At 62.0% G+C, this 50,234-nt stretch carries 40 protein-coding genes and 2 pseudogenes; 20 read left to right on the forward strand and 22 right to left on the reverse strand.

The window, feature by feature from the left end:
- On the forward strand, positions 1 to 2,268 hold a 2,268-nt coding region (locus KGB29_RS20100; RefSeq protein ID WP_223508053.1), incomplete at its 5' end, for a DUF3772 domain-containing protein.
- A gap of 106 nt (positions 2,269 to 2,374) precedes the next feature.
- On the opposite strand, the gene KGB29_RS20105 is transcribed toward KGB29_RS20100, so the two are convergent.
- Both KGB29_RS20105 and KGB29_RS20110 read right to left on the reverse strand, forming a co-directional pair.
- Positions 2,375 to 3,865 carry an aldehyde dehydrogenase family protein gene (locus KGB29_RS20105; protein WP_057715395.1) on the reverse strand — a complete coding sequence of 497 codons (1,491 nt, stop codon included), beginning with the start codon at positions 3,863 to 3,865 and terminating at the stop codon, positions 2,375 to 2,377.
- Positions 3,866 to 3,913: 48 nt separating this feature from the next.
- The gene (locus KGB29_RS20110; protein ID WP_090454817.1) at positions 3,914 to 4,303 is read right to left on the reverse strand and encodes a c-type cytochrome; all 390 of its coding nucleotides are present in this window, start codon (positions 4,301 to 4,303) and stop codon (positions 3,914 to 3,916) included.
- Positions 4,304 to 4,585: 282 nt separating this feature from the next.
- Here KGB29_RS20110 and KGB29_RS20115 point away from each other — a divergent pair, with 282 nt between their 5' ends.
- From KGB29_RS20115 to KGB29_RS20135, 6 genes and pseudogenes are all read left to right on the forward strand, one after another.
- Positions 4,586 to 5,908 carry a hypothetical protein gene (locus tag KGB29_RS20115; RefSeq protein WP_150815069.1) on the forward strand — a complete coding sequence of 441 codons (1,323 nt, stop codon included), beginning with the start codon at positions 4,586 to 4,588 and terminating at the stop codon, positions 5,906 to 5,908.
- Positions 5,909 to 6,181: 273 nt separating this feature from the next.
- Positions 6,182 to 6,688: pseudogene (locus tag KGB29_RS28975) on the forward strand (cache domain-containing protein); the annotation flags it as partial.
- A 369-nt stretch (positions 6,689 to 7,057) separates the two neighbouring features.
- Positions 7,058 to 8,089: pseudogene (locus KGB29_RS28980) on the forward strand (methyl-accepting chemotaxis protein); the annotation flags it as partial.
- 653 nt (positions 8,090 to 8,742) lie between these two features.
- Positions 8,743 to 10,056 (forward strand): amino acid permease, encoded by a 1,314-nt coding sequence (locus KGB29_RS20125; RefSeq protein WP_150815066.1) that lies wholly within the window; start codon positions 8,743 to 8,745, stop codon positions 10,054 to 10,056.
- Positions 10,049 to 11,329 (forward strand): aspartate aminotransferase family protein, encoded by a 1,281-nt coding sequence (locus KGB29_RS20130; RefSeq protein WP_150815065.1) that lies wholly within the window; start codon positions 10,049 to 10,051, stop codon positions 11,327 to 11,329. Before KGB29_RS20125 ends, KGB29_RS20130 begins: the two co-directional genes overlap by 8 nt.
- A 10-nt stretch (positions 11,330 to 11,339) precedes the next feature.
- Positions 11,340 to 12,371: a phosphotransferase enzyme family protein gene (locus tag KGB29_RS20135; protein ID WP_150815064.1), complete on the forward strand. Its 1,032-nt coding sequence runs from the start codon at positions 11,340 to 11,342 to the stop codon at positions 12,369 to 12,371.
- 168 nt (positions 12,372 to 12,539) lie between these two features.
- On the opposite strand, the gene KGB29_RS20140 is transcribed toward KGB29_RS20135, so the two are convergent.
- Positions 12,540 to 12,833, reverse strand: a complete 294-nt coding sequence (locus KGB29_RS20140) for a DUF6124 family protein (protein WP_150815062.1) — start codon at positions 12,831 to 12,833, stop codon at positions 12,540 to 12,542.
- A gap of 475 nt (positions 12,834 to 13,308) precedes the next feature.
- Positions 13,309 to 13,818: a 4-hydroxyphenylacetate 3-monooxygenase, reductase component gene (hpaC, locus tag KGB29_RS20145; RefSeq protein WP_057715405.1), complete on the reverse strand. Its 510-nt coding sequence runs from the start codon at positions 13,816 to 13,818 to the stop codon at positions 13,309 to 13,311.
- A 258-nt stretch (positions 13,819 to 14,076) separates the two neighbouring features.
- Here hpaC and KGB29_RS20150 point away from each other — a divergent pair, with 258 nt between their 5' ends.
- Positions 14,077 to 14,706 carry a response regulator transcription factor gene (locus KGB29_RS20150; RefSeq protein ID WP_090454806.1) on the forward strand — a complete coding sequence of 210 codons (630 nt, stop codon included), beginning with the start codon at positions 14,077 to 14,079 and terminating at the stop codon, positions 14,704 to 14,706.
- Positions 14,707 to 14,944: 238 nt separating this feature from the next.
- Here the strand turns inward: KGB29_RS20150 and feaR are convergent, their stop codons facing one another.
- The 9 genes from feaR to KGB29_RS20195 all read right to left on the reverse strand — a co-directional run bounded on the left by feaR (position 14,945) and on the right by KGB29_RS20195 (position 22,844).
- Positions 14,945 to 15,865, reverse strand: a complete 921-nt coding sequence (gene feaR, locus KGB29_RS20155; protein ID WP_150815061.1) for a transcriptional regulator FeaR — start codon at positions 15,863 to 15,865, stop codon at positions 14,945 to 14,947.
- Between the two features lie 152 nt (positions 15,866 to 16,017).
- On the reverse strand, positions 16,018 to 16,968 hold the full coding sequence (locus KGB29_RS20160; RefSeq protein WP_057715407.1) for a PDR/VanB family oxidoreductase: 951 nt from the start codon (positions 16,966 to 16,968) through the stop codon (positions 16,018 to 16,020).
- A 159-nt stretch (positions 16,969 to 17,127) separates the two neighbouring features.
- Positions 17,128 to 17,868, reverse strand: coding sequence for an SDR family NAD(P)-dependent oxidoreductase (locus tag KGB29_RS20165; protein WP_057715408.1), 741 nt, complete (start codon positions 17,866 to 17,868; stop codon positions 17,128 to 17,130).
- 10 nt (positions 17,869 to 17,878) lie between these two features.
- A complete protein-coding gene (locus KGB29_RS20170) occupies positions 17,879 to 18,379 on the reverse strand; it encodes an aromatic-ring-hydroxylating dioxygenase subunit beta (protein WP_150815060.1) in 501 nt (166 codons plus the stop codon).
- Positions 18,376 to 19,659, reverse strand: coding sequence for an aromatic ring-hydroxylating oxygenase subunit alpha (locus tag KGB29_RS20175; protein WP_150815059.1), 1,284 nt, complete (start codon positions 19,657 to 19,659; stop codon positions 18,376 to 18,378). Before KGB29_RS20175 ends, KGB29_RS20170 begins: the two co-directional genes overlap by 4 nt.
- A gap of 23 nt (positions 19,660 to 19,682) precedes the next feature.
- The gene (locus tag KGB29_RS20180; RefSeq protein WP_150815058.1) at positions 19,683 to 20,807 is read right to left on the reverse strand and encodes an amidase; all 1,125 of its coding nucleotides are present in this window, start codon (positions 20,805 to 20,807) and stop codon (positions 19,683 to 19,685) included.
- A complete protein-coding gene (locus KGB29_RS20185) occupies positions 20,804 to 21,274 on the reverse strand; it encodes a nuclear transport factor 2 family protein (RefSeq protein ID WP_150815057.1) in 471 nt (156 codons plus the stop codon). Before KGB29_RS20185 ends, KGB29_RS20180 begins: the two co-directional genes overlap by 4 nt.
- Positions 21,275 to 21,277: 3 nt before the next feature.
- On the reverse strand, positions 21,278 to 21,649 hold the full coding sequence (locus KGB29_RS20190; RefSeq protein WP_150815056.1) for a hypothetical protein: 372 nt from the start codon (positions 21,647 to 21,649) through the stop codon (positions 21,278 to 21,280).
- Positions 21,650 to 21,680: 31 nt separating this feature from the next.
- Positions 21,681 to 22,844, reverse strand: a complete 1,164-nt coding sequence (locus tag KGB29_RS20195; RefSeq protein WP_102672312.1) for an acyl-CoA dehydrogenase family protein — start codon at positions 22,842 to 22,844, stop codon at positions 21,681 to 21,683.
- Positions 22,845 to 23,183: 339 nt separating this feature from the next.
- Here KGB29_RS20195 and KGB29_RS20205 point away from each other — a divergent pair, with 339 nt between their 5' ends.
- The 8 genes from KGB29_RS20205 to KGB29_RS20240 all read left to right on the forward strand — a co-directional run bounded on the left by KGB29_RS20205 (position 23,184) and on the right by KGB29_RS20240 (position 29,768).
- The gene (locus tag KGB29_RS20205) at positions 23,184 to 24,665 is read left to right on the forward strand and encodes a sensor histidine kinase (RefSeq protein ID WP_218544065.1); all 1,482 of its coding nucleotides are present in this window, start codon (positions 23,184 to 23,186) and stop codon (positions 24,663 to 24,665) included.
- A gap of 363 nt (positions 24,666 to 25,028) precedes the next feature.
- A complete protein-coding gene (locus tag KGB29_RS20210) occupies positions 25,029 to 26,177 on the forward strand; it encodes an amine dehydrogenase large subunit (protein WP_057715416.1) in 1,149 nt (382 codons plus the stop codon).
- An 11-nt stretch (positions 26,178 to 26,188) separates the two neighbouring features.
- Positions 26,189 to 26,728 (forward strand): MauE/DoxX family redox-associated membrane protein, encoded by a 540-nt coding sequence (locus tag KGB29_RS20215; RefSeq protein WP_150815353.1) that lies wholly within the window; start codon positions 26,189 to 26,191, stop codon positions 26,726 to 26,728.
- A gap of 5 nt (positions 26,729 to 26,733) precedes the next feature.
- Positions 26,734 to 27,360, forward strand: coding sequence for a methylamine dehydrogenase accessory protein MauD (mauD, locus tag KGB29_RS20220; protein WP_150815354.1), 627 nt, complete (start codon positions 26,734 to 26,736; stop codon positions 27,358 to 27,360).
- An 18-nt stretch (positions 27,361 to 27,378) separates the two neighbouring features.
- Positions 27,379 to 27,900 (forward strand): methylamine dehydrogenase light chain, encoded by a 522-nt coding sequence (locus KGB29_RS20225; protein WP_150815355.1) that lies wholly within the window; start codon positions 27,379 to 27,381, stop codon positions 27,898 to 27,900.
- A gap of 224 nt (positions 27,901 to 28,124) precedes the next feature.
- Positions 28,125 to 28,646, forward strand: a complete 522-nt coding sequence (locus KGB29_RS20230; RefSeq protein WP_150815140.1) for a cytochrome C — start codon at positions 28,125 to 28,127, stop codon at positions 28,644 to 28,646.
- A gap of 120 nt (positions 28,647 to 28,766) precedes the next feature.
- A complete protein-coding gene (locus KGB29_RS20235; protein WP_057715420.1) occupies positions 28,767 to 28,985 on the forward strand; it encodes a DUF4287 domain-containing protein in 219 nt (72 codons plus the stop codon).
- 111 nt (positions 28,986 to 29,096) lie between these two features.
- Positions 29,097 to 29,768 (forward strand): class I SAM-dependent methyltransferase, encoded by a 672-nt coding sequence (locus KGB29_RS20240; RefSeq protein ID WP_150815139.1) that lies wholly within the window; start codon positions 29,097 to 29,099, stop codon positions 29,766 to 29,768.
- Between the two features lie 551 nt (positions 29,769 to 30,319).
- Here the strand turns inward: KGB29_RS20240 and KGB29_RS20245 are convergent.
- A complete protein-coding gene (locus KGB29_RS20245; RefSeq protein ID WP_150815138.1) occupies positions 30,320 to 31,393 on the reverse strand; it encodes a diguanylate cyclase in 1,074 nt (357 codons plus the stop codon).
- 198 nt (positions 31,394 to 31,591) lie between these two features.
- Here KGB29_RS20245 and KGB29_RS20250 point away from each other — a divergent pair, with 198 nt between their 5' ends.
- The 3 genes from KGB29_RS20250 (at position 31,592) to KGB29_RS20260 (ending at position 35,794) form a co-directional block, all read left to right on the forward strand.
- Positions 31,592 to 33,046: a flavin-containing monooxygenase gene (locus KGB29_RS20250; protein WP_150815137.1), complete on the forward strand. Its 1,455-nt coding sequence runs from the start codon at positions 31,592 to 31,594 to the stop codon at positions 33,044 to 33,046.
- A gap of 22 nt (positions 33,047 to 33,068) precedes the next feature.
- Positions 33,069 to 34,025, forward strand: a complete 957-nt coding sequence (locus KGB29_RS20255; RefSeq protein ID WP_090456361.1) for an alpha/beta fold hydrolase — start codon at positions 33,069 to 33,071, stop codon at positions 34,023 to 34,025.
- Positions 34,026 to 34,399: 374 nt separating this feature from the next.
- Positions 34,400 to 35,794, forward strand: a complete 1,395-nt coding sequence (locus KGB29_RS20260; protein ID WP_150815136.1) for a VOC family protein — start codon at positions 34,400 to 34,402, stop codon at positions 35,792 to 35,794.
- Between the two features lie 361 nt (positions 35,795 to 36,155).
- Here the strand turns inward: KGB29_RS20260 and KGB29_RS20265 are convergent, their stop codons facing one another.
- The 4 genes from KGB29_RS20265 to KGB29_RS20280 all read right to left on the reverse strand — a co-directional run bounded on the left by KGB29_RS20265 (position 36,156) and on the right by KGB29_RS20280 (position 41,071).
- Positions 36,156 to 36,734 (reverse strand): hypothetical protein, encoded by a 579-nt coding sequence (locus tag KGB29_RS20265; RefSeq protein WP_218544064.1) that lies wholly within the window; start codon positions 36,732 to 36,734, stop codon positions 36,156 to 36,158.
- Between the two features lie 132 nt (positions 36,735 to 36,866).
- A complete protein-coding gene (locus tag KGB29_RS20270) occupies positions 36,867 to 37,940 on the reverse strand; it encodes a lipocalin-like domain-containing protein (RefSeq protein WP_150815134.1) in 1,074 nt (357 codons plus the stop codon).
- Complete coding sequence (locus KGB29_RS20275) at positions 37,930 to 40,401, reverse strand: ABC transporter permease (RefSeq protein WP_223616478.1); 2,472 nt, start codon at positions 40,399 to 40,401, stop codon at positions 37,930 to 37,932. The genes KGB29_RS20270 and KGB29_RS20275 overlap by 11 nt, the downstream gene beginning before the upstream one ends.
- Position 40,402: 1 nt before the next feature.
- Positions 40,403 to 41,071 carry an ABC transporter ATP-binding protein gene (locus KGB29_RS20280; RefSeq protein WP_090456368.1) on the reverse strand — a complete coding sequence of 223 codons (669 nt, stop codon included), beginning with the start codon at positions 41,069 to 41,071 and terminating at the stop codon, positions 40,403 to 40,405.
- A 137-nt stretch (positions 41,072 to 41,208) separates the two neighbouring features.
- Between KGB29_RS20280 and KGB29_RS20285 the strand changes: the two genes are divergently transcribed.
- Complete coding sequence (locus KGB29_RS20285; protein ID WP_150815132.1) at positions 41,209 to 43,182, forward strand: alkyl/aryl-sulfatase; 1,974 nt, start codon at positions 41,209 to 41,211, stop codon at positions 43,180 to 43,182.
- 679 nt (positions 43,183 to 43,861) lie between these two features.
- On the opposite strand, the gene KGB29_RS20290 is transcribed toward KGB29_RS20285, so the two are convergent.
- From KGB29_RS20290 to KGB29_RS20305, 4 genes are all read right to left on the reverse strand, one after another.
- Positions 43,862 to 45,247, reverse strand: coding sequence for a DUF1254 domain-containing protein (locus KGB29_RS20290; protein ID WP_150815131.1), 1,386 nt, complete (start codon positions 45,245 to 45,247; stop codon positions 43,862 to 43,864).
- Positions 45,244 to 46,593 carry a DUF1254 domain-containing protein gene (locus KGB29_RS20295; protein ID WP_150815130.1) on the reverse strand — a complete coding sequence of 450 codons (1,350 nt, stop codon included), beginning with the start codon at positions 46,591 to 46,593 and terminating at the stop codon, positions 45,244 to 45,246. The genes KGB29_RS20290 and KGB29_RS20295 overlap by 4 nt, the downstream gene beginning before the upstream one ends.
- 163 nt (positions 46,594 to 46,756) lie before the next feature.
- Complete coding sequence (locus tag KGB29_RS20300) at positions 46,757 to 48,094, reverse strand: DUF1329 domain-containing protein (RefSeq protein WP_150815128.1); 1,338 nt, start codon at positions 48,092 to 48,094, stop codon at positions 46,757 to 46,759.
- A gap of 11 nt (positions 48,095 to 48,105) precedes the next feature.
- Complete coding sequence (locus KGB29_RS20305; RefSeq protein ID WP_150815127.1) at positions 48,106 to 49,932, reverse strand: DUF1302 domain-containing protein; 1,827 nt, start codon at positions 49,930 to 49,932, stop codon at positions 48,106 to 48,108.
- Positions 49,933 to 50,234 lie beyond the last annotated feature (302 nt).

Below are 50,234 nucleotides of genomic sequence, written 5' to 3' on the forward strand. Positions count from 1 at the left end.
ATCATCAGCATCTCCGACAGCGAATTGCTGGGGGTGCAAAACCAGCTCAACAGCCTCAAGCAGCAGGTTTCCCAGGCCAGCAATTACACCCAGCTGGAAAGCTCACAGGACCAGGTGCAAGTACTGATTCAGGAGATTGAACGCCTGTCCACATCGCTGCTGCCTGGCCAGGCGCAATTGCAGGCGCAACTGAACGTGCTGGGCCCCGTGCCGCTTGACGAGAACGCACAGGTGACAACTGCAATTACCACCCAACGAGACGCCCTCGGCGAGCAAAAAAACAAGATCGACAGCCAACTCAAAACCCTGGCCGCGCTTAAAATAAGTGCCGCCGAGCTGATCACCCAGATTGCCAGCATTCGGCGCAGCTTGCTGGAAGCGGAAGTGACCCAGCAGACCAGCAGTATCCTGAGCCCGAGATTCTGGTCGCCATTGTTCGCTCTTCCAATCGAGGACCGTCAACGTTTCAGCGCCCTCATCGAGCAACTCGAGGCCACGCACCGGGCCGCCTGGCAACCCGGACAACGCGGGATCACGGCCACCCTGCTGATCCTGGCCCTGCTCATATGGACCGTGGGTCGAGACCTCGCCGGCCGGGTTCTGGCGTGGCTGTGCTTTCATCGAATGCCTGCAGGCCGGCTGCGGCGCAGCTCCCTTGCGCTGGCGTCGGTGATGGCGACGGTGCTGACCGCTGGCATCGCCCTGCAACTGCTGCATTTTGCCGGGACCCGGCAACTGCCCTACCCCCCCCTGCTGGCCGACCTGGCGCAATATCTGGAAAAGCTGGCCTATACCTGCGTACTGATCACCGGATTGAGCCGCGCACTGTTGTCCACCAAACATCCTTCCTGGCGCCTGCCCGATATTGCCGATCCGGTGGCGCTGGCGATGGAGCCCTATCCGAGGTTGCTGGCCAGCCTGCTGCTGGTGCTGGTAACCCTGGTGCAGATGAGCAATGTCACCGGCATGAGCGCCGAAGTGGTGTTGTTCGGTCGGGGCATCGTGGCATTGGTCGCGGCACTGGTGATCGGTGCGCTGCTGTTGCGCGTCAGCAAGACGCGCAGAGACCTGATCGTTGCCGGAGAAGCCCCCGAAGGCGTCACCACCTTCGCCGGCCTGATTTACACGTTCACGGGCGCTGCCGTGGTGGTGTCCCTGTTCGCCCTGTTGATCGGCTACGTGACGATGGCCCGGTTCATCACCTATGAAATGGTCTGGATATTCATCATCTGCGCCGGTTTCTACCTGCTCACACAGGTCTATCAGGACACCTGCGACTACGTTTTCTCGCCCCGGCAACCCACCGGCAAGACCATCAAACAGCTGCTGGGCATCGGCAATCCGCGCCTGGAACAGATCTGCACCGTGTTATCCGGAGCCGGCCGCGCCATCCTGATACTGATTGGCCTCATTGCGCTGTTTGTCGGCGGGATCGGTACGACACTCGGGCAACTGTTCACCGGCACTGTGGCCGTACTCGGCGGTGAAGGGCTGCGCAAGCTGAACATCGTCCCGGACAATTTGATGCATGCCCTCCTGACACTGATGATCGGTGTCTACCTGATTCGCACCCTGCGCCGCTGGCTGGATCGCGAATTCCTGCCGAAAACCGAGATGGACCCGGGCATGTGCGCCTCGCTCAGCACCCTGTTCGCCAACATCGGCTACGTGTCCGTCGTCCTGCTCACGCTGGCATCGCTGGGGATCAAGTGGACCAACCTGGCCTGGATCGTCAGTGCCCTGTCGGTGGGCATCGGCTTTGGCCTTCAGGAGATCGTGAAGAACTTCATCTCCGGCCTGATCCTGCTGACCGAGCGCCCGGTGAAAGTCGGCGACCTGATCAGCATCAGCGGCGTCGAAGGCGACATCCGCCGGATCAACGTACGGGCCACGGAAATACAACTGGCCGACCGCTCGATCATGATCGTGCCCAACTCCCACCTGATTTCGCAGAACCTGCGCAACGTCACCCTCGGCGGCAGCGCCCAGGGCGTGGTGATACTCGAGCTGATGTTCCCGTTGGATATCGATCCGGAGCTGGTGCAAAACCTGCTGATGGACACCTACACCGAGCATGAATCCATTCTGGATAAACCAGCGCCGTTTTTGCGCTTCAGTCAGCTGAAACCCGAAGGCATCACTTTGACCATCACCGGCTATGTTGGTAGCCCACGCACGGTCGGCGCGATCAAGAGCCAGCTGCTGTTTGAAATTCTCAAGCGGTTGGGGGCCGCCGGGATTGAACTGGCGAAACCGCCTGCAGCGTGATGTGGGAGCGAGCCTGCTCGCGATGGTCGCCAACGATAATGCGAACTAACTGACAGACCGCATTATCTTGGCGTTTTTCGCGAGCAGGCTCGCTCCTACAGGTTGATCAATGTGCGATACACACCGACTTGAGCTCGGTGTAAGCCTCGATCACCGCGCGGCCGAACTCGCGGCCCATGCCCGATTGTTTGACGCCACCGAACGGCATCGCCGGGTCGAGCAGTACGTGGGCATTGACCCACACGGTGCCGGCCTCGATGCGGGGCACCAGGTTCATGGCCTTGCCCAGGTCGTTGGTCCACAGGCTGGCCGCCAGGCCGTAACGGTTGTCGTTGGCCAGTTCGATCACGGCGTCTTCGTCGTCGAACGGCATCACGCCCAGCACCGGGCCGAATACTTCTTCGCGGGCCACGGCCATGCTGTGGTCGATGTCCGCCAGAATGGTTGGCTGCACGAAGAAACCATCACCCTCCAGCAACTCGCCGCCAGTCACCACCCGCGCACCTTGCTGGCGGGCCAGTTCGATGTGCTTGAGCACGCTTTGTTGTTGCTTGCGCGATACCAGCGGGTTGATTGCCGCGTCGCAATTCATGCCAGCGCCAATCGGCATCGAAGAAACGGCGGCGGCCAGGGCTTCGACGAATTGGTCGTGGATCGAACGGTGCACGTAGAAGCGCGAGGCCGCGGCGCAGACCTGGCCGTTGTTCAGCAAGCCGCCGAGGATCGCGCCTTGCACGGCTTTTTCGATGTCGGCATCGGCGAGCACGATCATCGGGTTCTTGCCGCCCAGTTCCAGGGAGAAGCGCGTCATGTTTTCCATGCACGCCACGCCGACACTCTTGCCCACGGCGGTGGAACCGGTGAACGATACTTTGCTCACCAAAGGATGCTGGGTCAGCACGCCGCCAACGGAGGCGCCGCCACCGGTAACCACGTTGAATACGCCAGCCGGGATGCCGGCTTCCAGCGCCAGTTCAGCCAGGCGCATGGCGGTCAGCGGGGTTTCCATCGCCGGCTTGATGATCACCGTACAACCGGTGGCCAGGGCTGGCATCAGCTTCCAGGCGGCGATCAGCAGCGGGAAGTTCCACGGCACGATGCCGACCACCACGCCCACCGGCTCACGTTTGGTGAACGCGGTGAACTTGGCACCCGGTGGCAACGGGATCGACACGTCGAAGGTCTGGCCTTCGATCTTGGTCGCCCAACCGGACATGTAGCGCATGAACTCCACCGTGGCGTTGAGGTCCAGGGCGCGGGCCATGTTGATCGACTTGCCCTGGCTCAGGGTTTCCAACTGAGCCAGTTCTTCGGCGTGCTCTTCGACCAGGCGGGTGAAGTTCAGCAGGATGCGTTCACGGTCCGCCGGGCGCAGGCTCGACCACACGCCAGATTTGAAAGCCTTGTGGGACGACTGCACCGCACGCTCGACGAGTTCCAGCGGCGCATCCAGGGTTTCGCACAGGGTTTGCCCGGTGGCCGGGTTGACCACGGCGATGCTGTCGCCCTCGGCAAGCACCCACTGGCCGTCAATGAAGCAGCCGTGACGACGTTCGAGGAATGCAGCAACCTGGGGCAGGATTTCAACGTTGCTCATAAATCACCTTTCATTCAGACGATGTGTTCAGGCGCAAATCCGGCCTGATCAGTGTTGTTCTTTGAGGAAGCACGCGACCGCCTGGCGGTCGTCGGCGGAAGCCAGGCCCATGTAGGGCATGTAGGTGCCCGGCACGAAAGCCTGGGGCTGGGTGATCAATTGCGTGATGTTCTCGGCCTGCCAGTCGACGTCTTTGTCGCGCATGGCCTGGGAGTAGCTGAAACCCGCCAGCGAGCCGGACTTGCGCCCATACACACCGAACAGGTTCGGTCCCATCATGCCGGTCGTGCCCTTGGTCACCGCGTGGCAGACGCTGCACTCAGTGGCAAACACTTCGGCACCACGGCGCGTGTCCGGGGCGCACTCGGCGGCGGACACCGCCTGAACCAGGGTAAAGGACAGCAAACCGATCACGGGCAAACGCAGCGAAGTGAACATAGGAAAACGACCTTGAAAATCCATGCGCCCGCCAGCAGGCGAGCACCAACACTAAAAATGCCGAGGCAACGGTGCTTCGGCAGGTTGGTAGGGATTGTCGGTGGTCGCCGGTACGCAGGTTTTGCCCTGCGTGCCAGTTGTATTGGCCGGGCTGCCAAACCGGACAATCTGGCATGCACAACCAACTAATTGGCAAACAGGGAAAAGGGCAAACAATAGCCGCGCCTTAGTATCCGGACAGACCGCAAACCTGCGCTCAAGAACAAGAACGGATGCCACACCATGCTCAAGTCCCCCTTGCTTCGTCTCTCGACGCTCGCGCTGATGATCAGTGCCGGCAATGCCGGTGCCTATGAACTCTACGCCGATGACGACAGCCATCTGAACGCTACCCTCGAAGCCGTGTTCGGCATTTTCCACAGCCAGGAAAACTACGCCCTGTCCGGTCGCCTGAATGAAGGCAGCTCGTCGTGGCGCGAGGGCTACATCAAATACGGCTTGAGCTTCGATCAAGGCCTGGGCGGTGTGGGCACCGCGTACGGCGCGGCGAACATGCTCAGCTCTGGCACCTGGGGCGATGGCGATGCGGCCGGCTTCTCCGATGGTTCGGAACGCACCACCAAGTTCGAAGACGCCTACCTCGGCTGGCGCTCGGCCGATCTGTTCGGCGCGCTGGGCAGTGACGGCGTCGACCTGTCCTTCGGTCGCCAGAACATTGTGGTCGGTGACGGTTTCCTGATCGACGGCGACGCGCTGAACATGGGCAAAGGCCTGGCCGACGGCGAATTCAACCGGGGCGGCGCCTACTACCTGGCGGCACGCAAGGCCTTCGACGAAACCGCCGTATTGCGTCTGGGTGGCAAGGAAGGCTGGCGTAGCGACCTGATGTGGCTCAAATCCGACAACCGCGCCCAGGCCAAGACCGAAATGTACGTCGGCACCCTGGAGCACGTGGCCGAGGCCGGCACGGTCGGCCTGACCTTCATCAAGACCACCGATATCGATGAACAGTACGCCTCGCCGATCCAGCTCGAACGCGACGGCATGAAGACCTACAGCCTGCGTGCGGCGGGCAACGCCGGGGTGAAAGACCTGTTCCTGTCCGGTGAATACGCCAAGCAGGACAAACCCAACACCTCCAGCGAAGACGCCTGGTACCTGGAAGCCGGCTGGACCTTCTCCGACGCGGTCTGGACGCCTGGCGCCAGCTACCGCTACAGCCGCTTCTCGGAAGGCTACGACACCCTGTTCTACGGTTTCAGCCGTGGCTACGGCACTTGGTTCCAGGGTGAAGTGGCGGGCAACTACGCCGGGCCGTTCAACAGCAACTCGCGCATCCAGAACGTCACGCTGAAAGTTTCGCCACTGGAGAACCTCACCGTCGGCGCGATGTACTTCAACTTCGACACCATCGACCGCAACCTGGGCAACACCGATGGCCACGAAGTCGACCTGTACGCCGAATGGCACGTCAACGACCACCTGACCGTGATGCCACTGGTGGGCATCTACCAACCGGACAAGAGCGCCGAAGACGGTGGTACCCAACTGGGTAACAACGACAAGAACGTCTACGCCCAGGTGGTGTTCGCCACCGGCTTCTAATCTCGGTCGCGGGCAGTGGCCACGCCATTGCCCGCGTGGAAAAAGGTATTTCCAATGCACAGAACATTCCTGACGATCCAGAGCAAGATCGCCCTGCTCGCCGGTCTCTGCCTGCTGTTGGTCGTCGGCTTGTTGATGGGTTTGTCGCTCTATCAGACCCACAAGAGCAGCCGGCAAGTGGCCGAGGCCAGCGGCGACATGCTCGCCAATGCGGCCAGGGAACACATGCAGGCCCTGGGCAAAGTGCAGGCGATGCAAGTGCAGCGCACCTTCATGCAGACCCACGAATACGGCCAGGGGTTATCGCGCTACTTGTTGTACCTGCGACAGTTGCAGCATCAGGGCAGCCTGACTCGCCCGCAACTGCGCCAGGAACTCAGCACCCAGCTTCACCAAGCCTTGATCGACAAGCCCGACCTGCTCGGGCTTTATGTCATTTTCGAACCCGGTGGACTCGACGGTGCCGACGCCGACTTCGCCGACCAGGCCGCCTTGGGCAGCAACGAAGCCGGACGCTTTGCGCTCTATTGGGTACAGAGCAAACCCGGCGAGCTGCAAGCGGTCATCGGCGACGAAGGCCTGCTTGCCAACACCGAGCCCGGGCCGAGCGGCGCACCGTACAACGCCTTCTACACCTGTGCCCGCGACACCGGCCAGGCCTGTGTGCTGGAACCTTATTTCGACGAGGCCTCCGGCAGCCGCAAACTGGTGACCAGCGTTGCCTTCCCGCTGCTGGAAAACGGCAAGGTCATTGCCGTGGTGGGACTGGATATCAACCTCGCCGCCTTGCAACACAACAGCGAAGCCAGCGCCCGTGAACTGTTCGATGGCAACGGCCAGATCAGCATCGTCAGTCCCCGTGGGGTGATTTCTGCCAACAGCCAGGACGTCGGTCGCCTCGGTCAGCCGATGGACAATGCCGAAGTGATGGACAGCCTGCGTCAGGGCCAGTCAAAAGTGTTTGTCGACGCCCGGCAAATCAAGGTGCTTGAACCGCTGGCGCCGATTGCCGGAGCCGCGCCATGGGGCGTGTTGGTCGGTGTGCCGCAGAACGTGTTGCTGGCACCGGTCACCACGCTGCAGAACGAACTCGATGCCCAGGGCGTGCAAAGCACCGCGCTGGAGCTGTTGCTCGGTGGCGGTTCGGCCCTGCTCGGCCTGCTGCTGATCTGGTACACCGCGCAACGCATCACCCGGCCGCTGCAAGTGCTGACCCGGGTCATGGAAGACATCTCCCTCGGCGAAGGCGACCTGACCCGTCGCCTGCAAGTGCAATCGCGAGATGAAATCGGCCAACTGGCGACCGCCTTCAACCGCTTTGTCGAGCGCATCCACCATTCGATCCGCGAGGTGTCATCGGCGGCGTTGGGGGTGAACGAAGGCGCGCGGCGGGTGCTGGATGCTTCAAACTCGTCGATGAGCAATTTCGACGATCAATCCACCCGCACCAACAGCGTGGCGGCGGCAATCAACCAGTTGGGCGCGGCCGCGCAGGAGATCGCCCATAACGCCTCCGATGCCTCGCAACAGGCTTCGTCCGCACGGCAGCAAGCCGAGGATGGACGCCAGGTGGTGCAGCGCACGATCGAGGTGATGAACGAACTGTCCGGCAAGATCAGTGCCTCCTGCGCCAACATCGAAGTGCTCAACGACAAGACCGTGAACATCGGGCAGATCCTCGAAGTGATCAAGGGCATCTCCCAACAAACCAACCTGCTGGCTCTCAACGCAGCGATTGAAGCCGCGCGGGCGGGTGAAGCGGGTCGTGGGTTTGCGGTGGTGGCGGACGAAGTGCGCAGCCTGGCCGGACGCACCCAGGCCTCGGCGCTGGAAATCCAGCAGATGATCGAAGAGCTGCAAGTGGGCGCGCGGGAGTCGGTCACCACGATGACCGAGAGCCAGCGCCACAGCGAAGAAAGCGTCACCATCGCCAACCTCGCCGGCTCCCGCCTGGGCAGCGTGACCCAGCGCATCGGCGAGATCGACAACGTCAACCAGTCCGTCGCCGCCGCCACCGAAGAACAGACCGCGGTGGTCGAGGCCCTGAATGTCGACATAACCCAGATCAACACCCTGAACCGGCAAGGCGTGGAGAATTTGCAATCGACATTGAGGGCTTGTACCGAGCTGGAGCAACAGGCGGCGCGGTTGAATCAGTTGGTGGGGAGTTTTCGGATCTGAGATTTTGGTTGCCTGATATGCCGCCATCGCGAGCAAGCTCGCTCCCACATTTGGATTTCTGCCGTGCACAAAATCCGTGTACACCTCAGATCCCCTGTGGGAGCGGGCTTGCTCACGATGAGGCCATCACATCCAACATCTCCACTGACTGACACTCCGCCTTCGCGAGCAAGCCCGCTTTGGATTTCTGCCGTGCACAAAATCCGTGTACATCGCAGATCCCCTGTGGGAGCGGGCTTGCTCGCGAAGAGGCCATCACATTCAACATCTCCACTGGCTGACACTCCGCTTTCGCGAGCAAGCCCGCTCCCACATTTGGATTTCTGCCGTGCACAAAATCCGTGTACACCGCGGATCCCTTGTGGGAGCGAGCTTGCTCGCGATGAGGCCACCACATCCAGCACCATCGTTGACTGACACTCCGCCATCGCGAGCAAGCTCGCTCCCACAGAGATCAAGGCAAGCCCGCACAAATCTGGCACCCACAGCCAATGACATGGCATGCGCACACAGCTGTCGCGCTGCACCCCGGGCGTAGTATCGAACCCGACCTCAGGGCACAACCCGCTCCAGGGCGCCCTGCAATGCAACGCTGAACCCCTCCATTTCTCACTAACAACAATAAATCGACCCTCGGGTCGCGGGAGATTTCTGTGCTCAAGAAAAGTGCGCTGGGCTGGCCAAAGATTGCCGGCCTCGGAATTGCGTTGGTGGTGGCCGGGCAGTTTTCCGGCTGGAACTTCGGGCTGGCGGCCGGTGGCTGGCTGAACATGCTGATCGCTACGTTGTTGATGGCCCTGCTCTGCGGCGGCCTGGCGTTGTGCGTGGCGGAAATGTCCACCGCACTGCCCAGCGCTGGCGGTGTATTCGTCTATGCGCAAAGTGCGTTCGGGCCGTTCGTGGGTTACCTCGTTGGCGTGGCCTGTGCCCTGGCTTTGACCATCGGCACCGGTGCAGCCGCGACCTTTATCTGCGCCTATACCGAATCAATTTTCGGCCTCGGTGGCTGGCCGGTGAAGATCGCCCTGTTCGCCGTGATCATCGGCATCCACATGCGCGGTGTCGGTGAGGCCATGGGCCTGACGTTCATTGCCGGCGTGATCGCCGTCATCGCCCTGCTCACGTTTGGCGTGGCCATGGCGCCCCATGTCGAGTTGACCAATTTGCTGAAGTTGCCCGCCAGCGTCGCAACACCGGTCAGCCTTGGCGGTATCTTCGCCTGCGTGCCATTCGCCATCTGGCTGTTCATCACCGTTGAGCAAACCGGCTCGGCCGCCGAGGAGGCGCACAATCCCGGTCGCACCATGCCCCGCGGCATTCTGGCGGCCATTGGCACGTTGCTGGTGACCGCGCTGGTGGTGCTGGTATGCGCACCGGGTGCCGGTGGTGTCGAGCTCGTCGGTTCGGCAGGTGATCCGCTGTATGCCGCGATGTCCAGCAACAGCGCCTTCGGTGAAGGTTCATGGCTGGCCAGGGTGATTGGCTGCGGCGCGGTGTTCGGCCTGATCGCGACCTTCTTTTCACTGGTGTACGCCGCGTCCCGGCAACTGTTCGCCATGGCCCGCGACGGCTTGTTCCCGCAATGGCTGGGCAAGACCGGCAAGCGCGGCACGCCCTACCCGGCGTTGTTGCTGATCGGTGCCATCGGCCTGCCGCTGTCCGAAGTGGACCCGGCCACGGTGATGCTCGCCGTCGTGTTGCTGCTCAACGTTTGCTACCTGTTCATTTTCGGCGCGTACCTGCACATCAAACGCAACCAACCGGACCTGCCACGGCCGTTCACCCTGGTCGGCGGCAAACTGGTTGCCTGGCTCGGCCTGGCCCTGACGCTGGTGGTGATCGCCGCCTGCTTCCAGCTCGACATGCTGATGCTGATCGCCCTCGCCGTGACCTTCACCCTGTGCATTTTCAATTACCTGTTGCGCAACCGTCGCGCCACCGTCATCGAGGTTCCAGACCATGCCTGAAGACACTCTGCTGCAACGCCGCCATCGCGTGCTCGGCAGCGCCTCGCCGCTGTTCTACGACAAGCCCTTGCATCTGGTGCGTGGCGAAGGCGTCTGGCTGTTCGACGTCGACGGTCGCCGCTACCTCGACGTCTACAACAACGTTCCCTGCGTCGGTCACTGCAACCCTCATGTAACCGAGGCCATGCACCGCCAGGCCACCACGCTGAACATCCACACCCGCTACCTGGATGAACACGTGGTGCGCTACGCCGAGCGCCTGACCGCGACCTTCGCCGCGCCGCTGGACACCGTGATGTTCACCTGCACCGGCAGCGAGGCCAATGAACTGGCGCTGCGCCTGGCGCGGTTCGCCAGTGGCGGCACCGGCATCATCGTCAGCGACTACAACTACCACGGCAACTCGGCATCGCTGGCCGAAGTCACCACTGCCCTGCCCTCGCCGGAACCCTTCGCCGCCCATGCCCGGGCCGTGCCGATTCCGTGCCTGTACCACGCACCGGCCGGCACCACCGAAGCGCAACTGGCCGAGCAGTACGCGGCCAACATCGCGGCGGCGATTGCCTCGATGCAAGCCCAGGGCATTCGCCCCGCCGCGCTGCTGATCGACACCCTGTTCGCCAACGAAGGGCTGCCACGGGTACCGGCCAGCTTCGTCAACAAGGCGGCAGCGCTGATCCGTGCAGCAGGCGGATTGTTCATCGCCGATGAAGTGCAGTCCGGTTTCGGTCGTACCGGCGATTACCTGTGGGGCCATCAGGCCCACGGCGTGGTGCCGGATATCGTCACCCTTGGTAAACCGATGGGTAACGGCTATCCACTGGCCGGGTTGATCACCCACAAGGCGCTGGTCGAATCCTTCGGCCGCCACGCCATGTACTTCAACACCTTCGGCGGCTCGCCGGTCGCGGCAGCGGTTGGCATGGCGGTGCTGGATGTGATCGAGCAACAGCAACTGCTCAAGAATGCGCAAAACGTCGGCGCTTATGTGCAGCAACGCTTGCAGGAGCTTGCCAACAAACACTCGATCATCGGCGACGTGCGCGGCAAGGGTCTGTTCTTCGCCATGGAGCTGGTACGTGATCACGCCAGCAAGGAACCGGCCGGACTGGAGGCGCGCAAGGTGGTCAACGACATGCGCGAGAACGGCGTGCTGATCAGCAAGATCGGCGCTGGCGACAACATTCTCAAGCTGCGCCCGCCGCTGGTATTCAGCCGCGACCACGCTGACTTGTTCGTCGACACACTGGACAGCGCCCTTAGCGCGATTTGAGGCTATTGCCATGACTGAATTCCACAGACCTGCATTCGATACCTTGAGCCATGACCAGCAAGTGACCCGTCTGCACGAACTGGCGCGCCATGCCCTGCAACAGTGGGAAGGCGAATTCGCCGACATTGAACTGGTGAAGTTTCGCGAGAACGCAGTGTTCTCGGCCCGCCGCCACGACGGTCAGCGCGTCGCCCTGCGCATCCATCGCAATGGTTATCACTGCGAGGCCGCACTGCGTTCCGAGCTGCAATGGATGGAAGCCCTGGCCAGCGCAGGTATTACCGTGCCGCAGATTATCCGCGCACAGAATGAAAGCCATCTGATCGAAGTCACCCACCAGGCCATCGGCGAGGCACGTCACATCGATATGCTCGCCTGGCTGCCCGGTGCCACCGCCGGTACTTCCGAGGCGGGTGTGCAGGCCGATACGGAGATCGATTTCCTGTTCAACGAGGCGGGGGCGATTGCCGCGCGCATCCACCTGCATTCGGCGGATTGGCAGCAACCGGACGAGTTTGTCCGGCATGCCTGGGATGAAGAAGGCCTGATCGGCGCCAACCCGTTCTGGGGGCGTTTCTGGGAGCTGGAGCAGCTCAGCGACGGGCAGCGGGATCTGCTGCAACAGGCCCGGCGCAGGGCGCGCAAGGACTTGCGTCAGTACGGGCGGCACCTGGGTAACTTCGGCATGATTCACGCGGATCTGGTGCCAGAGAACCTGCTGATCGAAGGGCCGCGACTACGGTTGATCGACTTCGACGATGCCGGGTTTGGCTGGCACATGTTCGAGTTGGCCACGGCGCTGTACTTCTGTCTGGATGACCCGCGTCATGAGCAGATCAAGGCGGCGCTGCTCGACGGCTACAACGCGGTCAAGCCGCTGACCGAGGCGGATCGCAAGACACTGGCGTTGTTCCTGATGCTGCGTGGCACCACGTACCTGGGCTGGATTCACACCCGCCAGGGCACGCCGACAGCGATTGAAATGGCGCCGATGTTGATTGAGCGGGCTTGCTTGTTGGCTCGAGATTATTTACAGGCCTGATACACCGCATTCGCGAGCAAGCCCGCTCCCACAATGGATCTCCAGTGAACACAAATCCTGTGTACGACACTGATCAAAGTGTGGGAGCGGGCTTGCTCGCGAAGAGGCCCTCACAGCCAACATCAGTGATGGCTGACACGCTGCTTTCGCGGGCAACCCGGATCAGGCTCAAGACGGATCGAGACGATCCAGCGCCCGATTCACCGCCAACTCCCCCAGCATGATGACTTGCGCGATGCCCAGCAGGGTGTTGCGGTGCGTGCCTTCCAGAAAACCCGCCAGGTCATTGGCCATGACGCTCGCCGAGGCCAGCGATTCGCAGGCGTGGGCCAGCAGGGTTTCGGTGTTGATGTCGGGGTTGATGGTGAAGAGTGTGGAGGGTTTGTGCGGGCTGGCCATGATGTGAGCGGCCGGGTTGGGACAGGAATCGTTGTCTGGTGGATCAGGCGTAACCTTGAACATGATGTTCTTTTCCGTTGTGATGCAGCCACGCCGTCGCTGCTAAACGAGGGGGTGGCGGCTGTACGCAGGTTAGCAGACCGGGGAAAAGAAGAAAGCCGGCGCGCCCAAGGACGCCCTACGCACAGCCACCATCAAATGCAGGTATGGAATACCTGCCTGACGGACACTCGTACGACCTTCAAATACCACGGGCTGCTAAACCCGATCACTGGGAATCAGTGACGCGGACCAAGTTACCGATGGCCTCCAGGGCGCACAAGCCGGCGGATTCTGGCGTAGCTGTAGGCAATGACGCAAGGCGTTGTGGCTTGCAGGAAGTTACTCCTACAGCCGTTAAACATGCATTTCAGATTGATATCGCTTTCGCGAGCAAGCCCGCTCCCACAGGGGGGCTTCGTTGTACACAGTATTTGTGTTCACCGAAGATCCAGTGTGGGAGCGGGCTTGCTCGCGAAGAACGATAACGCGGTCTCAATCAAGCCGCGCTGGCATGCTCAACGCGATGAAACAACCGGTTGAAATACACCAGGCTGTCACGCGGCTCGCGCACGCCCACCTTCGTCAGTTCCACGAACATCACCGAATGCGACCCCACTTCCTTGCACTCGCTGATCCGCCCTTCGAGCTGCACCAGGGCATCGCGCAGCACCGGCACATCGGCCGCGCCGTCGTCCCACAGGTCCCAGGCAAAACGCTCGGCCATCGGCACCTGGGTCATGCCGGCGAAATGACGGGCCAGCTCTTCCTGCTCGCCACACAGCACGTTGACACACAGATGGCCGTTGGTGCGGAACACGTCGTGGGTGGCGCTGTTGCGGTTGACGCACACCAGCACGGTGGGTGGCGAGTCGGTCACCGAGCACACGGCGCTGGCGGTGATGCCGCAACGACCGCCAGGGCCGTTGGTGGTGATGATGTTCACCGCGGCAGGCAGCTGCGCCATGGCGTTGCGAAAGTCGATTTGCTGCTGGCTCAGGTCGGCCATGTCGATGCCCCTTCCTTCAGGAGGACCGCTATCTGGCGGCCCGTAGGTGATGGAACAAGACTAAGGCTGCGGGCGCGCCGCAACCATTCTGACGATCCCCATGGCAGGGTTGGGTTTCCGCTAGTCGACTAGGTGGTTTCTTTATCGCAAGGGCCGGCCACAGTGGGTATTCTGCATACTGGTTCCACAAAGATGAGCCAATGCGTGCCGCACGTTCCCGTGCGAAAACAATAATTAGAAAATTTCGTGGCAGCCCCGATGGAAATCCGAAAACCGATTGTTTATATCGTTGACGACGACAAGGACCTGCGAACCTCACTGGCCTGGTTGCTGGAGTCAGTGAGCGTGCAGGCGCAGTGCTTTGCCGGCGCCGAAGAGTTCCTCAGCCAGTACGACCCCAAGCAGCCCGCCTGCCTGGTGCTCGACGTGCGCATGCCGGAGACCAGCGGTTTCCAGTTGCAGGAAATCCTCAACCAGCGCGGCAGCACCCTGCCGACCATTTTCGTCTCGGCCCATGGCGACATTCCGATGTCGGTCACGGCGATGAAGAACGGCGCGCTGGATTTCGTCGAGAAGCCCTACAACCCGCAGCAGATGATCGACCGCATCCAGGCCGCGCTGAAGACCGCCGTGCACGCCCAGGCCGATCAGCAACAGCGGCAGAACCTGCAGAGCAAGCTGGCACTGCTGACCAGTCGTGAGCGGGAAGTGTTGATGCTGGTGATCGATGGCAAGGCCAGCAAGGTGATTGCCCGGGAGCTGAACATCAGCGTGAAGACCGTTGATGTGCACCGCACCAAGATCAAGGAAAAGATGGGTGTGAGCAGCATCGCCATGCTGGTGCGCGAGGTGCTGCATTTACCGGTGGATGAGCCGGTGCGGCACTGAGTGATTTGCAGCGGTCATGAGGCCGCCATCGCGAGCAAGCTCGCTCCCACATTGGCTCTGTGTACGACGCAGATCCAATGTGGGAGCGAGCTTGCTCGCGATGGGGCCGGCACATTCAACATTGATGGTGACTGACATACCGCTTTCGCGAGCAAGCCCGCTCCCACATTGGCTCTGTGTACGACGCAGATTCAATGTGGGAGCGGGCTTGCTCGCGAAGGGGCCAGCAAATACAACATCAATTGTGGCTATACCGCTTGCGATAAGCCCCTGGCGACACACCAAAGCGCGATTTGAACGCCGACGAGAAGTAGCTCGAATCCGAGAAGCCCCAGGCATAACACAGTGCCGATAGCTTCTGCTCGACATCGGCGCGGCGCAGGTTTTCGGCGCAGAAGTCCAGACGGCGGTGCTTGATGTATTGCGCCACCACCAGGCCGCGCTTGGAGAACATCCGGTACAGGCCGCGCACGGAAATCCCGACTTCACGGGCGATCAGCTCGGGGCACAGTTCTTCGTCGCTGAGGTGGGCGTCGATGAAGGCGATGATCTTGCGGAACTGCCGCTCATGGGCGTCTGCACCGCCGTCCCGGGCGCTGATGCCCGGCAGCAACAGACTGGCCAGGGCATCGAGCACGGCCTCGCTTTCCTGCATGTCCAGCCCTTCCTGCTGGCGGGTGTCCAGCACCAGTTTGTTGGCCATCGCCGCCAGGGGGCTGCCGGCCGCGATGCGCGTGGCGCAGTTGACGGCATTGAAGTGCGAACCCCGCTCGACCACCTGGCGCGGAAGAATCAGCGACAGCTGTCGGCAATCGTCGTTGTAGATCATGTCGCTCGGACGGCTGGCGTCGATCAGGGCGATGTCGCCACAGCCCAGTTGCGCGCGGTTGTCGCCCTGTTCCAGTTGCGAGCTGCCGCGCATCTGGAACACCGCGTAGTAGTGGCCGTCGCTGCTGGTGCTGACGTCCTTGCTGGTGCGGTACAAATGCACGTGCGCCATGTCGACCACACTCAGGTTGATCGCACCGCTGCGAAATTCCGCCAGTTCGCCGTAGAAATCGGTGTCCAGCGCCCGGGCATCGAAACGCCCACAGGCCTGGTTCACCTGGCTCAACCAACTTTCGAACGCCTCGTTGCGCACCATCGATGCTGTAATCATGTCCGCAAAGCCTCACGTTTTTGTTGTTATTTTTCGACCGCTTCATCGAGCGGTTCGTCAAAACGGTTGTTTCTGTAGCCATCTCCTCCTTCGACGGCCGCCGGGCGCCCATTCAACAGGCTCCGGCCCAAGCTTTCCAGTCGACCTACGGGTTAAATGTCCAATACCAGACGAGCGGAAAGCGCCCGTGATACACACGCGCAAATCTGCTTGTTGGACGCCTTTTCCTTGTTCGACAGGCAGTTGTCGCGGTGCTCCGGCACGCCGTCCAGTACCTCGACGATGCAGGTACCGCAGATGCCTTCGCGGCACTCGGTGTCGATGTCGCAACCATGGGCCTGCAACACGTCGACCAGGCTGGCGTTGGCTGGCACTTGCAGCACCACGCCGGAACTGGCCAGCTCCACTTCGAACGTGCCGGCCGGGGCGCTGTTGGCGGCCGGGTCTGCGGCAAAGTGTTCAAGGTGAATCGAATCGTCAGAGCGACTGCGGGACGCCACTTCCACCACTTTGTTCATGAAAGGTGCCGGGCCGCAGGTGTAGACGTGGGCGGCGCTGCCGGCACGCGCCAGGCATTCGCTCAACGCGCCGTCCAGATCCGCCGGCTCCACGCCGTAATGAAACTCCACGTGGTCGGCGAATTTTGTCGCCAACAGCTCTGTAAACGCCGCGTACTGCGCCGAACGGGCGAAGTAATGCAAACGATACGGCTGGCCGCTTTCCGCCAGTCGATAAGCCATGCTCAACAGCGGAGTCACGCCGATACCGGCGGCGAACAGCACGTGTTCGCGGGCACTGTCATCGAGACGGAACAGGTTGCGCGGCGCGCCCATTTCCAGCTCCATGCCCTCTTCCACTTGCTCGTGCAGCGCCAGCGAACCACCGCGCGACTGCGCTTCTTTCTTCACCGCCACCAGATACGCACGGCGGTCCTGCGGCGGGCTGCACAGCGAGTACTGGCGGGTCACCCCGGTCGGGCCGGTGAGGTCGACGTGGGCACCCGGTTCATAGGTGTCGAGCGGCTGGCCGTCACTGCGCACGAGGCGAAAGGAACGGATATCCAGCGCTTCGTCGACGATCCTTTCGATCTTCACCTTCATCATTGCATCACCTGAATACTGTTGTTTTGGTTTACTGCACCTTGTAGGAGCGAGCCTGCTCGCGATGAACCTGAGAACAACACGGGGTGTCAGGTTTCCAGCGTCATCGTTGACGACCATCGCGAGCAGGCTCGCTCCTACAGGGGGGCATTTTTCTGCTGCTCAGCGCATGAACAAACCGCCATTGATGTCCCAGCACGCACCCGTTACCGAGGCGGCGTTCTCGGCGATCAGCAGCAACACGCTGTCGGCGATGAACGTTGGGTCACCGAGGGTGCCGGCCGGGATCATTTTCAGGATCTGTTCCAGACGCTCCGGAGCCACGGTTTCGCGTACCACCGGCAAGTCCAGCGGACCTGGCGAGATGCTGTTGACCGTCACGCCCTGGGGCGCCAGTTCACGGGCGAAGACTTTGGTCAGGGTCGCCACGCCACCCTTGGCCGCCGCGTAATGCGCACCGGTGGCGGTGCCGCCGTTCTGCCCGGCCAGGGACGCAATGTTGACGATGCGACCGAAGCCGCGCTCGGCGAAGTGCGCGCCGAACACCTGGCAGGCCACGAAGGTGCCCCGCAGGTTGATCGCCATCGACTCGTCGAATTCTTCTGGTGTGATGTCCATCAGTGCGGCGACTTTCGACACACCGGCGTTGTTCACCAGAATGTCGGTGCCGCCCCAGCGCTCGGCGAGCACATCGCGGGCACGTTGAAAGTCGGCCTTGCTGCGCACATCCAGCTCGATGGCCACGGCGCTGGCGCCACTGCCATCGAGTTCCAAAGCCAGTTGCTGCACGCCATCGAGGCGCACATCCGCCAGGCCGACGCGATAACCGGCTGCGTGCAGACGGCGGGCGATGCATTCGCCCAGTCCGCGCGAGGCACCCGTTACGAGGGCTACTCGACTCATGATGTTGCCCTCACAAAAGGAAGCCGAGCGCGCTCAGGCTGTCGGTGGAGTTGATCAGGCGCACCACTTTTCGCTCCAGGGTCGGCACGCCGTCGGTGAAGCGGATACGGTGGTTCAGGTCGGCCACGAACGGCGTGTGCACGCCGCGCTTGTAGGCGTACAGCAGCTGCGCCGAATTGACTTCGACGATATCGCCGGCCGCTTCCACCAGGCGGAAACGCGAGATCGTGCGGATGGTTTTAGCCGCGTCCACCGCCGACGGCGAGTAGCCGGCGGTCAGGCGTTCGATGCGCAGGTCACGCATGCGCGCATCGTCGTAGGCGTAGTTGAGGGTCGCTTCGAAATCTTCGGTGTCCGGGTCGATCGGCACGATGTACTTGCCGCTTGCGCTCCACAGGGTCGCCCATTCGGCGTAGTTCTTGTGGTCGAGCAGTTCGGCTTCGCGCCAGATGAACTCGATGGCCTGGGCCAAGGGACCTGCAAAACCGTTCAGGGTGTCGTGATTGCTCATTGGCTCATCATCCTTTTCCACATGTCGTAGGCACCGCGCATGCCGCCTTCGTCGGTGGCGTGGCTGACCTTGTCGCCGTTTTCAGCGGTGATTTCGCGGTTCAGGCCGCGGTTGACCAGGATTGGCGCATCGACGCCCGCGTACGAGCCGCGCTGCACGCGGTCCCAGGCTTCGGCGTCGTCAGGGCTGCCGAAACCGAACGGGCCCTGGAAGTGTTCGTGGATGCGCATGCGTTCGCGGTTGGCGATTTCCGGGCCGCCGTCCATGCCGAGGGCCACGTGGCGGATCTCGGTTTCGGTGACCGACACCGGGCGCAGCACGCGGAAGAACGACATCGACATCGCCACGTTGGGGAACAGGTTCAGGTTGAAACCGGCGCCGTGCAGCGAGCGCACGATACGACGGACCTGATCGGCCGGCAGGGTCTTCGACAGTTCTTCGGTCACATGGGCGAAGCGCTCCTGCAACTGTTCGGTGCCGTCGTCGTGATCGAGATCGACGTGCTCCGGCACCATCACCATCACGCTGTGGCCGTTGCCCAGGGAGTGGGTCACGGCTTGTTCGTCGGTCATGAACGAGAGCATTTCCGAAGTTTCTTCATCCACCGACGACATGAACGACTTGTGCACGATCGGGAAGTGATAGCCGTCGGTGGTGTTTTCCAACTGGATCTTCCAGTTGCCCTTGAAGCTGAACTTGTGTTCGCCCTGGGTCTTGATCGGGTAGCCGGCGCCCTGCTTCATGAACAGGTCCATCCAGTGTTTGGCGCCGCCGAGGAAGTCTTCCAGCGGTTCGATCTCGTCGTTGTAGCTGGCGAACACCATGCCAGCGTAGCTCTCGACGCGCAGGCTGGTCAGTGGCAATTCTGACTTTTCCAGAATGCCTTCGTAGCCGTCCGGATACGGCAGCGCACGCAGCTTGCCGTCCAGGCCATAGGACCAGCTGTGATACGGGCAGGTGAAACCGGTGGCGTTGCCCTTGTGCTTCTCGCACACAGTGGCGCCACGGTGCCGGCAACGGTTTTCCAGCACGTTGATGTTGTTCTTCTTGTCGCGCACCACAATCACCGGGCGGCGGCCGATGGTGGCGGTCTTGAAGTCGCCGCTATTGCGCACTTCGCTTTCGTGGGCAACCCACACCCAGGTGCGGTAGAAAATCTTTTCCAGCTCGGCTTCGAACAGCGCCGGGTCGTTGTACAGCGAGACGTCGACGCGGTCGTGCCGGACCAGGTCTTCGGGGCTTTTCGACGTTGCGATCAGCTGATATTCATGAGTGCTCATGCGGTTCTCCTCATGGCTTCTTTTTATGATTGAGTGGTAGAGGCTTGCAGCTGCGCACCAAAGGCGCAGACCAGTTCGTCCTGACCTTTGCGGCCAACGATTTGCAGGCCGACTTTCAGCCCGCCGCAATCGAGTTCCACCGGCACCGTCAGCGCGGGGTGACCACTGAGGTTGAAAGGCCGCACCAGCGGGGTCATGCCGGCAACGGCTTTGCTGCCGGCGCGGGCTTCGCTGAGGGTTGGCGGCAAGGTTGGCAGTGTCGGCAACAGCAATACGGCGAAGTCTTCCAGCGCTGCATCCACCTGTTGGGTGAACCGCGTGCGCACGGATTCGGCCTGGGCCAGTTCTTCGCGCGTGGTGCGGCTGGCCGCCAGCAAGCGTGTTTCCACGTCGGCGCCGATCAGGCCCTTGCCGGTCAGGTGGCCGAACGCCGCCCAGTTTTCGAAATTGATCACGGTCAGGCCGGCGGCAAACGCTGCTTCGAATTCGCTCAGGTGCAGGTTGCTGCGACGCCATCCGGCGCGGTCGGCGGCTGCACCCAGGCTGGCTTGCAGGTGCGAATCACAGGCCACCTCGAGAAAGCCGACCCTGGCGCCGTCGCCTGGCAGCCCTTGAGCGGTAAAGCCCGGGCAGATCACCTGCATCGCGGCGATCAGGTCGTCCATGCTTTTGGCGAACGGCCCGACGCAATCGAGGCTCGATTCCAGTGGATGCGCACCGACACGGCTGACGCGACCATAAGTCGGCTTGAGCCCGGCAATCCCGCAGCACGCTGCCGGCACCCGCACCGAACCACCGGTGTCGGTGCCGATGGCGACGTCCGCCAGGCCTGCCGCGACCGCCGAAGCCGAACCGCTGGACGAGCCGCCAGGCACACGGTCCGGCGCTTGCGGATTGATCGGAGTGCCGGTCCAGTCGTTGATGCCGGTCACGCCGAACGCCAGTTCATGCAGGTTGGTCTTGCCGACGATCTGCCAGCCAGCATCGAGGATCGCATCGACCACCTCGGCGTTTTGCGTCGCCGCTGGTGCATCGGCGAACGCACGGCTGCCTGAGCGGGTCGGATGGCCGGCGATGTCGATGGAGTCCTTGATGGCGACGCGCTTGCCGTTGCCACCGAGGAGGAATTCGCTGATGAAAGTACTCATGCGCTCAGCTCCGAATTGAACAAGCGTTGCGTGCGGAAATGCGCGATCAGCCAGACGCCGTCGACACAACGGAAATCGATGTTCAGGCGCGTGCCGAACAACTCATTGCGGCCATCGGCGTAGGTCGAGATCTGCTGCATGATCCACTGCCCCTGCGCCGCCTTGCCGTCGACCACGATCGACTCGCTGGTGAGGTAATGCAGGTTCAGCTTGAAGTGGTCGGACGGCGGCAGATAACCGCCGACAAACGCCGCCACCGCCTCACGTCCACGGTGTTGACCGAAGGTCTGCGCGGTCTGGGTGCCGAGGCCTTCCCAGACCGCATCCTCGGTGAACAACTGCGCCAACTGGCACAGATGAATCGCCGCCCGCGGCACATCGCACAGGTCCATGTAGCGCGCCATCAAGCGACGCACTGCGCTTTCCCCTTCGAGCGTCGCCAGACGCTGCAGCAAGGCCTCGTTCATGGCTTACACCTTGGCCGCGTCAGGAATGGTCAGAGGACGACCGATGCGCGCTTCGATCTTGGCGTAGCGCCACAGGCTGTATTGGCCAACCGGTGTGGTGCGGAACAGGTTGCAGGCGTCGATCACCGACTGGTGGCAGTCGACGTCGGCCATGATGTACACGGTCCAGGGCGAGGTGGTCGACGGACCGACCATCAAGCGGTCATCGTCCATCGCGCCGAGCACGGTGATGCCGGGCATCGCGCCGAGGTCGCCCATCATCTGGCTGAAGCCTTTCCACACGCTCAGGCCTTCGCCGGTGGGCAGGTCGAAAAAGTTCTGGGTGATGCCGATGCAGAAGACGACGCGCAATGGCTCTTGGGCGGTTTGCGACATGGGTGCGATTCCTTGAAAAAGTAATGGGGATTCAGATGTAGCCCGGGAACGGCGGAACGCCGAGGAACACCGAGCCGGCGCCGTCGTACAGGCCTTCGCTGAGGAAGGCGTGCTGGGTCACCACCATCGAGTCGCGCAGATAGCGTTGCAGCGGATGGCGCAGGTAAATGGCGGTGGTGCCGGCCAGGCTGTAGGCGCTCTGCACCACCTCGGCACCGGCCTGGGACACATGAATGGCCGACAGGCGCAACAGGCTGGTCTGCTCCGGCGTGACCGGGTTGCCGGCCAGGATCGAGTTCCACACCTGCTCGGTGGCGTTGTAGAAGAAACCGCGCGCGGCGCTGAGCTTGGCTTCAGCCTTGGCGATCTCGATGCGCACGTAAGCGCGGTCGGACAATTTCGGCGCGCCGGTGATGCCGCTACCACCCGCCATGCGGCTGATTTCGTCCAGCGCGGCACGGGCCAGTCCGAGGTTGACCACTGCCAGCACTTGCGCGGCGTAGGCGATCGATGGATAGCGGAACAGCGGCTCGTCGATGGTCGAGGCACCGCCGCGGATGAACGTCCAGCGCTCGTCAACGCGTTTATCGGTCACCCGCAGGTCATGGCTGCCGGTGCCTTTGAGGCCGACCACTTCCCAGTTCTCGACGATGTCTACCTGCTCCGGGCGGAACACAGCGGTGCGCGGCTTGCCGCCAGCGGCGCCGATGCCGACACCAAGCAGGTCCGCGCCTTTGCAGCCGCTGGCGAATTTCCAGGTGCCGTTGACCTGATAGCCGCCTTCTACGGCCTCGGCCGGTTGCAAGGGGAACAGGCCGCCAGCGAACACCAGGTCAGGGCTTTCGGCGTAGAGTTCAGCGAGGGTTTCCCGCGGCAAGGCTGCCAGGTAGACACCGGCGCTGCCGAAGCTGGCCACCCATCCCGCCGAACCGTCGGCTTCGGAGATGCGTTCGATCATTTGCAGGAACAGGTGCGGTGCCAGGGCGTCGCCACCGAAGCATTTCGGCGTGGCGGCACGGTAGATGCCCACTTGTTTGAAGCGCTCGATCATGTCCCGTGGCACGTGGGAGCCAGTGTCGAATTCTTCGCGGCGCCGGCGCACTTCATCCAGTACCTGCGCAAAGGCCTGGCTGTCGACGACATTCTCGTCAACGCCGATCGATGCGTCTTGTTGCGCAACCGCTGAACGCAGCATGGGCATTCTCCGTTTTGTTTATTGTTAGTGGGGTGACACGCATGCCCCGTTGTAGGAGCGAGCCTGCTCGCGATGGTCGTCAACGATGATGCTGGAAACCTGGCACCCCGTGGCGCTCTCAGGTTCATCGCGAGCAGGCTCGCTCCTACAGGGAATCGGTGCGGTCACCCTTGCATTGCGGTCCAGTGTAAAAACCGCATCCGGCCGCCACTATTGGTGCGTGCAGCCCCCTCGCTAAAGAAAACCCCTAGACCCACACCGGTAACCTCTGAGCGCATCCCGCTGTGCGAGCAGGTATAAAACGCCATACTGCAAATCTCTGCCGCCAGGGGCCGTGCGATGTACCAGCCAAAACCGAACGACTTTTATGCGCTGATCGAAGCCATGCCGCTGTGCATCATTCTTCATGACGCGCACACCAAGGAAATTCTCTGGGCCAACGCCGCTGCCCTGGCGGCGTTGGGCTTTACCCTGGAAGAACTGACGCCGCTGAAGGCCTCCGACATGACCCGCGATGCGCCGAAATACCGGCGCTCCATAGGTTTGCGCTGGCTTGAGCGGGCCGCGCGCACCGGGCAACGGACCATCGAGTGGTGCTATCGCTCCAAGCAAGGGGTGGAGATTCTTTCCGAGGCGGTGGCGACCCTGGTGCACCTGGACGGTCGCGATGTGTTGATGGTGCAGTTCCGTGACATTTCCAAAGAGGACAAGGTCAAGCGCGACCTCAAGCGTTTCGAGAGCCGGCTCAAGGCCTTCATGCAGGACCTGGCCGAAGGTGTGGCGGTGCTCGGCCCCGAGGGCGATATAGGTTTTATCAGCGACTCCGGCGCGCACCTGCTCGACAGCGAAGTGCACCAGCTGATGGGCGAGAACTTCCTGGCCTGGTGCGACGACGCTTCGCGTCAGCGCTTGTTGCAACAGTTCGCCCATGAAACGCCGGAGCACACGCCGTTCAACGTGCACTACAAGGTGCAGCGCCGGGACGGCGAATGGCGCTGGCATGACGCAACCTGCCGCTACATCGAGATCGAGGACGATCTGGTCGGCCATCTGCTGCTGTTCCGCGACGTGACCGAGCAGGTGCAGGCCGAAGAGGCGCGGCGAGTCAGCGAGCAGAAGCTCGAGTACCTGGCGCGCTACAACGCCATGGGCGAAATGGCCGTGGCCATCGCCCACGAGCTGAGCCAGCCATTGGCGGCGACCCGCAACTTTATTGAAGGCGCAGTGATTCGCCTGGGCAACGCGGGGGAAACCGATCAAGGCGTCGCCTGGGGCTTGCAGAGCGCCGTGCGGCAAATCGAGCATGCCTCGGTGATCATCAAGAGCGTGCGCGATTACGTGGTCAAGCTGGAGCAGACTGAAGAGCTGGTCGACCTTAATGAGCTGCTGCGCGAAACCCGCTACTTCATCAGCCTGCGGGCCGATCCGAGCCTGGTGCGCGTGGAAGTAGTCACCGCGCCGGAACCGCTGCGGGTGAGTTGCGAGAAGGTGCTGATCGGCCAGGTGATCCTCAACCTGGCCTTCAACGCCATTGAAGAAATGGCCGACCTGCCGACTGAACGACGCCTGTTGCGTATCCACGCCAGTCGCGAGAACGATGTGGCCCTGGTGCGCATCGAAGACTGCGGTCGCGGCATCCAGGCCCAGGCGCAGGAGAAGCTGTTCGACGGCTTTTTCTCGTCCAAGGTCAGTGGCAATGGCATCGGCCTGGCGCTGTGCAAGAACATCATCGGCCGCCACCGTGGCGATATCTGGGCGCAAAACCTGGAGCCGTGCGGCGCGGTGTTTACCTTCTCCCTTCCCCTCGCCAATCCCGCCTGACCTGCACCACTACTGTGGTCTGACATACACAAATCCTGTGGCGAGGGGGCTTGCCCCCGTTCGGTTGCACAGCAGCCGCAAAACCTGCTGGCACGGTGTGACTGGCAAATGCTGGGGCCGCTTCGCGACCCAACGGGGGCAAGCCCCCTCGCCACAAATGCAGCTTCGCCCTTCCCACCTCTGACGCCAGTCAAACCCCCGCCTTATCAGATTGTGCAGCCAGTTTCATGACACTGGCACAGACACACAAACACTTGGCAGGCAGGGCAATTCTCCCGATCTCGGGGCACGGCAGAATCAAAGGGTAAAAATCTGCCAAAGCACCCGCGATCCGCGTTACCAACAATTCAGGAAGTTCCCCTTATGCGAACAAACAGGATCTCCGTACAGTCAGCGCTAGGCCTGAGCCTGCTTGTACTCGGTTTGAACAGTGCCCACGCGGACCTGCCCGCCGGTACGATTGGGCAGACCGTTCTGGCGTTTCCACCCGAAGCTCACCGCGCGTTTGTCATCGACGTCGAGTTCGACAGCTTTGTGGCTGGCCGCGTGACTGTGGTCGACCCGGACCAGAAGCGCATCCTCGGCATGGTACCGACCGGTTTTGCCGCGCCGTCGACCCTCAGTCACGACAAAAAAACCATCTACAGCGCGGACATCTGGTATTCCCGGGGCACCCGTGGCACCCGCACCGACGTGCTCACCGCCTGGGACAGCTCGACCCTGTCTCCGGCCTGGGAAGTGCTGATTCCGAACAAGCGCGCCGAATCGCTGACCCAGCGTTATGCGCTCAAGCCGAGCGGCGACGACAAGTTCGTCTACGTCTACAACTTCACCCCGTCGACTTCGGTGACCGTGGTCGATACCCAGACCAAGGCGGTTGCCACGGAAATCGCCATCCCCGGTTGCGTGCTCAACTACCCGGTCGGTAACCGCCGCTTCGCCTCGCTGTGCGGCGACGGCAGCCTGCAAGTGGTGACCCTCAACGATCAGGGCCAGGAAACCGCGCGCAGCCGCACGCCGTTCTTTGATCCGAACGCGGAAAAACTGGTAGAGCGCGCCGTCAACGTCGGCGACACCTACTACTTCACCACCACGACCGGCACCGTGCGCCCGGTGGATTTCGCCGGTGATGCGCCGAAGGTCCTGCCTTCCTGGTCGCTGGTTTCCGACGAAGACAAGAAGGCCGGCTGGGCGCCGGGTGGCTGGCAGATGATGGCCGTGGCGCCGAAGCTGGACCGCCTGTACGTGCTGATGCACGACGCCCACGAACCGATGAAGTGGGAAGACCCGAGCCCGCTGATCTGGGCGTTTGACCTCAAGACCCACAAGAAGGTGGCGACTCTGGAAGCCCCGGTTCCGGTGTGGAGCATGCAGGCAACCGGCGACGACAAGCCGTTGTTGCTCGGCACCGACGTGGAAGGCGGTTTGCAGATTTTCGATCTGAAGACCAACAAGCTCACCGGCAGCATGCCGAAAGTCGCCAAAACCGCGACTCAGGTCCTGAGCTACTAAGAGGTTCGGCCATGCACACAGATCCGATCTTCATCATTGCCAGCGCCATCGCCATCGCGGTGTTGCTGGCCAGCGCCGCGACCCACAAGTTGCGCGCGCCGGCCCGCTTCGCCCGGCAACTGGCGGACTATCAACTGCTGCCCGAGGCGCTGGTGCGCCCGACGGCACGGTGGGTGCCGCTGTTGGAACTGGCCATTGCCTTTGCCCTGCTGGTACCGGTCAGCCGTGGTTACGCCGCGTTGAGCGCCGCCAGCCTGTTGGCCCTGTACGCCGCCGCCATCGGCATCAACCTGTGGCGCGGTCGCGCGGACATCGACTGCGGTTGCGCCGGTCCCGACCAGGCACAGCCGCTGCGTCCGGTGCTGCTGGCACGTAACAGCGCACTGATAGCGCTGGCGCTGGCGGCCAGCGTGGCGCCGGTTACCCGCGACCTCAACCTGTTCGATGGGTTCGTGACCCTGGCTGCCGCCGCGGTTGCGCTGCTCATCTACGCCGCCGCCGATGGGCTGCTGGCGAACTCCCCTCTTCTGCTCAAATTGATTGGTAGGTAATCGAAATGGAAGGCTTGATTGTTTCCAACGTTCTGCTCTGGGTGCTGCTGGTGGCTGTGGCGTTTGTCGTCATGGGCCTGGTGCGGCAGATTGGCGTATTGCACGGTCGCCTGGCCCCGGCTGGCGCGCTGATGGTCGACAAAGGGGTGGCGGTCAACGAGCCCGCGCCGCAAGTCACCGCCAGCGACCGTCACGGTCGCCCGGTGAACTTCGGTTACGCCGGCGAGAAATCGCAACTGCTGTTCTTCCTCTCGCCGACCTGCCCGATCTGCAAGTCGCTGCTGCCGGCGATCAAATCCATCGCCAAGGAGCAGGCCGATCGTCTTGACGTGGTGTTCGTCAGCGATGGCGACATGGACGCCCAACAAGCGCTGATCCGCGAACACAAACTCGAAGACGCCACCTATGTGGTCGGCCCGGAAGTGGGCATGACCTACCAGATCGGCAAGCTGCCGTACGCCGCGCTGATCGACAAGGCCGGCACCCTGCGCGCCAAAGGCCTGGTCAACTCCCGCGAGCACCTGGACAGCCTGTTCGAAGTCGAGCATTTGAAGCACGCCACGTTGCAGCAATACCTCAATGCCCAACCGCACACCCACGATCACGACCACAGCCACGGCCATAGCCACTGATAAGGCAGGGAGACCTTTATGAAACTGCTGGATCTGTTGTTTGAGCGTTCGTCCCGCCGTGTCGCCGACACCACTTCGCGCCGCAAGCTGCTGGCACGCATGGGTTCGCTAATGGTGGCCGGTGCCGCCCTGCCACTGTTGCTGCCGCTGGACCGCACCAGCAAGGCCCTGGCCGCGGAGCCTGCGCAGGCCGGCGACCCGGGCGATCCGAATACCTGCGACTACTGGCGCTACTGCTCCATCGACGGCTTTCTGTGCAGCTGCTGCGGTGGGTCGGTGACGTCCTGCCCACCGGGCACCGAAGCCTCGCAAGTGACCTGGATCGGCACCTGCCGCAACCCGGCCGACGGCAAGGACTACATCATTTCGTACAACGACTGCTGCGGTAAGCAAAGCTGCGCCCAGTGCGCCTGTACCCGTAACGACAGTGAAGAACCGGCCTACCGCCCGTTCAACAACAACGATGTGAACTGGTGCCTGGCCGCCAAATCGCACATCTACCACTGCACCGTTTCGGTCATCCGCGGCGTCGCCGTTTAAAGAACGCGCTTTGCGCCGGTTGCTCGCGCAATCGGCGCTTTTTTTCTGTGGCTGCTTTTCTTTTTTTTACTGCTTTGAGTGTGTACCTGTAGGAGCGAGCTTGCTCGCGAAGAACTCAAGGGCGACGCGTTAAACCAGATAGCCCGCGTTATCGTTGACGTCCTTCGCGAGCAAGCTCGCTCCTACAACAGGTGCCAAACCGGTCATCAGCGGAGTTGGATTACATGCGTAGTTTGATATTGCTCGGTCTCGTCTGCGCCCTGAGCGCCCCGCTCGCTTTCGCCCGGGCCATTCCCGACCCGGCGCAGAGCCATGCGCCGGGCAACGAAGACGTTCAAACCCCGATTGCCCAGGCCGGTTACAGCGTCGGCGTGAACTACCAGCTGCAATGCGCCGGTTGCCACCTGGGCGACGGCACGGGTTCGGCCGCCAACGACACGCCACGGATGAAAGGTTTCGTCGGTAACTTCCTGAAAGTGCCCGGTGGCCGCGAATTCCTCGTGCGAGTGCCGGGCATGTCGCAGTCAGCGCTGAACAACGCACAACTGGCGGACTTGCTCAACTGGCTGTTGCGCGAAGACGGCATGGCGGGTAGCAGCATGCCGGCCGATTATCAGCCTTACACCGCCGAAGAAGTCATGACATTGCGCGCCAAGACCATGCTCAACCTGCCCGGCACCCGTGGTGAGTTGATCAAGGCCATGCGTGCCCAAGGCCTCGCGATCGATGACGGGATGAATTACTGAGAACATTTGCCCCGCCCCGCTTCAACATCAACCGCCCGGACGATGGACGCGTTGACGGCAAGTAAGTAACGTAACCGGTGCTGTTTTCGAACCTGGAAAATCGAAAAGGGAGTTTGCATCGTGACCGAAGAGACAAAAACCAAAGGACCGGCTTCGTACTTCCCATCCATTGAAAAAAAGTACGGGCAGCCGATCAGCCATTGGCTGGACCTGCTCAAGTCTGTAAGCGACAAGAAACACATGGAGATGGTGGCCTGGCTCAAAACCGAACACGGAATGGGTCATGGTCACGCCAATGCGCTGGTTGCCTATCATCTGGCAGCCACCAAAAGCGCCTAGCGACGGGTCCATCCTTTGCTGTGCTATCGGTGGTGCCGGGTAAAACCGGCTCCACCGTAAGTCTTCTGTTGCCCTATTCTTTCATCCAACCCATCACGCCGGACATCGACCATGTCAGCCCCCGAATCCATCCTCCTCGACAGCTGGCACCACAACGCCCGGGCCTGGATCGACGCCATTCGCAGCGGCACCATCGAAAGCCGCCTCAAGGTCACCGACCAGGCCATCCTGCTGGCGGTGCTGGGTCGCCAGCCCGAGCGTGTGCTCGACCTGGGTTGCGGTGAAGGCTGGTTGTTGCGTGCGCTGGCAGACCGGGCCATCGATGCGGTCGGTGTGGATGGCGATGCGACGCTGGTGGAGGCGGCGCGGACGGCGGGCACTGCGCGGGTGCATTTGGCGAGCTATGAACAACTGGCTGAAGCGAAAGTCGACATCGGCCGCGACTACAACCTGATCTGCGCCAACTTCGCCCTGCTGCATCAGGACATCATCCCCCTGCTCGCTGCCATGAACACCCTGCTCGCCCCGGGTGGCGCGCTGCTGATCCAGACACTGCACCCGTGGGCGGCTGCGGCGGGCGACTACCAGGATGGCTGGCGGGAAGAGACCTTCTCTGGCTTCAAGGGGCAGTGGCAGCCCATGCCATGGTATTTCCGCACCCTGTCCAGTTGGCTGAATGCACTGGACATGGCCGGCTTTGCATTGGCCGGCCTGCAGGAGCCACAGCACCCGCAAAGCCCCGTGCCGCAGTCATTGCTGTTGGTGGCCGAGCCACGGCGCTGAGTGGCTTTAATATCGCACACGGTTCCTACCCCGCCGAACATCCCTGTGGGAGAGGGCTTGCCCGCGAAGAGGCCGGCACATTCAACATCGATTTCGCCTGACATTCCGCCATCGCGAGCAAGCCCGCTCCCACAGTAGATTTCTGTTGAGCACAAATCTTGTATTCACCCGGAATCCCTGTGGGAGCGAGCTTGCTCGCGATGAGGCCATCACAGCCAGCATCCCTGCCGCCTGACACGCCGCCATCGCGAGCAAGCCCGCTCCCACAGTGGATTTCTGTTGAGCACAAATCTTGTATTCACCCGGAATCCCCGTGGGAGCGAGCTTGCTCGCGATGAGGCCGTCACAGCCAAATCCCTGCCGCCTGACACGCAGCCATCGCGAGCAAGCTCGCTCCCACAGTGGATTTCTGTTGAGCACAAATCTTGTATTCACCCGGAATCCCTGTGGGAGCGAGCTTGCTCGCGATGAGGCCATCACAGCCAAATCCCTGCCGCCTGACACGCCGCCATCGCGAGCAGGCTCGCTCCCACAGGTTTTGCGGTGAAGGGTCACACCGAGTCGAGCAGTTCGCGATGGGGTTTCCCGTTACCGCAGCAGATCACCCGATTACGCCCGGTGGTCTTGGCTTCGTACAACGCATGATCGGCATCATTGAGCCAAAGCATCGCGTCGGCATGGGCCGGGTTGAATGACGCCAGGCCAATGCTCAGGCTGACTTTCAGCGCCGGGTTCTGCTCGTAGCCCAAGATGGCGAAGCGAGCGCGCAGGGCATCCATGATGGCGGCGGCGCGGTTCAGGGGCAGGTCCGGAAGGATCACGCAGAACTCGTCGCCGCCGTAGCGCCCTGCCACATCGGTCGTTCGCAGGTTCTGCTTGAGCATTTTGCTCAACTGACGCAAGACGATGTCGCCGGCAACATGGCCGTAGGTGTCGTTGATGGCTTTGAAATGGTCGATGTCGATCAGGGCGATCGCTCCGCCTTTTTGCTGGCTGTTGCAACGCTGGAACTCGATCTCCAGTTGGTCCTTCCAGGTGCCATGGTTCAGCAGGCCTGTCAGGCTGTCGGTGCGGCTCAGTGCCAGCAGTTCACGCTTCTGACAGCCCAGAGTATGGGCCTGGCGGAAGCAGATCCAGCCCAGCGCCAGCGGATACAGGCACAGCAACGGCAAACAGGCATAGAGCTGCACCGCGCTGGTGGCAGGAATGAACGCCGGGGCGAAAATCAGCAGGCCAACGCCCACGCCCAGGATTTGCGCGGCTGTCCCGGCCAGCAGAAAACGCGAGCCGCCTATGGCCACGTTGTTCATGGCCATCATGGAAATGGTGGTCGCGCTGGGCAGTGGATTGAATTGCATCGCAGCAATCCAGAAGCCGCCGAGAAAGGCATCGATCAGCAGATTGCGGTGTTCGGCATGATAGGGCGTCTTGGCCCGCCGCGCCCATTGGTAAGCAAGGTGCGGCCAGACCAGGCCATTGAACCACATGAAGCCCCAGACCCAAGGTGCAGGATCGAGTGGATACATTGCCGCGCTCACGCACACCAGCCCCAGGGCCAACCCCAGGATCCGCGACGTATAGAGCCTCCTGGCCAATGAAGATCCCTTTCCTCCCGCTTTTGCCATAGGACCTCTTTGCCACTCCACGGAATGCGATTACAGCCTGTGCCTATGCGCTGGAGTCTATCAGGGCGACATTAAATAGCCATCACCGACTAACGGGCTGAAAATCGCGACATCAGGCTCACATAAAAGCAAAAGCCTCACCCCATAAACAGCTATACATGAAGGAAGGGGTTGATCAATGACCATAAGAGGAGGCCCATGCAGACCTTTCAAGTATTGATCATCGGCAGCGGGTTTGGCGGCCAATGTGCAGCAATCAATTTGCTCAAGGCCGACATCGACGATTTTCGCCTGCTGGAGCGGCGTGATTTCTTCGGCGGCACCTGGTGCCAGAACACCTACCCCGGCGCGGCAGTCGACGTGCCCTCGCCGCTGTACTCCCTGTCTTTTGCTCCGTATCGCTGGACGCAAATGTTCGCCGAACAGGCCGAACTGCACCGTTACACCCGCCACGTGGTGGAGCACTTCGGCCTGCGGGACAAAGTGGAACTGGGCGCCAATGTCGAGCGCGTCGAATGGGACGACACCCACAAACGCTGGACGGTGTACACCGCCGGCAAAGGCACGTTTTGCGCGCAGTTCCTGATCAACGCGACCGGGCCACTGAGTCAACCGGTTGTTCCGCGCTTCGACGGACAGGAGCGTTTTCAAGGTAAAGCGTTTCACACCAACAACTGGGATCATCACTACGACTACCGGCAAAAACGCGTGGCCATCGTCGGCAGCGGCGCCAGTGCGGCCCAGGTCATTCCGGCCATCGCCCCGGACGTCGGGCACTTGCATGTATTCCAGCGCACGCCCCACTGGGTCCTGCCCCGGGCTGACCGCAGCTTTGGCCGTTTCCAGCGCTGGCTGCTGGGGTTCAAGCCGGCCTACAAGCTGCTGCGCTGGGGGATCTACTGGCAATTCGAAACCCGGGTGATTGCCTTCAAGTATTCGAAACCGGCGGTGCACATGGTCCAGCGCCAGGCTCTGCGTTTTCTCAAACGCCAGGTGCCGGATGCCGAACTGCGGCGCCAACTGACGCCGGACTACACCATCGGCTGCAAACGGGTGATTCTGTCAAGCACGCTGTACCCGGCACTGGTGCGCGACAACGTGACGCTGCACAGCCGCGAGCAAGGCATCGCGTCCATCGACGAGACCGGTATCGTTACACTGGACGGCCAGCACATCGACCTGGACCTGATCGTCTGGTCCACTGGCTACGATGCCACCGACGGGGTGATTTCCTACCCGGTAACGGGCAAAAAAGGCACCCGTCTCAAGGAGGTCTGGGCGCAGTACCCACGGGCCTACCTCGGCACCGCCCTGCCCGACTTTCCCAACCTGTTCATCGTTACCGGACCGAACACCGGGATCGGCCACACCTCGGCGCTGTTCATCATCGAATCCCAGATGAATTACATCCTCGATTGCATTCGCACCTTGAAGACTCAAGGTTTACGCAGCATCGAAGTTCGCCATGAGGCGGAACGTACCTACACTGAAATGATCCACCGGGAAATGGAACGCACCGTGTGGAAATCCGGTGGTTGCCACAGTTGGTATCAAAGCAAGAGCGGTCATGTGATTGCCATGTTTCCGGGATTCAGCTTCAGCTTTCATCGCTTGACCCGAGCGCTGAAACCCGCCGATCACATTTTGTCCTGAGCAGATAGAAGGGAGACGCGTGATGCTTTTGTTGTTCGTCGTTCTCGCAGTGTTCGTTGCCTGGAGCTGGCTGACCTACCCGGCCATCGGCTACTGGCTCTATGACTTGAGCATGGCGGCCGAGGCCAAGTTGTACCGGCTGCACAAGATCGTCGTGCCCATCCCCGAAATGACCGTCTCGACCTGGCAAGGCGGGCCGTACGAAGCCACCAGCAGTGTGCTGATGCTCCATGGCTTCAGCGCCGACAAAAACCTCTGGCTGCGTTTCGCCCGGCACTTTGTCGGCAGCCATCGGGTGATCATCCCGGACATCGCCGGCCATGGCGAAACCGGCTTCAAGGCGGGCGGCGGCTACGACATCCCGCTGCAGGCCAAACGCATGATCCAGCTGCTGGACGTTTGCGGGGTGGAGAAAGTCCATGTCATCGGTAACTCCATGGGCGGCTACATGGCGGCGTGGCTCGCGGCCACTTACCCGGAACGCATTGTGTCCGTGGCCCTGGTCGACCCGGCCGGGGTCACCGCCCCCGAGCCCAGTGACCTTGAGCGGCATTTGGCCAAGGGCCACAACCCGTTTCTGATTCATTCGCGCGAAGAATTCCGGCGTTTCTACGCCATGACCATGGCTTCGCCACCCTGGGTACCGAAGCTGGTGCTCGATGCCGTCGCCCAGCGCTATGAACAGTCCCGCGAAGAACTGGAGGAAATCTTCCGCGAATTCCGTGCCAGCCCGCCGATGGAACCGCACCTGCCCGACATCACCGCCCCGGCGTTGTTGCTGTGGGGGCGCAAGGACCGGCTGATCGACGTCAGCAGCGTGGCGGTCTGGAGCAAGGGCATCGCCGACCTGCGCGTGCATATCTGGGACGCCATCGGGCACATGCCCATGGTGGAAGCGCCATACGGTTCGGCGCGCCTGTATCGCGAGTTTTTGGCATCGCTGCGCTCGGAGAGCCCACAGGATCAACGACTGCATTAGGGGGGCGTTCTCAATTAGTTTCCCCACCGCGTTGTCGCCTTAAAGCTGGCCAGGCAAGGCGTAGGCCGCGGGGAATGGTTGTTCCCTTTCCAAGGCCTGCAACGCAGCATGGCCAGCTTTAAGGCACAACCCGAAGGGCCGGGTCTGCTGTTGTGCAGGGCTGTGTTGCTCGAAGCTGATTTGGAATGACCAAACTGCGCTTCTCGCGCCTTGCCCTGCACAACAGCAGACCCGGCGCGGTAGGGAAACTAATTGAGAACGCCCCCTAGCAGTCCTTAGCAGAATGAAGTTCGTCAGAAACTTCGTTTGTCGGCGTCGCTGAAGGCTGCGATCTTTCGTCCATCCTTTACGTCACCGCGCCAGGAATCCTGTTCATGAACCACCCGAACTTCGTCAGCCCTGACCTGATCCGCCAACGCTTCTCCAAAGCGATGTCCGACATGTACCGCGAGGAAGTGCCGTTGTACGGCGCGTTGATGGAACTGGTGGAACAGACTAACCGTCACGTGCTGGACAACGATGCGAAAATCCTGCGGCAGCTCACCAGTACCGGCGAAATCGAACGCCTGGACCTGGAACGTCATGGGGCGATTCGCGTTGGTACGGCCGATGAACTGGCGACCCTCGCCCGCCTGTTCGCGGTGATGGGCATGCAACCGGTGGGTTACTACGACCTGACACCGGCCGGCGTGCCGGTGCATTCCACGGCGTTTCGCGCGGTGCATGAAGCGTCGTTGCAGGTCAGCCCGTTCCGGGTGTTCACGTCGCTGTTGCGCCTGGAATTGATCGAAGACCTGGAGCTGCGAGCGTTCGCCCAGTCGATGCTCGACCAGCGTTCGATCTTCACCCCCACGGCCCTCACGCTTATCGAGCGCGCCGAATCCCGGGGTGGCCTGACCGAGCAGCAAGCCCTGGACTTCGTCGAGCAGGCGCTGGAAACGTTTCGCTGGCACCACAGCGCCACCGTCACCGCCGAACAGTATCAACAGCTCAGCGCCCAGCATCGTCTGATCGCCGACGTGGTGGCGTTCAAGGGCCCGCACATCAACCACCTGACACCACGGACCCTGGACATCGACATCGTCCAGGCGCAGATGCCGGCCCATGGCATCACCCCCAAGGCGGTGATCGAAGGCCCGCCTCGCCGCCAGTGCCCGATCCTGCTGCGCCAGACCAGCTTCAAGGCCCTGGACGAGCCGATTGCCTTCACCGATCAAAGCGAGGCTCGCGGCAGCCACAGTGCCCGGTTCGGTGAGATCGAACAACGCGGTGCCGCCCTCACGCCCAAAGGCCGCGCACTCTACGACCGTTTGCTCAATGCCGCGCGAGACGAACTCAAGGACTTCCCCAACGAAGCCAACGCTGCGCGCTATAACGCCCTGATGGAGCAGCATTTCAGCGAGTTCCCTGACACCTGGGAAGGCATGCGCCAACAGGGCCTGGCTTACTTCCGCTACTTCGTGACGGAAAAGGGCCTGGCGGCGGGCGACCTGAAAAACGCGCCCCTGGAAGACCTGCTCAGCGACGGTTACCTGCGGGTAGAACCCCTGGTGTACGAAGACTTCCTGCCCGTCAGCGCGGCGGGGATTTTTCAGTCAAACCTGGGGGACGCGGCGCAAACCCGTTACGGCGCCCATGCCAACCAGCAAGCGTTCGAACAGGCCCTGGGGCGTTCGACGATCGATGAGCTGGAACTGTACGCCGAGAGCCAGCGGCGTTCGATCGAACAGTGTTTCGCCGAGTTGGCCGATGTTGCGTCAAGTCAATAAAAAACATGATTGAATGATTTGTCACAACTCAATAAAAACGGGCGACCTACAGGTCGCCCGTTTTTTTATATCCGAAACGTTCTATACAGCAAATAAAGTGTTCGCCCAGTGCAATGGCCTCGGCAATCCATGCACTGGTAAAGAGCCCTGACACTGGGCGAACGGAACGTATTTTAGTAGAAGCGGATTAATATGTCCGTACGCAAAAATGAAATTTATCGACATAATGTTTAACAAAATGTCGATTTAAATACTATGAAACACGGCGTCTAAAACTCACCAGCTCGACCATTACGAGCTGATTATTCCTATACAAAATTTGCACAAAAACAATCGGCCCGTATAACGCCAATACTCAATATTAGTGCTTGCTGGTCACCGTCAATATGTCGGTATAAACCACGTTGACGCTTTGTCCGACTTTCAAGTCCTTGAGTTTGGCCTGGACTTCAGGTCGTTTGACGTCGACGGTCTTGGACTTGCCTTCCGGGTTTTCGAAGGTCACCTGGTTTTTCTTCAGGTCAATGCTGGTGATTTTCAGCTGCACTTTCACCTGACGGTAAGCTTCGCCGCCGGGGTTGGGGCTACCTGGCGCTGTGCGCATTTCGCCGGTGGCTTCGGCGGTGCCGGGCAGGCCTTTGTCGACATCGGTGTCGAGGAAGGCTGCAACGGCGCTGGTAACCCTGATTTCCACCGTATCGCCAACCTTGAGGTTGTCGAGGTTTTTCGCCTTGTCGGTCAACTGCACAGGGAACTCATTACCCTGCGGGCCTTTAAGGACCACGGAATGGTTCGCGGTATCTACCGAAACGACTTTGGTGGTGACCTGGTCAACCACCACAACTTCGGACAACGGGAGTTCGGCGGCAACCGCGCCAAAACTGGCGACAGACAGCAAGGTTGCGAGGGTGATGGCTTTGCTCAGTGCGTGGCGTTTCATAGGCAGAACATTCCCTGTGATAGATGGCAACAGACGGCGTTGAAACCGGGCTCAACGCCATGTGTGCGAGTGAGCATAGACGCTGTTCAGCGAGTGGTCGCGCCGCAGCGGTGATTTTCCTGACACGAGCGCCTAGTACCCGGTCATTTCCAGATAGCCCTGCCCTGCATGGCTGCCGCTGAGGCGCACCGGGCCTTCCCAGTACGGAATGAGCAAGTCCATCCAGGACTGGGGATTGAGCGCGGCAATGGTTATATCGAGGTGTCTGGCAGGGATTTTGATCGACCAGCGAATGGGCATCTCACGCCCGGCAACCCGGGCGGGGTCTTGCGGCGTGAGGCTGATGTCGCGGGCGTGCAGCAATTGTGTCTGACCCCGGGCGTCGATCCAGGTGCCGGTGAGGTAAGGCTCACCGTCCTTTTGCCGCATGCGATACAGCATCACCTGCTCGCCGCTGTCCAGATGCAGGGAGAACCAGTCCCAACCGGTCTGGTTGCTCGTCAGGGGCTGGCTGCTCCATTCCCGGTCGAGCCAGGCCGGGCCACTGACCTGAAAGGTCTTGCCGTCGATGTCCAGGGTGCCGCTGGCCTGGAAAAACGGCTGGCTGTAGTAATAAGAGGCCTGACCCTGTTCGGATTTCTGGCTGAAGCCCCGGTCCCCCTGAAGCACCAGCGGACCTGTCGAAGTCAATCGCAGCCGGTAGCTGAAACGCCGGTCGCTGGCACTGAGCTGCAGGTCGGCCAACGGGTCGTCGGCAGTCGCCTGGCTACTCAATTGCCAGTCGTCGATCCAGGCGTTGAACGGCGCGACGCTGACACCGGCTTGACCGACGCCGCCACGGGCATAACGTTCGGCCGCGTGATGCGCCGTCGCCGATGTCACCGCCGCGTGGCCGAGCCAGATCGTCTGATTCTGCCAGCCCAGCACCTCGGGGGTGGCTTTCAAGGCACTGCGGAACAAGGTCCATTGCGCGCCAAACTCATGCCCCTGATCGTCCTTCAGGTTGGCCGTGACATACCACCATTCGATGCGAAAGCCCTCGTGCGGGCCGTGATCCGCCGGGAAGCTGAACACCCGACCGGGCACCACCGGGGTGAACGCAGCGGCCTGGTTGCCCAACCCGGCAAAGCCCTTTTCCACCGGTGCCGGTTGATCGCAACCGCTCGCCAGCAGCGCCAGGAGCAACACGCCGACTTTAATCTTCATGGGCAAACGTCCGCAGCAGGTCCGCCGGTTGCGTGCGGTACAAACGGTACAACGGCCAGGCCGAGGCCAGTAACGTCGCCACCAGCGCCAGCCCCATCAATTGCAACAGTTGCAATGGAAACACTCGCAACGGCAGTCGCCAGCCAAAGGCCTGCACGTTGATCACCGCGTCCAGGCACCACGCCAGGGCGATGCCCAACGGCAACGCCAGCACCAGGGTCAATATCGCCAGCAGCCAGGTTTGCCCGAGGTTGAGCAACATCAAATGCCGACGCGTCACGCCCAACGCCCACAATGGCGCCAGTTGCCCGAGACGGCTCTGGCTTTGGGTCAACAGGCTGATGAACAGCGCCACCCCCGCCACGCACAGCGTCAGGCTGTTGAGTGCGGCGGTGGCAGCGAAGGTGCGCTCGAAGACTTGCGTGGACCAGCCCTTGAGCCGCGCCTGATCGACGATGCGGCTGTCGTCCAGGGCAAATCGCGCCTGCAATGCCGTGACGAACACCGGGATCGACGCCGGTTCGATGCGCAGGTTGAAGCGGTTCGGAGTCAGTTGCGGCCAACCGCGCAACAGGTGGCGGATGTTCACCAGAATGTGGCCCTTGGGATTGCCATAGTCGGCGTAGATCCCGACGATCCGTGGCGACCACGGGCCGGTGGGCGTCGACAGCGTCAGGTGATCGCCCAGTTGCACTCGCAGGCGCCGGGCCAGTTGTTCGCTGAGCATCACCGCATCGTCCTTGGCCAGTCGCTCCCAAGGGTTGTCGCCCAAGGCTTCGAGCAGTGGCCAGTGCTGGCGGTAAGTCGGATGGTCGATGATCCCGGACAGGTCCGTCGGCCAGCCCTGCAATTGAATCGAAACCTGCCAGTTGGGCAGCACGGCCGCCAGTTGCGGCTGCTGGTTGAGCCAGCTGTTCAGTTCCCTGGCCTGGGCCGGGCTTTGCGGATTGAGGTAAAGCTCGGCCGTCAGCCGTTGTTCGAGCCAGTTGCTGAAGGTCTGGCGAAACCCTGCGGTCATGCTGCCGGCACCGATGTTCGCCGCCATGGCCAACAGCAGCGCCATCAAGGCCAGGCTCAACGCCGGCAGTTGCTGGCGGCAATCGGCAACAAACCACTGGCCGAGCACCGAGCGACTGCGCTGCGAAACGAGACTGAGCAGCGCGCTGAGCACCACCGGCAAGGCCAGCGCGGCACCGATCAACAGCGCGGCCATCAACACGAAGCCACTGATCAGGCTGTCGCCGAAGATCAACGCCAGCAACGCGATCATCCCGGCCATGGCCGCCACCCAACCCTGGCGTCGCAACCAGCGCGCATGGGCTTGATGCCAGGCCTGCGGATCAGCCAGCGCCAGCAATGGCAGACGCGCCGCCCGCAGCAGGCTGTTGGCCCCGGCCAGCAACGCGCCGATCAGACTCAGGCCGATACCACTGAACCACCACGACAGACCAAGGCTCAACTGCCCCGCCACTTCGGCGCCATACAAGCCACGCAGGCTGGCGGCGACATCGGGTAACAGCACGCCGGCCAGCAGGTAGCCGCTGATCACCCCGGCCACACCGCCGATCAGGGCCAATCCACCCAATTCGACGGCGAGACAGGCCATCAGCATCCGTGCACTCACACCGCAGGCGCGCAGGGTTCGGAGCAAGCTTCGCCGTTGCTCCAGCGCCAGCCCGATGGCGGCGTGCACGATAAACAGGCCGACCACGAACGACAGCACCCCCAGGGCATCGAGGTTCAGGTGAAAGCTTTCGGTCAGGCGCCTCAGGTTGTTTTCTTCGCCGGCGCGCTTGAGTTGCAACTGGCCCTTGAACGGCTCCGGCAACGGCGCGGTGAAATCCTTCGGTAACAGCAGCCGCGACAGTTGCTGCGGCAACTCCAGAATCTGCTGGGCAAAACCGATGTCCACCAGCAGCACGCCGGGCGCCATATCGGCCTGCACATGCAGCGGCGGCAGGGCCACGCCCGCCAGGTTCAGTGGCCGGTCACCCTCGCGCAAACCCAGTGCCTGCAAGGTCTGCGACGATATCCAGGTGCTGCCCGGCGGACTGAAAAAGCCGACCACCTGTTCAATCGCCAAGGCCTGCCCGGCCACCGCTGCGCCCGCCGGCAGCGACACCGGCTCGATGCCCATCAACTGCAAGCGCTGCTCTTCGTGCCCCTTGAGCGTGACCCGGCCTTGCAGCAGCGGTGACACCGGCCACCCCGCGCGCCGCAGATCGATAAACCATTGCTGGGGGAACGTGCCGCCACCGGGCGCACCGAGGCTGGCCTGAGGTTCGCCGCCGATCAATTGACTGGCGCGGGCATAGCTGTCGCGGGCCTGGCTGTTGAGTGCCTGGACGCCGGTCAACAGACTGGTGGCCAGCCACAACCCGGTCAGCACACTGAAAAACTGCACCGGATGCTGCCGCCAGTGGCTGAGCAGTGCGCGCAGGGTTTCGCCAAAGATACGCATGTCAGCGCTCGCCCGCAGCGGCCAGGCGTCCGCCGCACAGCAGGGCTTTTTCCGCCAGCCGTGCCGCAACGCCGGGACTGTGGGTGACCATCAACAGGCTGGTGGGGCTGTCGTCGAGCAATTCCAGCAGCAACTGCAACACCTCCGCACCGGTGGTTTCATCGAGGCTGCCGGTGGGCTCGTCGGCCAGCAACAATGGCGGACGCGACGCCAGCGCCCGGCCCAGCGCGACCCGTTGCTGCTGGCCGCCGGACAGTTGCTCGGGATAGCGCCGCAGCAGCTCGCCCAGGCCCAGGCGTCGCACCAGGTGCGCCTGCCAGCGTGGGTCATGACGCCCCGCCAGCCGCGCCTGAATCGCCAGGTTGTCTTCGACCCGCAGGCTGCCGATCAGGTTGAACTGCTGGAACACCAGGCCGATTTCCGTACGGCGCCAGTTTGCCAGTTGCCCTTCATTCATCTGTTCCAGGCGATGCGCGCCACTGCGGATGCTGCCGCGATCGACCTTGTCCAGCCCGGCGATCAGGTGCAGCAAGGTGCTTTTGCCACTGCCCGACTCGCCCATCAGCGCCAGGCTGCTGCCGGGCCTTAGCGTCAGGTCGACGCCTTGCAGCACCGGCAGCGGCCCCTGCGGTGTGGCGTAGCTTTTGAAAACACCATGGACTTCAAGCATGGGTCAACCTGCTGGATAGGCGTGGCTCAAGGATAGCGGTCCTGAATGTTTTTTGTCCGTTGCTGATGATCGCCCCGCCCGCGCCCCGCCCTACCCTCGAAGCTGGTCTAACCATAACGATAAAAAACGGAGACGCCATGCCTCGTTTCACCTTGAGCCCTCGTGGGCTGCTCGCTTGCCTGATCACTGCCTGCCTGACGCAATCGGTGGTCGCCGCCGATGAACCGGTCGCAGCCAGCCCGCAAACCACGGCCAGTAACGCCGCCGTGCTGCAACAACTGCCCTTCACCGACCGCACCGACTACGAGTCGGTCACCAAGGGTCTGATCGCGCCGTTCAAGGGCCAGGTCAAGGACGCCTCGGGCAAGGTCATCTGGGATATCCAGGCCTATGACTTCCTCGCCAAAGACCAGGCCCCGGAGTCGGTCAACCCGAGCCTCTGGCGCCTGGCCCAACTCAGCGCCCATGCCGGATTGTTCGAAGTCAGCCCACGGCTGTATCAGGTGCGCGGCCTCGACCTGGCCAACATGACCATCATCGAAGGCGACGACGGGCTGATCATCATCGACCCGCTGACCATGGCCGAAACCGCCAAGGCGGCACTGGACCTGTACTACCAGAACCGTCCGCGCAAACCGGTGGTGGCGGTGATCTACAGCCACACCCACGTCGACCACTTCGGTGGCGTGCGCGGGGTCATCGACGAAGCCGACGTCAAGGCCGGCAAGGTCAAGGTGTTCGCCCCCGCCGGGTTCATGGAACACGTGATGAGCGAGAACGTCTACGCCGGCAATGCCATGAGCCGCCGCGCACAGTTCCAGTTCGGCAGCCTGCTGCCCCGTGGCGAAAAAGGCCAGGTCGATGCCGGCCTGGGCAAGAGCACACCGAGCGGCGGCACTGTCACCCTGATCCCGCCCACCGACCTGATCGACAAGGAACTGCAAACCCGCACCATCGCCGGTCTCGAGGTAGAGTTCCAGTTGACCCCGGGCACCGAGGCGCCGGCAGAGATGAACCTGTACCTGCCGCAATTGCGCGCCTTGTGCATGGCGGAAAACGCCACGCAAATGATGCACAACATCCTTACCCCCCGCGGCGCGCAGGTGCGTGACGCCAAGGCCTGGGCCGAGTACCTCGACGCCAGCCTGGCGCGTTACGGCGACAAGAGCGACGTGTTGTTCGCCCAGCACAACTGGCCGACCTGGGGTGGCGAACGCATCCGCACCTTCCTCGCCGACCAGCGCGACATGTACGCCTTCCTCAATGACCGCACCCTGCACCTGCTGAACCAGGGCCTGACGCCGCTGGAAATCGCCGATTCGATCAAGAAACTGCCCGGCAGCCTGGACCAGAAGTGGTACACCCGTGGCTACTACGGCTCACTGAGTTTCAACACCCGGGCGGTGTATCAGCGCTACATGGGTTTCTATGACGGTAACCCGGCCAACCTCAATCCGCTGCCGCCGGTAGAAACGGCCAAGCGTTCGGTCGAGGCCATGGGCGGCGAAGCGGCAGTGCTTGAGAAAATGCAGGCGGCGATGGCCAAGGGTGAATACCGCTGGGCCGTGCAACTGGGCAATCAGGTGCTGTTCGCCAACCCGGACAACGGCGACGCCCGCAAAGCCCAGGCCCAGGCGTTGGAGCAAATGGGCTATCAAAGTGAAAACGCCACCTGGCGCAACATGTACCTGACCGGTGCCATGGAACTGCGCAACGGCGTGCCACCCCATGCGGGCACTTCGGTATCGGTGGACATGGTGCGGGCGATGAGCCCGCAGATGTTCTTCGACTTCCTGGCGGTGCGCCTGGACAGTGAAAAGGCCGTAGGCCATGACCTGACCCTGAACTGGACCTTCGATGACCTGAGCAAGGACTTCAACCTGACCCTGCGCAATGGCGTGCTGACCCACCGTGCCGGGCTCAATGCTCAGGCGGATGCCAGCGTGACCATGAGCAAGGCCACCCTGGAACAGATCAGCCTCAAGCAGCTGGATATTCCGACGGCAATCCAGAAAGGTCTGATCAAGTTGCAAGGCAATGGCAAGAAGCTTGGGGAGTTGATGAGCAGCCTCGATACGTTTGCGCCGCAGTTCAATATCGTCACGCCTTGACCGGATGACGCGGGAAACCGCGTCGCCTTCATCGCGAGCAGGCTCGCTCCTACACTGGATCTGTGGACGAGACAGATTCAGTGTGGGAGCGGGCTTGCCCGCGAAAGCGGTGTTTCAGTCGATGATGATGTCGAATCATGCGGCCCCTTCGCGGGCAAGCCCGCTCCCACAGGTACTGCATTTATCCTGTGAGGCTTGCTCGCGATGGCGGCCTGCCATTCGAACAGATACATCACAGACAAACGAATCCAACAAACAGGCCGGCCGGTAGGCCGCCTCGGGCGCTTTTGCGGTACACGCCCCCTCATGAGGCCGAGTGGAGGTTCTGCGTAGTGGGCAACCCGGCATGGATGCCGGGTTAGCCGCCGCCGGCCATGGATGGCCGATGGCGGCGGGCCCACGGAGCAGGACCGGAGCGAGGGCATGCCGAGCCTAGGCGAGGCACCGAATGTCAGGGGCAAGAGCCCTTGGTTACTTGGGGCTTTTCCAAGTGACCCGCTGTAAGAGCGGAACCATAGGTGGCCGTGACCGCAGCAACGGATATGTACACCCTCAAAAATCCATGCTGCCTGCCACGCCGCCATCGCGAGCAAGCCCGCTCCCACAGGGGACCGGGTTGTTCACAGCATTTGTGAATGGCACAGGTCCAATGTAGGAGCGAGCCTGCTCGCGATGCGGTTCAGGCAGACACCACTTCAACCACCGGCATTTTCCAGTGTTGATTGACCACCTGCTGCCCGGGTCCATACAGGCGCAGGACCAGGGTGAACGCTCCGTTTGCAGGCGTCGGCAACCAGTTGCTCTGCTCCGGCGGAGCGACGTTCTGCAGGATCAACGTCAACCCACCGTCCGCATCTTCCTGCAACTGATCCCGGCTGCTCAGGCAGTAGCGATTGATCGGGTTGGCCACCAGTTGCCGGTCCGGCAAGTCATACAGCGTCAGCGACCAGAACTCGCTGGCCGGCGGCAATTGACCCGCTGCGAAACGCAGGCGATAGCTTCGCCCACCCTGCAAGGGTTGCCCCTGATTATCCAGGCGAGTGCCGGTGTAGAAGGCCTCTTCCACGCTGTTGCCGTAGATGCCGACATTCGCCGCGACAGCACGGTTGAGGTAATTGCCGTTCAGCGCTTCGCGAGTGCCGAACAGCCCGAGGGTGGTGCGTACCTGGCTCACCGCGATTTGTAGTTGCGCCTGGGCGTCTTCAATCCCGGCGAGCAGTGCCTGGCGCGTTGCTGGCGGCAAAGTCGCCGGGTCGAAACCCTGGCCGGGCACGATGCCGATCCGGGCAAAGCGCGCGCGCAAGGCTTGTTCGGACGGTTGCGTGGGGCACAGGCTGAGGATCTGGTTCAGCGCCGGAATAAACTCCAGCCCCAACCCGGTCTTGCTGTCCCAAGGGTGCCAGTCAATGGCTGGCGCAGCCACAGGCGGCGCACTGCCGATGTATTCATGCAACGAACGCAAACCGTATTGCTGCTGCAAGGCACGCACCGCCGGCAGGTCCCCGGCGTTTTTCAGGCCCGTTCTACCAAGCACCATGACGATTTCGGTTTCACTGCGCAGCACAGCCTTGACGCCGTCCGGTGTCGGGCCTTGCCAGTGGGGTCCGGCGATCAGGTAATTCCCCGCATCGCGACCGGTGCTGAGCACGCCGACATAGGCAAAGTTGTGGGTGTACTGGTCGACCAGTTGAAGCACGTAATAGCGGTCGTCAGGCACGGCCGGCACGCTCAACACCTGGGGCTCGCTGCGCAGGTCAAGCCACGCCCAGGAGTACGGCGTGTCGTTGTTCGGCGTGACGATGTCGCGGTTGTTCGGGGTAAACAACTCGCTGTAATGACGAAAGCGGTTGAAGCCGCCAACGTACTCCGGCGCGCCCGGCTTGAGCGCCTGTTTTTCCATGGTCTGGTAATGCATGAGCATGGGGTACGCGTAAATCCACGCCTCTTTGGCAATCTGTCGAGGGTCATCGGAATCACCGGCCAGCAGCCGGCGTGGAAACATCAGACTTGCTCCCAATACCCCCATGCCGCCCAGCAACCGGCGGCGACTGAAAATCAGGTTCATGATTCGATCCTCGCAATCGTCGGCAACTGATAACTCCCGTCCACTGCCCCACCCTTGGGCAGGTACAGGCGCAACAGCAGGTTGAACGGACCTTGCGGCGTCGGCAGCCAGTTGCCCTGCGGCGCAGCCTTGGGCGCATCGGCTTGCAGGATCAGGGTCAAGCCGCCGTCGGCATCGTATTGTAGACCAGGGCTGCGGTCGCCCAGGGCGTAACGCTGGATCGGATTGGCCACCAGCAACTGGGTTTTGCCGTCATACAGGGTCAGCGACCAGAACGCATTCACCGGCGGCAATTGCCCGGAGGGAAAATGCAGGCGATAGGCGTGTTGGCCATTGAGTTCCTGCCCCTTTGCATCGTGCAACGCCATCGGGTACAGCGCTTCCACCGCATCGTTGGCATAGATGTAGCGCCAGGCGACTGCGGCACGGGTCAGGTCATCGTCACCGAACTTGCCGACGTTGGGCGGCGACGGCAACCAGCCCTGCTGTTCCACTGATAGTCGGCTGGAGGCTGCGCGGACCTGTTCGCGACCGGCTTCGGCGCCCTGTGCGACGGCTTCGTTCAAGTCCGCCGGGGCCTGGAATCCGGCCCCCGGCTTCACCCCGATGGCGGCGAAACGGGCCAGTTTCTTTTGTTCGCTGGCGGTCCATTGATGCAAGGGGGCCAGCGCGTTAAAGGTGCTGAACAACACCTGCGCCGGCCCGTGCCTGGTGTCCGTGTACGCTGGCAGTTGCAGCGGTGCCAAGGGTTCAGGGGGCGCGCTGCCATTGACTTTGGACAGCGGTTGCAAGGCGTAGCCCCTCAGCACTTGCGCGGCGTCTTTCTGATCCGCTTCGCCCTTGACCTCGGTCCGTCCCAACAGGAAGACCAGCCGGCTCGGTGAGCGAATCACCGCGCTGAACCCCGATGGCGCGGGCCCCTTCCAGTCCGGCCCGACAATCAGGTAGCGCCCCGCCTTGTCACCCGTGGCGCGAGTGCCGATGTAGTCGAGGTTGTCGGTGCGCATGTCCACCAGCTGGAAACTGTAGTAGCGACCTTGCACGGCCGGTACGTCGAGCACCACAGGTTCGCTGCGCAAGTCCAGCAAGGCACGGGAATAGAAGGTGTCGTTGTTGGGCGACACCACTTTGTTGTCTTGCGGGCCGAGCAGGCGCGGTTCGCTGTAGAGACGGTTGAACGGCAGTTTCGCGGCGATGGCGCTGAGCACTTTGTCGTGTTCGACGGTGGCGTAGGCGAACACGTAGGCCTCCTGCGCCAGGTCTTTGGCTTGCTGTTGGTCGAGAGTTGCGGCGTGAACAGTACCCAGGCTCGCGCCCAGGGCCAGAGCGGATATCCAGTAGCGCATGGCAGATCTCCTGGTAGATGCAAAAATGTCATCCACCACCGTCCAATGTGGGAGCGGGCTTGCTCGCGAAAAGGGCATCACATTCAACATTTTCGTTGACTGGTACACCGCTTTCGCGAGCAAGCCCGCTCCCACATTGGCTTTGCGGTGGTTTGGCGAATGGTTACTTGGCCCAACGCCGCAGGTCCGACGGGGTGTAGTCGTCGGTCTTGGCGGCGAAGCCCACGCGCATCGGCTCGGTCTCTTCGTTGGCCAGGCCGCCGGCGTAGTAGCGTCCGGAGATCAGGTCATAGGAGGTTTCCAGCACGTTGTAGGTGAAGCCGTGGTCGTACTGCTGGATCGCGTGCAGTTCACCGCAGCGCCACAGTTCACCGCGGCTGTCGTACTGGTCCGACTGGGCGATCTGCCAGCTATCTTCGTCCACATAGAAGCGACGTTTGGCGTAGATGTGCCGGGCACCGGGCTTGAGGGTCGCTTCGACCACCCACACGCGGTGCTTCTCGTAGCGGGCCAGGTCCTGATTGACGTGGTTGGGCTTGATCACGGTGTCGTACTTGAGGTCGCGGCTGCCGATCTTGTAGCTGTTGTAAGGGATGAACAGCTCTTGCTTGCCCACCAGTTTCCAGTCGAAACGGTCCGGCGCGCCGTTGTAGCCGTCGATGTTGTCGGCGGTGATCAGGCCGTTGCTGTAACGGGCGCTGTTGTCGTAGGCGATCATCGGCGCACGGCGCACGCGACGTTGCCCTGGCAGGTATTGCCAGGCCGAACGCGGCTCGGCGACCTGGTCGATCGGCTCGTGCACCAGTACCGCCTCACCGGACAGACGCGCCGGTTCCAGCACCCGGCTCTTGAACATGAACAGGATGTTCGAGTCCGGTTCCAGCCCGCCCACGGTGTCGGCAAAGTTGATCAAAGACTGGTTGCGCACGTAGCTGGTGGCGCCATTTTCACGCACCAGCGCGGCGCTGCTGATGCGCTCGTAACTGCCGCCGCGATAACGGGTCATGTGGTTCCACATCACCTCCAGGCCTTCGGTGGGCAACGGAAACGGAATGCCACTGGCATAGTCGTGCAAGCCGTTGCCGCCGTCGGCCATGCTGGTCTTGGCGACGTTCTCACGACTGACCGCCAGTACCTCCTTGGGCAGGTTGGCGCTGCGATGGCTCGGGTAGATGTTCATCTTGTAGGTGTCGGGAAAACGCTTGAACAACGCGATTTGCCCGGGGCTGAGAAATTTCTGGTATTGCGTCAGGTTCTGCGCGGTGACGGTGAACAACGGTTTATCGGCGGCATACGGATCGCTGTAGCCGCCCTTGCTGTCGACGGTGCCGGCGTTGCTCGCCAGACCACCGGTCCAGGCCGGAATGCTGCCGTCGGCATTGGCCGCCATTTCCGAGCCCATGGGGGTCAGGGTCTTGCCCAGCGCCGCCGAATCGGTGCCTTTGGCCTGGGCCAGGCCGACGGTGCAGGCCAGGGCCAGCACGCACAATTGCATACGCATAACGGTTCTCCTTAGAAGTCTGCCTTGAAGCTGACGGATGCAAAATCGCGGTCGTCGAGGGTGCTGTAGTCGTTGGAACCGAAGAACGTGTTGTAGGCCAGTTCCACGCTGTAATCGTTCATGTAGACGCCGGTCAGGCTCACGCCCAGCGCTTGCTGGCCTTCCTGGAACGGCCCTTGCGGATCGTAGGAATAGCCCGAGACGTCATGCCGCCAGTTGACGGCCGGAATCAGGTTGATGCCTGGCAACACATCGCTGTATTCAAGGCTGGCGCGCAGGCGATACCCCCACGACCAATCGGTGGCAAAGCCCTTGTCGGTGCAGTATTGGTTGGTCACACCTGAAGCCACCGTGTTGCACAGCGTGCCGTTGCGCGGGGCGCTGCGGCCGAACGCGGCGTTACGGCCCAGGCGCTCGTCCCCGAGATCGTCGATGTGCACGACACCGGCCTCACCGAACAGGCTCAGGCGCGTGGCGCCCAACACGTTGTCGATGGCCTGGGTGGCCGAACCGGTCAACTGCCAGACGCCCTTGCGCTCCCACGCATCGAACTGGCTGCCATTGGTGGTGCTGAAGCCGGGCGGCAACTGCAACCAGGAACTGCCCCCCGGTCCGGAAATCACCGCAACGTTGACGTCGGGCGCGTTGATCGCGATCGGCATGTTCGGCCGGTAGCTCAACTCACCGGCCAGGGAAATCCCGGTGACAGGCTCGACGCCGTTGAGGCTGATGCCGTACAGGCGAATATTTTCCGGGAAGGCCGCCGCATAGCTCGGCCCCTGGATACCACCGGGGAAGGTACCGGGCACCGCGGTGTTCCTGGCGTTAATGGTGAAATACGGCAACCGCGAGTGATAGTTGATGTAGTAGATCGCCGCTTCCGCATCGTTGAGCGCCGGGATCATCTGGCGCAAGGCGAAGCCGAACTGGCCGTTGTCGGACGGCGATTCGTTGCCCCGGGACGTGGCGAACAAACCAGCGGCCTGCATCTGTTGATCGGTCTGCACCTGGCTCAGGTACAGCGGCCCGCAACCCGGCTGGATCACATCACTGCTGGCGAAGAAGGTGCCGCAACCGTCGAGTACGCTGGGGCGCCAGTTGTACTGGTAGAAACCTTCGAGGTTGGTGGTGTCTGTCAGGCCGAAGCTGAAGGAGACCATCTCCACTGGCAACTGGCCCTCCTTGATTTCCACGCCGGGACGGTTGAACGCCGAGATGTCCAACGGGTTGATCACGTTGATGCCGTTCTGGATCAGCAGCGCTTCGCCCCAGGACAACACCTGGTTACCGACCTTTACGTTCAGCGGATGTTCGGCCACCTGGAAGTCTTTCCAGACGTAGGCATCGAGCACCTCGAAGCCCTTGAATTTTGACAGGTCGTCCCAGCCCGAATCGTCGAAATCCTTGAAGCGGCCATTGCCGGTTTCATAGGCATGGTCGTACCAGTACTTGAAGCGAATGAACGCGCCCTGGCCCTGGCCATCGAGACTGATATCGGTGAGCCCCTTGAACAGTTGCGAGATGGGGTCGCCCTTCTTGAAGTTCAGCCGGTTGTCGTCAGCGCTGACGCTGGTGCCATTGGCATTTACACCCTGGGCCTGCAAGGCGTTGGCGCGGGTCATCAGGCTCTTGTCGGGGTTTTGTGTCGACCAGCTGCTGCCCAGGCTCAGGCTGGTCTTGGTCGACAGGCTCCAGTCTTCGTTGAGGTCAAATGTGGTGGCGTAGGTTGGCCCCGTCAGTACGGCAAGAATCGCCAGCGCAAGGGGTTGCGGGCGAGTGTGGCCAAGCCGGTGAAGCCGTTGGCGGACTCCGGCTGTGGCCGAGCGTTTTTTTATCATTATTAGGCTCCGGTCAGGTTTGCTCAGCCCGGACACGGTGCCCAACTATCGGGCCCGACACGCAAGCGATGGCCGACAAAAAATAATCATCGGGAGGATCTGCGGGGGGCTTCGGTTAATTTCTGAAGGCGTACATATCCGTTTCTGCGGATGCGGTCACCTGTGGGAGCGAGCTTGAACTGGCCTAATAATTCCGGACACCTCTTAAGGGCGATATGATTTCGCCAACTTGGAGGTTCCATGAACGAAAGAAAGGTCTATACCCGCGAGTTCAAGCTGCATGCTGCCAGCATGGTGCTTGA

Source organism: Pseudomonas sp. BF-B-30 (genome assembly GCF_019956305.1).
Lineage (GTDB): Bacteria > Pseudomonadota > Gammaproteobacteria > Pseudomonadales > Pseudomonadaceae > Aquipseudomonas > Aquipseudomonas jessenii.

Bases quoted from the DNA above. Each gene is read 5' to 3' on its own strand.
- KGB29_RS20275 (WP_223616478.1), bottom strand. From the start codon at position 40,401: ATGCGTATCTTTGGCGAAACCCTGCGCGCACTGCTCAGCCACTGGCGG.
- KGB29_RS20140 (WP_150815062.1), bottom strand. From the start codon at position 12,833: ATGTTCAAGGTTACGCCTGATCCACCAGACAACGATTCCTGTCCCAAC.
- KGB29_RS20165 (WP_057715408.1), bottom strand. From the start codon at position 17,868: ATGAGTCGAGTAGCCCTCGTAACGGGTGCCTCGCGCGGACTGGGCGAA.
- KGB29_RS20170 (WP_150815060.1), bottom strand. From the start codon at position 18,379: ATGAGCAATCACGACACCCTGAACGGTTTTGCAGGTCCCTTGGCCCAG.
- KGB29_RS20260 (WP_150815136.1), top strand. From the start codon at position 34,400: ATGAACCACCCGAACTTCGTCAGCCCTGACCTGATCCGCCAACGCTTC.
- KGB29_RS20130 (WP_150815065.1), top strand. From the start codon at position 10,049: ATGCCTGAAGACACTCTGCTGCAACGCCGCCATCGCGTGCTCGGCAGC.
- KGB29_RS20250 (WP_150815137.1), top strand. From the start codon at position 31,592: ATGCAGACCTTTCAAGTATTGATCATCGGCAGCGGGTTTGGCGGCCAA.
- mauD (WP_150815354.1), top strand. From the start codon at position 26,734: ATGGAAGGCTTGATTGTTTCCAACGTTCTGCTCTGGGTGCTGCTGGTG.
- KGB29_RS20180 (WP_150815058.1), bottom strand. From the start codon at position 20,807: ATGAGTACTTTCATCAGCGAATTCCTCCTCGGTGGCAACGGCAAGCGC.
- KGB29_RS20255 (WP_090456361.1), top strand. From the start codon at position 33,069: ATGCTTTTGTTGTTCGTCGTTCTCGCAGTGTTCGTTGCCTGGAGCTGG.
- KGB29_RS20300 (WP_150815128.1), bottom strand. From the start codon at position 48,094: ATGCGTATGCAATTGTGCGTGCTGGCCCTGGCCTGCACCGTCGGCCTG.
- feaR (WP_150815061.1), bottom strand. From the start codon at position 15,865: ATGATTACAGCATCGATGGTGCGCAACGAGGCGTTCGAAAGTTGGTTG.
- KGB29_RS20290 (WP_150815131.1), bottom strand. From the start codon at position 45,247: ATGAACCTGATTTTCAGTCGCCGCCGGTTGCTGGGCGGCATGGGGGTA.
- KGB29_RS20305 (WP_150815127.1), bottom strand. From the start codon at position 49,932: ATGATAAAAAAACGCTCGGCCACAGCCGGAGTCCGCCAACGGCTTCAC.
- KGB29_RS20215 (WP_150815353.1), top strand. From the start codon at position 26,189: ATGCACACAGATCCGATCTTCATCATTGCCAGCGCCATCGCCATCGCG.
- KGB29_RS20230 (WP_150815140.1), top strand. From the start codon at position 28,125: ATGCGTAGTTTGATATTGCTCGGTCTCGTCTGCGCCCTGAGCGCCCCG.
- KGB29_RS20285 (WP_150815132.1), top strand. From the start codon at position 41,209: ATGCCTCGTTTCACCTTGAGCCCTCGTGGGCTGCTCGCTTGCCTGATC.
- KGB29_RS20110 (WP_090454817.1), bottom strand. From the start codon at position 4,303: ATGTTCACTTCGCTGCGTTTGCCCGTGATCGGTTTGCTGTCCTTTACC.
- KGB29_RS20150 (WP_090454806.1), top strand. From the start codon at position 14,077: ATGGAAATCCGAAAACCGATTGTTTATATCGTTGACGACGACAAGGAC.
- KGB29_RS20245 (WP_150815138.1), bottom strand. From the start codon at position 31,393: ATGGCAAAAGCGGGAGGAAAGGGATCTTCATTGGCCAGGAGGCTCTAT.
- hpaC (WP_057715405.1), bottom strand. From the start codon at position 13,818: ATGGCCGACCTGAGCCAGCAGCAAATCGACTTTCGCAACGCCATGGCG.
- KGB29_RS20280 (WP_090456368.1), bottom strand. From the start codon at position 41,071: ATGCTTGAAGTCCATGGTGTTTTCAAAAGCTACGCCACACCGCAGGGG.
- KGB29_RS20265 (WP_218544064.1), bottom strand. From the start codon at position 36,734: ATGAAACGCCACGCACTGAGCAAAGCCATCACCCTCGCAACCTTGCTG.
- KGB29_RS20160 (WP_057715407.1), bottom strand. From the start codon at position 16,968: ATGATGAAGGTGAAGATCGAAAGGATCGTCGACGAAGCGCTGGATATC.
- KGB29_RS20190 (WP_150815056.1), bottom strand. From the start codon at position 21,649: ATGTCGCAAACCGCCCAAGAGCCATTGCGCGTCGTCTTCTGCATCGGC.
- KGB29_RS20175 (WP_150815059.1), bottom strand. From the start codon at position 19,659: ATGAGCACTCATGAATATCAGCTGATCGCAACGTCGAAAAGCCCCGAA.
- KGB29_RS20135 (WP_150815064.1), top strand. From the start codon at position 11,340: ATGACTGAATTCCACAGACCTGCATTCGATACCTTGAGCCATGACCAG.
- KGB29_RS20185 (WP_150815057.1), bottom strand. From the start codon at position 21,274: ATGAACGAGGCCTTGCTGCAGCGTCTGGCGACGCTCGAAGGGGAAAGC.
- KGB29_RS20195 (WP_102672312.1), bottom strand. From the start codon at position 22,844: ATGCTGCGTTCAGCGGTTGCGCAACAAGACGCATCGATCGGCGTTGAC.
- KGB29_RS20225 (WP_150815355.1), top strand. From the start codon at position 27,379: ATGAAACTGCTGGATCTGTTGTTTGAGCGTTCGTCCCGCCGTGTCGCC.
- KGB29_RS20205 (WP_218544065.1), top strand. From the start codon at position 23,184: ATGTACCAGCCAAAACCGAACGACTTTTATGCGCTGATCGAAGCCATG.
- KGB29_RS20240 (WP_150815139.1), top strand. From the start codon at position 29,097: ATGTCAGCCCCCGAATCCATCCTCCTCGACAGCTGGCACCACAACGCC.
- KGB29_RS20105 (WP_057715395.1), bottom strand. From the start codon at position 3,865: ATGAGCAACGTTGAAATCCTGCCCCAGGTTGCTGCATTCCTCGAACGT.
- KGB29_RS20210 (WP_057715416.1), top strand. From the start codon at position 25,029: ATGCGAACAAACAGGATCTCCGTACAGTCAGCGCTAGGCCTGAGCCTG.
- KGB29_RS20270 (WP_150815134.1), bottom strand. From the start codon at position 37,940: ATGAAGATTAAAGTCGGCGTGTTGCTCCTGGCGCTGCTGGCGAGCGGT.
- KGB29_RS20115 (WP_150815069.1), top strand. From the start codon at position 4,586: ATGCTCAAGTCCCCCTTGCTTCGTCTCTCGACGCTCGCGCTGATGATC.
- KGB29_RS20295 (WP_150815130.1), bottom strand. From the start codon at position 46,593: ATGCGCTACTGGATATCCGCTCTGGCCCTGGGCGCGAGCCTGGGTACT.